The organism is Streptomyces sp. NRRL B-1347 (assembly GCF_000720325.1).
Lineage (GTDB): Bacteria > Actinomycetota > Actinomycetes > Streptomycetales > Streptomycetaceae > Streptomyces.
In genome coordinates, this window is sequence record NZ_JOJM01000070.1 from 1 (window position 1) to 44,473 (window position 44,473).

General features: G+C 71.6%; 38 protein-coding genes and 2 pseudogenes. 30 read left to right on the forward strand and 10 right to left on the reverse strand.

Annotation, left to right across the window (positions count from 1 at the left end; translation table 11 throughout):
- Positions 1-373 precede the first annotated feature (373 nt).
- The 7 genes from IG74_RS0137170 (at position 374) to IG74_RS0137200 (ending at position 11,111) form a co-directional block, all read left to right on the forward strand.
- Positions 374-2,734, forward strand: coding sequence for an ABC transporter family substrate-binding protein (locus IG74_RS0137170; protein WP_030686468.1), 2,361 nt, complete (start codon positions 374-376; stop codon positions 2,732-2,734).
- Between the two features lie 143 nt (positions 2,735-2,877).
- The gene (gene typA / locus IG74_RS0137175) at positions 2,878-4,785 is read left to right on the forward strand and encodes a translational GTPase TypA (RefSeq protein WP_030686469.1); all 1,908 of its coding nucleotides are present in this window, start codon (positions 2,878-2,880) and stop codon (positions 4,783-4,785) included.
- Positions 4,786-5,306: 521 nt separating this feature from the next.
- A complete protein-coding gene (locus IG74_RS0137180) occupies positions 5,307-6,938 on the forward strand; it encodes a peptide ABC transporter substrate-binding protein (protein ID WP_030686471.1) in 1,632 nt (543 codons plus the stop codon).
- A gap of 80 nt (positions 6,939-7,018) precedes the next feature.
- A complete protein-coding gene (locus IG74_RS0137185; protein ID WP_030686473.1) occupies positions 7,019-7,945 on the forward strand; it encodes an ABC transporter permease in 927 nt (308 codons plus the stop codon).
- Complete coding sequence (locus IG74_RS0137190; RefSeq protein ID WP_030686476.1) at positions 7,938-8,900, forward strand: ABC transporter permease; 963 nt, start codon at positions 7,938-7,940, stop codon at positions 8,898-8,900. Before IG74_RS0137185 ends, IG74_RS0137190 begins: the two co-directional genes overlap by 8 nt.
- A gap of 11 nt (positions 8,901-8,911) precedes the next feature.
- A complete protein-coding gene (locus IG74_RS0137195; RefSeq protein WP_030686477.1) occupies positions 8,912-9,964 on the forward strand; it encodes an ABC transporter ATP-binding protein in 1,053 nt (350 codons plus the stop codon).
- Positions 9,957-11,111, forward strand: a complete 1,155-nt coding sequence (locus IG74_RS0137200) for an ABC transporter ATP-binding protein (RefSeq protein ID WP_030686479.1) — start codon at positions 9,957-9,959, stop codon at positions 11,109-11,111. The genes IG74_RS0137195 and IG74_RS0137200 overlap by 8 nt, the downstream gene beginning before the upstream one ends.
- Positions 11,112-11,224: 113 nt before the next feature.
- Here the strand turns inward: IG74_RS0137200 and IG74_RS52395 are convergent, their stop codons facing one another.
- Positions 11,225-11,707, reverse strand: coding sequence for a hypothetical protein (locus IG74_RS52395; RefSeq protein WP_158857912.1), 483 nt, complete (start codon positions 11,705-11,707; stop codon positions 11,225-11,227).
- A 1,177-nt stretch (positions 11,708-12,884) separates the two neighbouring features.
- Between IG74_RS52395 and IG74_RS0137210 the strand changes: the two genes are divergently transcribed.
- From IG74_RS0137210 to IG74_RS0137230, 5 genes are all read left to right on the forward strand, one after another.
- Positions 12,885-14,507 carry a peptide ABC transporter substrate-binding protein gene (locus IG74_RS0137210; RefSeq protein WP_030686482.1) on the forward strand — a complete coding sequence of 541 codons (1,623 nt, stop codon included), beginning with the start codon at positions 12,885-12,887 and terminating at the stop codon, positions 14,505-14,507.
- 70 nt (positions 14,508-14,577) lie between these two features.
- Positions 14,578-15,501 carry an ABC transporter permease gene (locus tag IG74_RS0137215; RefSeq protein ID WP_030686484.1) on the forward strand — a complete coding sequence of 308 codons (924 nt, stop codon included), beginning with the start codon at positions 14,578-14,580 and terminating at the stop codon, positions 15,499-15,501.
- Positions 15,494-16,471 carry an ABC transporter permease gene (locus IG74_RS0137220; RefSeq protein ID WP_030686486.1) on the forward strand — a complete coding sequence of 326 codons (978 nt, stop codon included), beginning with the start codon at positions 15,494-15,496 and terminating at the stop codon, positions 16,469-16,471. The genes IG74_RS0137215 and IG74_RS0137220 overlap by 8 nt, the downstream gene beginning before the upstream one ends.
- 6 nt (positions 16,472-16,477) lie before the next feature.
- Complete coding sequence (locus IG74_RS0137225) at positions 16,478-17,530, forward strand: ABC transporter ATP-binding protein (protein ID WP_234334571.1); 1,053 nt, start codon at positions 16,478-16,480, stop codon at positions 17,528-17,530.
- A complete protein-coding gene (locus tag IG74_RS0137230; RefSeq protein ID WP_030686491.1) occupies positions 17,523-18,545 on the forward strand; it encodes an ABC transporter ATP-binding protein in 1,023 nt (340 codons plus the stop codon). The genes IG74_RS0137225 and IG74_RS0137230 overlap by 8 nt, the downstream gene beginning before the upstream one ends.
- A 234-nt stretch (positions 18,546-18,779) precedes the next feature.
- Here the strand turns inward: IG74_RS0137230 and IG74_RS0137235 are convergent, their stop codons facing one another.
- A complete protein-coding gene (locus IG74_RS0137235) occupies positions 18,780-20,978 on the reverse strand; it encodes a S9 family peptidase (RefSeq protein WP_030686494.1) in 2,199 nt (732 codons plus the stop codon).
- 169 nt (positions 20,979-21,147) lie between these two features.
- Here IG74_RS0137235 and IG74_RS0137240 point away from each other — a divergent pair, with 169 nt between their 5' ends.
- The 8 genes from IG74_RS0137240 (at position 21,148) to IG74_RS0137275 (ending at position 29,167) form a co-directional block, all read left to right on the forward strand.
- A complete protein-coding gene (locus tag IG74_RS0137240; RefSeq protein WP_030686496.1) occupies positions 21,148-21,342 on the forward strand; it encodes a hypothetical protein in 195 nt (64 codons plus the stop codon).
- A 100-nt stretch (positions 21,343-21,442) separates the two neighbouring features.
- Positions 21,443-22,351, forward strand: a complete 909-nt coding sequence (gene mshB / locus IG74_RS0137245; protein ID WP_030686498.1) for an N-acetyl-1-D-myo-inositol-2-amino-2-deoxy-alpha-D-glucopyranoside deacetylase — start codon at positions 21,443-21,445, stop codon at positions 22,349-22,351.
- 170 nt (positions 22,352-22,521) lie between these two features.
- On the forward strand, positions 22,522-22,917 hold the full coding sequence (locus tag IG74_RS0137250; protein ID WP_030686501.1) for a DUF6113 family protein: 396 nt from the start codon (positions 22,522-22,524) through the stop codon (positions 22,915-22,917).
- Positions 22,918-23,057: 140 nt separating this feature from the next.
- Positions 23,058-25,175 carry a hypothetical protein gene (locus IG74_RS0137255; protein WP_030686503.1) on the forward strand — a complete coding sequence of 706 codons (2,118 nt, stop codon included), beginning with the start codon at positions 23,058-23,060 and terminating at the stop codon, positions 25,173-25,175.
- A gap of 200 nt (positions 25,176-25,375) precedes the next feature.
- Positions 25,376-26,335 carry an ABC transporter ATP-binding protein gene (locus tag IG74_RS0137260; protein WP_030686504.1) on the forward strand — a complete coding sequence of 320 codons (960 nt, stop codon included), beginning with the start codon at positions 25,376-25,378 and terminating at the stop codon, positions 26,333-26,335.
- Positions 26,332-27,246, forward strand: coding sequence for an ABC transporter permease (locus IG74_RS0137265; protein ID WP_078869386.1), 915 nt, complete (start codon positions 26,332-26,334; stop codon positions 27,244-27,246). The genes IG74_RS0137260 and IG74_RS0137265 overlap by 4 nt, the downstream gene beginning before the upstream one ends.
- Positions 27,243-28,484 carry a sensor histidine kinase gene (locus IG74_RS0137270; protein ID WP_420710007.1) on the forward strand — a complete coding sequence of 414 codons (1,242 nt, stop codon included), beginning with the start codon at positions 27,243-27,245 and terminating at the stop codon, positions 28,482-28,484. Before IG74_RS0137265 ends, IG74_RS0137270 begins: the two co-directional genes overlap by 4 nt.
- The gene (locus IG74_RS0137275; RefSeq protein WP_078869387.1) at positions 28,481-29,167 is read left to right on the forward strand and encodes a response regulator; all 687 of its coding nucleotides are present in this window, start codon (positions 28,481-28,483) and stop codon (positions 29,165-29,167) included. The genes IG74_RS0137270 and IG74_RS0137275 overlap by 4 nt, the downstream gene beginning before the upstream one ends.
- 18 nt (positions 29,168-29,185) lie before the next feature.
- Here the strand turns inward: IG74_RS0137275 and IG74_RS0137280 are convergent, their stop codons facing one another.
- From IG74_RS0137280 to IG74_RS0137290, 3 genes are all read right to left on the reverse strand, one after another.
- Entirely contained in the window at positions 29,186-30,064 is an 879-nt protein-coding gene (locus IG74_RS0137280; RefSeq protein ID WP_030686513.1) for a transglutaminase-like domain-containing protein, read from the reverse strand.
- A 74-nt stretch (positions 30,065-30,138) separates the two neighbouring features.
- Complete coding sequence (locus IG74_RS0137285) at positions 30,139-30,993, reverse strand: transglutaminase-like domain-containing protein (RefSeq protein ID WP_030686515.1); 855 nt, start codon at positions 30,991-30,993, stop codon at positions 30,139-30,141.
- A gap of 168 nt (positions 30,994-31,161) precedes the next feature.
- Entirely contained in the window at positions 31,162-32,172 is a 1,011-nt protein-coding gene (locus IG74_RS0137290; RefSeq protein ID WP_030686518.1) for a GNAT family N-acetyltransferase, read from the reverse strand.
- 143 nt (positions 32,173-32,315) lie between these two features.
- Here IG74_RS0137290 and fdxA point away from each other — a divergent pair, with 143 nt between their 5' ends.
- A complete protein-coding gene (gene fdxA / locus IG74_RS0137295) occupies positions 32,316-32,636 on the forward strand; it encodes a ferredoxin (RefSeq protein WP_030686520.1) in 321 nt (106 codons plus the stop codon).
- Between the two features lie 102 nt (positions 32,637-32,738).
- Complete coding sequence (locus IG74_RS0137300; protein ID WP_030686522.1) at positions 32,739-33,833, forward strand: bifunctional succinyldiaminopimelate transaminase/glutamate-prephenate aminotransferase; 1,095 nt, start codon at positions 32,739-32,741, stop codon at positions 33,831-33,833.
- Positions 33,834-34,026: 193 nt separating this feature from the next.
- Here the strand turns inward: IG74_RS0137300 and IG74_RS0137305 are convergent, their stop codons facing one another.
- Both IG74_RS0137305 and IG74_RS0137310 read right to left on the reverse strand, forming a co-directional pair.
- Complete coding sequence (locus tag IG74_RS0137305) at positions 34,027-34,428, reverse strand: ATP-binding protein (RefSeq protein WP_030686523.1); 402 nt, start codon at positions 34,426-34,428, stop codon at positions 34,027-34,029.
- Between the two features lie 300 nt (positions 34,429-34,728).
- On the reverse strand, positions 34,729-35,625 hold the full coding sequence (locus tag IG74_RS0137310; RefSeq protein WP_030686524.1) for a hypothetical protein: 897 nt from the start codon (positions 35,623-35,625) through the stop codon (positions 34,729-34,731).
- 131 nt (positions 35,626-35,756) lie between these two features.
- Between IG74_RS0137310 and dapE the strand changes: the two genes are divergently transcribed.
- Both dapE and IG74_RS0137320 read left to right on the forward strand, forming a co-directional pair.
- Positions 35,757-36,848 (forward strand): succinyl-diaminopimelate desuccinylase, encoded by a 1,092-nt coding sequence (dapE, locus tag IG74_RS0137315; protein WP_030686525.1) that lies wholly within the window; start codon positions 35,757-35,759, stop codon positions 36,846-36,848.
- A 129-nt stretch (positions 36,849-36,977) separates the two neighbouring features.
- Entirely contained in the window at positions 36,978-37,730 is a 753-nt protein-coding gene (locus IG74_RS0137320; RefSeq protein ID WP_051856205.1) for a TIGR00730 family Rossman fold protein, read from the forward strand.
- Between the two features lie 54 nt (positions 37,731-37,784).
- Here the strand turns inward: IG74_RS0137320 and folP are convergent, their stop codons facing one another.
- Positions 37,785-38,645: a dihydropteroate synthase gene (folP, locus tag IG74_RS0137325; RefSeq protein WP_030686528.1), complete on the reverse strand. Its 861-nt coding sequence runs from the start codon at positions 38,643-38,645 to the stop codon at positions 37,785-37,787.
- A 160-nt stretch (positions 38,646-38,805) separates the two neighbouring features.
- Between folP and IG74_RS46600 the strand changes: the two genes are divergently transcribed.
- Positions 38,806-39,279, forward strand: coding sequence for a DivIVA domain-containing protein (locus IG74_RS46600; RefSeq protein ID WP_078869389.1), 474 nt, complete (start codon positions 38,806-38,808; stop codon positions 39,277-39,279).
- Positions 39,276-39,863: a DNA-3-methyladenine glycosylase I gene (locus IG74_RS0137335; protein WP_030686532.1), complete on the forward strand. Its 588-nt coding sequence runs from the start codon at positions 39,276-39,278 to the stop codon at positions 39,861-39,863. The genes IG74_RS46600 and IG74_RS0137335 overlap by 4 nt, the downstream gene beginning before the upstream one ends.
- 23 nt (positions 39,864-39,886) lie before the next feature.
- Here IG74_RS0137335 and IG74_RS0137340 read toward each other — a convergent pair whose 3' ends face one another.
- The gene (locus IG74_RS0137340; RefSeq protein ID WP_030686535.1) at positions 39,887-40,687 is read right to left on the reverse strand and encodes an enoyl-CoA hydratase/isomerase family protein; all 801 of its coding nucleotides are present in this window, start codon (positions 40,685-40,687) and stop codon (positions 39,887-39,889) included.
- 342 nt (positions 40,688-41,029) lie between these two features.
- Here IG74_RS0137340 and IG74_RS50055 point away from each other — a divergent pair, with 342 nt between their 5' ends.
- Positions 41,030-41,197, forward strand: coding sequence for a DUF3117 domain-containing protein (locus IG74_RS50055; protein WP_003966491.1), 168 nt, complete (start codon positions 41,030-41,032; stop codon positions 41,195-41,197).
- A 304-nt stretch (positions 41,198-41,501) separates the two neighbouring features.
- Here IG74_RS50055 and IG74_RS50060 read toward each other — a convergent pair.
- A pseudogene (locus tag IG74_RS50060) lies at positions 41,502-42,092 on the reverse strand (O-methyltransferase); the annotation flags it as partial.
- Between the two features lie 160 nt (positions 42,093-42,252).
- On the opposite strand from IG74_RS50060, the gene sigE reads away from it, so the two are divergent.
- The 3 genes and pseudogenes from sigE to IG74_RS52405 form a co-directional block, all read left to right on the forward strand.
- Positions 42,253-43,017, forward strand: a complete 765-nt coding sequence (sigE, locus tag IG74_RS0137355; protein WP_199818946.1) for an RNA polymerase sigma factor SigE — start codon at positions 42,253-42,255, stop codon at positions 43,015-43,017.
- Complete coding sequence (locus IG74_RS0137360) at positions 43,014-44,003, forward strand: zf-HC2 domain-containing protein (protein ID WP_051856196.1); 990 nt, start codon at positions 43,014-43,016, stop codon at positions 44,001-44,003. Before sigE ends, IG74_RS0137360 begins: the two co-directional genes overlap by 4 nt.
- An 87-nt stretch (positions 44,004-44,090) precedes the next feature.
- Positions 44,091-44,473, forward strand: a pseudogene (locus tag IG74_RS52405) (protease); the annotation flags it as partial.

Here is a 44,473-nt window from a genome sequence, read left to right on the forward strand (position 1 = left end):
CTCGGGCACCGGGCTGGCCGTCTCTCCCGCCCGCCCGCCCCTCCATCGCGCTTGCGCGCTCGTCCTCAAGCGCCGGACGGGCTGGATCTGTCGCCGTGCGCCCCCCCCGGACGCCAGGGGCGCCGCGTGCCGACGTTGGGCCGCACGGGTGGGTTCTGGGGGGTGGGTCGCCGTGTCGGCGGTGGGTGTTGCGGGTCGTCCCGTTCAGTGGGGGCGATACATGTGATCAGCTCCATATTTCACCCGTAACACCGCCAATCGTGCACACCAGCTGAAACGTCACCGCACACGGCACCACGTCACCAGTCCCGGCCCCCTCCCATCCCGCCCGTCAGGGCGCACCGCGGCCGGGCGAGCCCCGGAGGTACCCGTCATGCCCCACGACCGCGCCAGGCCGCCGCGACCGGTCCGCCCGAAGGCCACGGTCCGCTCCGCCGTGTTCCTCGCCGCCGGAGTCCTCGCGCTGCCCGCCCTCGCGGGGTGCGGCGCGGACGACGAGACGAGCACCCCCGCGGCCGCGCAGGACATCGCGCCCGCCGCGCGGGACCTGGTGGCCGACGGCGGCACGGTGAAGTGGGCCGTCGACGCGCTGCCGGAGACCTTCAACACCTTCCAGTCGGACGCCGACGACGCCACGTCCCGGGTGGCCGGCGCCGTCCTGCCCTCCCTGTACCGCCTCGACGGGCAGGGCCGCGTCCAGCGCAACCCCGACTTCCTGGAGTCCGCGAAGGTCGTCGAGCGCGAGCCCCGGCAGGTCGTGCTCTACAAGCTGAACCAGCAGGCGGTGTGGAGCGACGGCCGGGAGATCGGCGCGGACGACTTCGCCGCCCAGTGGCGGGCCCTGTCCGGCAAGGACAGCGCGTACTGGACGGCCCGCAACGCGGGCTACGACCGCATCGAGAAGATCGAGCGCGGCGCCAACAACCTGGAGGTGCGCGTCACCTTCGGCAAGGCGTACGCCGACTGGCGCTCGCTGTTCTCGCCGCTGTACCCGAAGGAGGTCATGGGTACCCCCGACTCCTTCAACGACGGCGCGCGCACCAAGCTGAAGGTCACCGCGGGCCCCTTCGCCCTCAAGGGCGTCGACCGGGGCGCGGGCGAGGTCACGCTCCGGCGCAGCCCGCGCTGGTGGGGAAGGCCCGCCAAGCTCGACGCGCTCGTCCTGCGCGAGGTGCCGCGCGAGCGCCGCGCCGCCGCGCTCGCCGCGGGCAAGGTCGACCTGGCCGACGTGGACGCCGACGAGGCGGGCCGGATCGCCCTCGCGGCCCGCGACAAGGGCGCCCAGGGCCCGCTCGCGCACGGCCCCGGCGCCCGGCTCACCCCCGCCGACGCCCTGCGCTCCTGGGCGGTCGCCCACGGCACGGACGAGGAGGCGGCCGCCGTCGAGCAGGAGGCGCGCGAGCGGACCGGCAAGGCCGTCGAGCGGTACGCCGACGAGCAGACGGGCCTGCGCGGCTACGCGGTCCGCAAGTCCCTCGAACCCGCCTACACCCAGCTCGCCCTCAACGGCGCCGAGGGCCCGCTCGCCGACGACCGGGTCCGCCGCGCGGTCGCCCGCGCCCTGAACCGCACCGAGCTCGCCGAAACGGTCCTGAAGCCGCTCGGCCTGCCCGCGACCCCGGTCGGCAGCCATCTGGCCCTGGCCGGTCAGGACGCGTACGCGGACAACAGCGGGGCGCTCGGCGACCAGGACACCGCCGAGGCGCGGGCGCTGCTCGCCGACGCGGGCTGGACGCCCGGCGGCCCCCTCAAGGAGAAGTACGAGAAGGAGAAGAAGGGGGAGGCGGCGGAGAAGGCGGCCGGGAGCGAGGCGGACGCCCGCGCGCGGGCCGACGAAGCCGACGGCGGCACGGACGGCGGCGGCACGGACGACGACACCTACATCGTCGGCGAGGACGACCATAAGCCCGGCGACAGCGGCACCTCGGTCCTCGCGCCCGCCCCCGCGGCCGCGTTCCAGCAGGCCGTCCTGGTCCGCCAGGCCGACGCCCTCACCGCGCCCCGCGACGCCGACAAGGAGCAGCGCAAGGACCCGGCCGGCCCGGCCAAGAAGCAGGCGCGCAAGCACACCGAGAAGCACGCCAAGGGCGGCGCGCCGGGCGCGTACGCCCCCAAGGGCACCGCCGCCCCGAAGCCGGGCAAGAAGGGGGCGGCCGCCGCCGGGCCCCTCGCCAAGGACGGCAAGCCGCTCACGCTCCGCTTCGTGCTGCCGTCCGGCGACGGCTCGCAGGCGCTGCGCGGCGTCGCCGACCGCATCTCCCGGATGCTGGAGCGCATCGGCGTCCGCACGGAGGTCGCGAAGGTCGCGGACGAGAGCTACTTCAAGGACCACATCGCGTCCGGCCAGTACGACCTGGCCCTGTACTCCTGGCCCGCGTCCGCCTTCCCCGCCACCGACGCCCGGCCGATCTTCGCCAAGCCGGTGCCCGCGGCGGACGGCTCCCTCAACGTCGAACAGAACTACACCCGCGTCGGCACCGACCACATCGACCAGCTCTTCGACCAGGCCCTCGCCGAGCTCGACGAGGGCGAGATGCGCTCCCTGGTGAAGAAGGCCGACGCCCGCATCTGGGCGGCGGCGGGCTCCATCCCCCTCTACCAGCGCCCCCAGCTGGTCGCCGCCCGCCCGCACCTCGCCAACGCCGGAGCCTTCGGCTTCGCGACCCCGCTGTACGAGGACATCGGCTTCCTGAAGCCCGGTGCCAAGCCCGGCGAGAAGCCCTCCGACGGCTGATCCCACGGCCCCGCCGGGCCGGTTCCGGCGGGGCCACGTAGAATGGGGTAAGGCCGTGGCGTGTGTCTGCCCGGCAGGGCGCGCGTACCAAAAGAGAAAAGTACGCGCAGCCTTCCACTCTTCCCGGGAGAAGCGCACCTCGCATGCCCACGCGCCACGACATTCGTAACGTCGCCATCGTCGCCCACGTCGACCACGGCAAGACGACCATCGTCGACGCCATGCTCAAGCAGGCCGGCGCCTTCGCCGCGCACGCCGCTGAGTCCCTCGACGACCGCATGATGGACAGCAACGACCTGGAGCGTGAGAAGGGCATCACGATCCTGGCCAAGAACACGGCGGTCAAGTACCACCCGAAGGACGGTGGCGAGCCGATCACGATCAACATCATCGACACCCCCGGCCACGCCGACTTCGGTGGCGAGGTCGAGCGCGGTCTGTCGATGGTGGACGCGGTCGTCCTCCTCGTCGACGCCTCCGAGGGTCCGCTGCCGCAGACCCGCTTCGTGCTGCGCAAGGCCCTTCAGCAGCGCCTGCCCGTCATCCTGTGCATCAACAAGACGGACCGCCCCGACTCGCGCATCGACGAGGTCGTCAACGAGACGTACGACCTCTTCCTCGACCTGGACGCCGACGAGGACCAGATCGAGTTCCCGATCGTCTACGCCTGCGGCCGTGACGGCGTGGCCTCGCTGACCAAGCCGGAGGACGGCACCGTCCCGGCCGACAGCACCAACCTGGAGCCGTTCTTCTCGACGCTCCTGGAGCACGTCCCGGCCCCCGAGTACGACGAGTCGGCCCCGCTCCAGGCGCACGTCACCAACCTGGACGCCGACAACTTCCTCGGCCGCATCGCGCTGCTCCGCGTGGAGCAGGGCGAGCTGCGCAAGGGCCAGACCGTCGCCTGGATCAAGCGCGACGGCTCGATGTCCAACGTGCGCATCACCGAGCTGATGATGACCGAGGCCCTCACCCGCAAGCCCGCGGAGAAGGCCGGCCCCGGCGACATCTGCGCCGTCGCGGGCATCCCCGACATCATGATCGGCGAGACCCTCGCGGACCCCGAGAACCCGATCGCGCTCCCGCTGATCACGGTCGACGAGCCCGCGATCTCCATGACCATCGGTACGAACACCTCGCCGCTGGTCGGCCGCGGCGGCACCGGCAAGGGCGCGGACGCCAAGTCCGCCGTCAAGGACCGCAAGGTCACCGCCCGCCAGGTCAAGGACCGTCTGGACCGCGAGCTGATCGGTAACGTCAGCCTCCGTGTCCTGGAGACGGGACGCCCGGACGCCTGGGAGGTGCAGGGCCGCGGCGAGCTGGCGCTCGCCATCCTGGTCGAGCAGATGCGCCGCGAGGGCTTCGAGCTGACCATCGGCAAGCCCCAGGTGGTCACCCAGGAGATCGACGGCAAGACGCACGAGCCGGTCGAGCGCATGACCATCGACGTGCCCGAGGAGCACATGGGCGCCGTCACGCAGCTCATGGGCGTCCGCAAGGGCCGCATGGACAACATGTCCAACCACGGCTCCGGCTGGGTGCGCATGGAGTTCGTCGTCCCGTCCCGCGGCCTCATCGGCTTCCGTACGGAGTTCCTGACGAACACCCGCGGTACGGGCATCGCGCACTCCATCCACGAGGGCCACGAGCCGTGGTTCGGCCAGCTGCAGACCCGTAACAACGGCTCGCTGGTCGCCGACCGCGCGGGCGCGGTCACGCCGTTCGCGATGATCAACCTCCAGGAGCGCGGCGTGCTCTTCGTGGAGCCCGGCACCGAGGTGTACGAGGGCATGATCGTCGGTGAGAACTCGCGCTCCGACGACATGGACGTGAACATCACCAAGGAGAAGAAGCTCACCAACATGCGTGCGGCTTCCGCGGACAACACCGAGAACGTGGTGCCCCCGCGCAAGCTCTCCCTGGAGCAGTCCCTGGAGTTCTGCCGCGACGACGAGTGCGTCGAGGTGACCCCGGAGGCGGTCCGCATCCGCAAGGTGAACCTGGACCAGCGCGAGCGCGCCCGTGCGGCGTCGCGCGCCAAGCACGGCTAGTAGCTCCTGGCGCGGCCCGGCCGCGCCGTAGGACCGACCTGGAGGCCGGTTCCTCGCCCACCCGCCGGTGGGGGAGGAACCGGCCTCCGGCGTATCCGGGGAGCGATCCTCCCGCGCGTCCGGGGAGCGATAGCGTTGCCGTCGCGGAGCACCTGCGCCGGGGCCCCTTCGGCAGCCGCGCGGCAACCGGTTTTTGCCCACGATCTGTCCGCTATACGGACTCTCTTGACCGTTAGATGGGTAACACGTCCGTTTCGCAACCATCTATCTGGGATCGGTTTGTCCGGATTTTGGAAGTTGTACTGGCCAGGTGTGATTGAACCGAGACCAAAAGGGTGTGGTCGGGCCGTATCTCATGGCTAATAGTTGACCGCGTATAGCTCGGGTCAATGGGTCACGCGCTGTGGGGAGCGCCGACTCACGAGCACACTGGGGTACTCGATCTTCGTCGGCAGGGGTGTCGACGCTGCTTCACGTACCCCCTCTTGTAGTGAACAAGTGGACTCATGAGGAGGAACCCCATGCGTGGTGCCAGGAGCGCCAAGTGGGTTGGGGGCGCGATTGTGATCGCCCTTGCCGCGACGGCCTGTGGTGGTGGCGACAGCGGCAGTGACGACAAGAACCGGGCGATCGACAAGAACGGCACCTTCGTCTACGCGAGTGGCGAGCCGCAGAACCCGCTTCAGCCGGCGAACACCAAGGAGGCGTACGGAAGCGACGTCATCCACACGCTGTTCACCGGTCTCGTCGACTACACGCCGGGCACCGGCAAGCTGGTCAACATGAACGCGGAGTCGGTGACGCCGTCCAAGGACAACAAGACCTGGACGGTCAAGCTCAAGCCGGGGTGGAAGTTCCACAACGGCGAGGCGGTCACCGCGAAGTCGTACGTCGACGCCTGGAACTGGGCGGCCTACACGCCGAACAACCAGACCAACAGCTCTTGGTTCGCGGACATCGAGGGTTACACCGACGTCCACCCCGAGAAGGGCAAGCCGAAGACCGACAAGATGTCGGGTCTGAAGGTCAAGGGCGCCAACGAGTTCACGATCACGCTGACCACGGGCATCCCGTACTACGCGTACAAGCTGGGCTACGAGGTCTTCTCCCCGCTGCCCTCGGGCTTCTTCAAGGACCCGAAGGGCTACGGCGAGAAGCCGGTCGGCAACGGCCCCTACAAGTTCGCCAGCTGGGACCACAAGAAGTCCATCAAGGTCACCCGCTACGACGGCTACCAGGGCCCGAACAAGGCCAAGAACGGTGGCGTCACCTTCAAGAACTACGCCTCCTCCGAGGGCGCGTACAAGGACCTGGTGTCGAACAACGTCGACTCCATGAACCAGGTTCCCGAGGGTGAGCTGGCCAACTATCAGGAAGACCTGGGCGATCGCGCGATCAACCAGGACTACTCGATGATCCAGACGATCGCGTTCGCCCGCTACACCAAGCAGTGGAAGAACATCGACGTCAAGGTCCTCCAGGGCCTGTCGATGGCGATCGACCGCGACACCATCATCAAGACGGTCCTCAACAACACCCGTGAGGCCGCCACCGGCTGGGTCGCCAAGGACGTCATCGGCTACAAGGCCGGTGCCTGTGGCGAGTACTGCAAGTACGACCCGAAGAAGGCCAAGGACCTCATCAAGGCCGGCGGCGGCGTCCCGGACAACAAGGTCTCGATCCAGTACAACGCCGACCAGCCGCACAAGGGCTGGGTCACCGCCGTCTGCAACAGCATCAAGCAGGCGACCGGCGTGAACTGCGTCGGCGACCCGAAGACCGACTTCCAGGCCGACACGCAGACGCGTGACGCCAAGAAGGTCAAGTCGATGTACCGCTCCGGCTGGGTCCTCGACTACCCGTTCAACGGCAACTTCCTGCGTGACCTCTACGGCACCGGTGTCGGCGGCAACCAGTCCGGCTTCTCGAACAAGGACTTCGACAAGCTGACGGCGAAGGCCGACAAGGCCCCGACCACCGAGAAGTCCGCGGAGCTCTACAACGAGGCCGAGACCAGCCTCCAGAACAGCTTCCCCTCCATCCCGCTCTGGTACGGCAAGCTCCAGACCGGCGCCTCCACCAATGTCACCGGCGTGAAGTTCGACCAGCAAGCAGCCCCGATCTTCACTGAAGTCCAGGTGTACAAGAAGTAGTTCGCGAGGGCTCAGTCCGTGGTGCCGGCCGGTGATCCCGGCCGGCACCACGGGCGGCTTCGCACAGGACGGAGGCTTCCATGGGGCGCTACGTCGCGCGGCGACTGCTCCAGATGATCCCGGTCTTCATCGGGACCACTCTTCTCATTTTCTTGATGGTCAACGTGCTTCCCGGCGACCCGGTACGGGCGCTGTGGGGGGACAAGCCGCCGGACCCGGCGCAGATGGAGGCCATTCGCCACCAGCGCGGTCTCGACCTGCCGCTCTGGGAGCAGTACCTGCACTACATGAAGAACCTGGCCGTCGGTGACCTGGGCACCAACATCGGTGGCCGGCCGGTCGGCGACATCCTCAGCCAGGCGTTCCCCGTCACCGTGCGGCTCGCCCTCCTCGCCTTCGGCATCGAGATGGTCCTCGGCATCGCCCTCGGCATGCTCGCGGGCGTGCGCCGCGGCCGTGTCGTGGACAACCTGATCCTGGTCTTCACGCTGCTCGTCATCTCGATTCCGGTGTTCGTGCTCGGCTACATCGTCCAGACGGTGTTCGGACTGCAACTCAAATGGACCGAGCCAACGGTCCAGGACGCCACGGACATCACGCAGCTGATCCTTCCGGCGATCGTGCTCGGCTCGCTCTCCCTCGCGTACGTGGCGCGTCTGACGCGCACGAGCATCGCGGAGAACCTGCGCGCCGACTACATCCGCACCGCCGTCGCCAAGGGCCTGCCCAAGAGCCGGATCATGACGCGCCACCTGCTGCGCAACTCGCTGATCCCGGTGGTGACCTTCCTCGGCACCGACATCGGCACCCTGATGGGCGGCGCGGTCGTCACGGAAGGCATTTTCAACGTGCCGGGCGTCGGCAACACTCTGTTCGACGGTCTCATCCGCCGTGAGGGCCAGGTCATCGTCGGCACGGTGACCATCCTGGTGCTCGTCTATCTGGCCATGAGCCTGATCGTTGACCTGCTCTACGCGGTCCTGGACCCGAGGATCCGTTATGCCTGACGTCACCAAGACCACTCAGCAGGACGCGGCCTCCGACGTCGCGGCCAAGGCCACGGCGGCCACCGAGAGCGCGGCGGGACCGGCGCCCGGCAAGCCCCGCTCGCTTGCCGCGGACGCCTGGCGGGACCTGCGCCGCAACCCGTTCTTCGTGATATCCGCGCTCCTCATCGCGGTGCTCGTGGTGATCGCGTTCTTCCCGGGCCTGTTCACCAGCGCCGACCCGACCAAGGGCGACCTGCGCAACCACTTCCTGGAGAAGCCGAGCTACACGCACTTCTTCCAGCCGGAGTGGTTCGGCTACGACGTCCAGGGCCGGTCCATCTACGCCCGCGTGCTGTACGGAGCCCGCAACTCGATCACCGTCGGCATCTGCGTCACCATCGCCGTCACCATCATCGGTTCGATCCTCGGCATGCTCGCCGGCTACTTCGGCGGCATCTGGGACGCGATCATCTCGCGGATCACCGATGTGTTCTTCGGCATCCCGTTCCTGCTCGGCACCATGGTCGTGATGAACGCCGTGACCGACCGCACGGTGTGGACGGTGGTCGGCGCCCTCGCGGTGCTCGGCTGGACCCAGATCACCCGCGTCATGCGCGGTTCCGTGATCACCACCAAGCACTCCGACTACGTGGTCGCCGCCAAGGCGCTCGGCGCGAGCACCTGGCGCATCCTGATCCGGCACATCCTGCCGAACGCGGCCGCACCCGTGATCGTCGTCGCGACCATCGCGCTCGGCGGCTACATCACGGCCGAGGCGACCCTCTCCTTCCTGGGCCTTGGCCTGTCGGACGACGCGATCTCGTGGGGCAGCGACATCTCCGATGCCGCCAAGCAGCTCCGCAACGATCCGTACATCCTGTTCTTCCCGGCCGGCATGCTGAGCCTGACCGTCCTGGCCTTCATCATGCTGGGCGACGCCGTGCGCGACGCCCTCGACCCCAAGCTGCGCTGAGGGAGGCGTACGTGACCACCATCGAGAAACAGGCGGACGTGCCCGCCCCGCGCAGCGCCGAGCAGGCGCCCCTCCTCGAAGTCCGGGACCTGCACGTCGAGTTCCACACGCGCGAGGGCGTGGCCAAGGCCGTCAACGGCGTCAACTACACCGTGGAGCCGGGTGAGACGCTCGCCGTGCTCGGTGAGTCGGGCTCCGGCAAGTCCGTGACCGCGCAGGCGATCATGGGCATCCTCGACATGCCGCCGGGACGCATCCCGCAGGGAGAGGTCCTCTTCCGCGGCCAGGACATGCTGAAGATGTCCAACGAGGAGCGCAGGAAGATCCGCGGCCGCAAGATCGCGATGATCTTCCAGGACGCGCTGAGCTCCCTGAACCCGGTGCTCAGCGTGGGCTACCAGCTGGGCGAGATGTTCCGGGTGCACCAGGGCGCCAGCCGCAAGGAAGCCAAGGCCAAGGCCATCGAGCTGATGGACAAGGTCAAGATCCCGGCGGCCAAGGAGCGGGTCAACGACTACCCGCACCAGTTCTCGGGCGGCATGCGCCAGCGCATCATGATCGCGATGGCGCTCGCCCTGGAGCCGGACCTGATCATCGCCGACGAGCCCACCACGGCCCTCGACGTGACGGTCCAGGCGCAGGTCATGGATCTGCTCGCGGAGCTCCAGCGCGAGTACAACATGGGCCTGATCCTCATCACCCACGACCTCGGCGTGGTCGCGGACGTGGCGGACAAGATCGCCGTCATGTACGCGGGCCGGATCGTGGAGACGGCACCGGTGCACGAGCTGTACAAGCGCCCGGCGCACCCGTACACGCGGGGTCTGCTCGACTCGATCCCGCGCCTGGACCAGAAGGGCCAGGAGCTGTACGCGATCAAGGGGCTGCCGCCCAACCTTCTGAAGATCCCCTCGGGTTGCGCGTTCAACCCGCGCTGCCCGAAGGCGCAGGACATCTGCCGCACCGAGATCCCGAAGCTCGCCCCGGTCACGGAGCGGGACGGCGGGGAGCTCGTGGGCCGCGGCAGCGCGTGCCACTTCTGGAAGGAGACGATCCATGGCTGAGAACCTCAAGAAGGACGCCCCGGACGTCACCGACGCCACGCCGAACGTCACCGAGGTCGAGACGGTGGACGCGGCGACGCCCGAGGAGGCCGTCGCGGCCATCGAGGCCCCCGCCGAGCGCGGCGAGCCGATCCTCCAGGTCCGCAATCTGGTGAAGCACTTCCCGCTGACCCAGGGCATCCTGATCAAGCGCCAGATCGGCGCGGTGAAGGCGGTCGACGGGATCTCCTTCGACCTCTACCAGGGCGAGACCCTCGGCATCGTGGGCGAGTCGGGCTGCGGCAAGTCCACGGTCGCCAAGCTCCTGATGACCCTGGAGCGGGCCACCGCGGGCGAGGTCTTCTACAAGGGCCAGGACATCACCAAGCTGTCCGGCCGGGCCCTGAAGGCCGTGCGCCGGAACATCCAGATGGTGTTCCAGGACCCGTACACCTCGCTCAACCCGCGCATGACGGTGGGCGACATCATCGGGGAGCCCTTCGAGATCCACCCCGAGGTGGCCCCGAAGGGCGACCGGCGCCGCAAGGTCCAGGACCTCCTGGACGTGGTGGGCCTCAACCCCGAGTACATCAACCGCTACCCGCACCAGTTCTCCGGCGGTCAGCGCCAGCGCATCGGCATCGCCCGCGGCCTGGCCCTGAACCCCGAGATCATCATCTGCGACGAGCCGGTCTCGGCCCTGGACGTGTCCGTCCAGGCCCAGGTCATCAACCTGATGGAGAAGCTCCAGGACGAGTTCAACCTGTCCTACGTCTTCATCGCGCACGACCTGTCGATCGTCCGGCACATCTCGGACCGCGTGGGCGTGATGTACCTCGGCAAGATGGCCGAGATCGGCTCCGACGAGCAGATCTACGACCACCCGACGCACCCGTACACGCAGGCGCTCCTCTCGGCCGTCCCGGTCCCCGACCCGGAGGCCCGCGAGGGCCGCGAGCGCATCATCCTCACCGGCGACGTGCCGTCCCCGGCCAACCCGCCCTCGGGCTGCCGCTTCCGCACCCGCTGCTGGAAGGCGCAGGACAAGTGCGCCGAGGAGATCCCGCTGCTCGCCATCCCCGAGCGCTTCAAGGGCGTGGACACCCCGGCCGCCCACGAGTCGGCGTGCCACTTCGCGGAGGAGAAGGACGTGGTGCACGCGGCGTGAGTCGGCACCGCGCCGCACTACGCGACTGTTTGTGATCGGCCTTCAGCAATTTGAAAGGCGCTCGGCTGGATTTCTCCAGCCGAGCGCCTTTGGGTGTTCCAGGTCGCTATACCTCAGACGACCTTTCCGTTGCTCACTCTGAATTCAGACCCCAGCATGTTGCACTCGACGAACTTCTTCTTCTTTGCTCTGTACGTGCATGTCTTCACCCAGAGTGTGCTGTTTTCATAAAAGTCCTTGCCGCAGTAGGCCCAGGTGCCAGCGCCGTGCTTGTTGACGCATACTCCCTCTCGATACGGACTACCGTTGCGGTAATTCGTCCACCGTATCGCGACGGAGTAACCGTCTCTGGCTGTGTCGGCGATCCAGAACTTGTCACCGTCGGCCTGGAAGGCGCCGACACCGCCAGCATGCCCGAATTTTCCAGCCCCTTGCCACCACCAGCCGCTGCTCGTGTACCTGGGGTCTTCTCCCCGATGGTATGTGGCATTGTTTCTTTCATAGGTAACGGCTGCGGCTGGAGACGCGGAAGCGAACCCAAGCGCGAGGCTGAAAAATACAGCTCCGGCAGCGCCGGAGGCGGTGCGCACCCTCATGTACCTCTACTCTCTTTTCGTGCCTGAAGACAATGAAATGAATATTGCGGTCGTGTCACATGGTTGCAGCTTGCACACGTTGAGTCAAGATTACTCTTCTGTGGTTTTGGCAAGATATCCCCTTGCTGTTCCAGTGTGGATGGCCTAGGAGTAGGCGCGACGAATAGTGCGGGGAGTGCTAATCGGGTCTGTATGGCGCTCCACTCATCTGGAACATCGGCGCCAGGCTGCTTCTTTAGGCCACCTGATCGCTGGTCGGCGCGTGTCGTTGGCTGATGCCCAGGGGGTACGGCTTTGAGTCGTTACTGCCGGACCGGGCCCTCGGCGGGGTGAAGGGTGACGGGATCGTCGGCAGGTGATCGACACGATCGCGTTCAAGTGCCGCACCGGAACACCGCGGATGGACTCACCCGAGTGTCGGGCTTCATCGCCCTGCTCACCTCAGTGGACTGATCGTCGAGATCCACCTTGCTGTGGGCGGCCGCTGACATTTGTCCTCACCCCGGCCGGGCCGGTGGCGCTCCCGCATTGGATGAGCAGGTCAGGATCCGCTTACGGGTGCCCCGGCGGATCGGCCGTGCCGTGGTGCCCTGGCGCTGTCCTGGCTGACAACGTGTACTTGCCCCCGTCGACCCACCATTCCCCGGGCGACGTGGAATCTGGACGGTGACCCGCAGTCTGCCGATCAGGTCCGCGAGTCGAAGGTGACACGGCAGCCGCAGCCGCCGCCCGCCATCCTTCGGCTGAGAGGCTTGCGAACAGTGCGACCCCGTCGGGCGCGGCATCGGCAAGCTCAAGCACTGGCGCGGCCCGGCTGCCCACTTTGACAAGGCCCAGCCGGGCTCCAGCGTGCCGCCGCCCTCATGCGGTCGGCAAGGTGATTCGAAGGAGACGGCCCAGCGCCTGCGTCGCGTTTGCTGGTAGCGGCCGGATAGAAGCCTTCGGGTGGCGTCCGGGCGCGGCGGCCGTCGAGAGAGGGCCCATCAGGCTGTGCGGCCTTGGCTTTTTAGAGGTAGGCCGTAAGGAGGCGTGCCATGGGCGCCCGGCCCTGCGGATACGTACATCCGGAGGGCCTCCTCCCTCATACGGCCGGGCTAAATGTGCCGCTTGCTCCCCATAACGCGATATTGGCGATAGTGCGCGCGGCAGGCGCGCGGCGGAGGCGAGGAGGCAGTTCATGCGTGGAGCCACGCACGCCAAGTGGGCCGCTTGTGCGGCGGCGGTCGCGCTCGCGGCGACAGCCTGTGGTGGCGGGGGCGGTGGCGGCGACGGCTCCGGGGTCGTGAGCTCCTCCTGGGGCGATCCGCAGAACCCGCTGGAGCCCGCCAACACCAACGAGGTGCAGGGCGGCAAGGTCCTCGACATGATCTTCCGGGGGCTCAAGCGGTACGACCCGAAGACCGGCGAGGCCAAGGACATGGTCGCGGAGTCCATCGAGACGGAGGACTCGCGGACCTACACCGTCAAGGTCAAGGACGGCTGGAAGTTCAGCAACGGCGAGGCCGTCACCTCGAAGTCGTTCGTGGACGCCTGGAACTACGGGGCGCACCTGAAGAACAACCAGAAGAACGCCTACTTCTTCGGCTACATCGAGGGCTACGACAAGGTCCACCCGGAGAAGGGCGACCCGAGCGCGGACACCCTCTCGGGACTGAAGGTCGTCGACGCGCGGACCTTCACCGTCAAGCTCTCGCAGAAGTTCTCCACCTGGCCCGAGACCCTCGGCTACCCGGCCTTCGCACCCCTGCCCAAGGCGTTCTTCGACGACCGCGCGGCCTGGCTCGCCAAGCCCGTCGGCAACGGCCCGTACAGCATCAAGTCGTACCAGAAGGGCTCCAAGATGGAGCTCCGGAAGTGGGACGCGTACAGCGGCGACGACAAGGCGCAGAACGGCGGCGTGGACCTCAGGGTCTACACCGACAACAACAGCGCCTACAACGACCTGATGGCGGGCAACCTCGACCTCGTCGACGACGTCCCCGCCGCCCAGCTCAGGAACGTGAAGAACGACCTCGGCGACCGCTACATCAACACCCCGGCCGGCATCATCCAGACCCTGTCCTTCGCGTTCTACGACAGCAAGTGGAGCAAGCCGGGGATGGAGAAGGTCCGCAAGGGCCTGTCCATGGCCATCAACCGCGAGCAGATCACCGACACGATCTTCCAGAAGACGCGGACGCCCGCCAAGGACTGGACCTCGCCCGTGCTCGGCAAGGACGGCGGCTACAGCGACAGCATCTGCGGCGACGCCTGCAAGTACGACGCCGAGCAGGCCAAGAAGCTCGTCGCCGAGGGCGGCGGCATCCCCGGCGGCACCCTGAAGATCTCGTACAACGCGGACACCGGCTCCCACAAGGAGTGGGTGGACGCCGTGTGCAACTCCATCAACAAGGCCCTCGGCAACAACAGGTCCTGCGTCGGCAACTCCGTCGGCACCTTCGCCGACTTCCGCAGCCAGGCCTCCCAGCAGAAGCTCGACGGCGCCTGGCGCGCGGGCTGGCAGATGGACTACCCGCTGATCCAGAACTTCCTCCAGCCGGTGTACTACACCGACGCCCCGTCCAACGACGGCAAGTACAGCAGCAAGGAGTTCGACAAGCTCGTCGACGAGGCCAACGCCGAGACCGACACCGGCAAGGCCGTCTCCACCTTCCAGGACGCGGAGAAGGTGCTCGCCAAGGACATGGCGGCGATCCCGCTCTGGTACCAGAACGGCAGCGCCGGCCACTCGGACCGGGTCTCGGACGTGGCGCTGAACCAGTTCAGCGTCCCCGTGTACGCGGAGATCAAGGTCAACTGAGCCGCGCGGAGCGGCCGTCCGGTCCCCAGGACATCCCGGCGGCTGCTCCCCCTACCTCCGGAGCCAGCCCATGGGGCGATATGTGATCCGGCGCCTGCTGCAGATGATCCCGGTCTTCTTCGGCGCCACGCTGCTGATCTTCCTGATGGTGAACGTGATGGGCGACCCCATCGCGGGCCTGTGCGGCGACCGCAAGTGCGACCCCGCGACGGCCGCCCAGCTGAAGAAGGAGTTCGGCCTCGATAAGCCCGTCTGGCAGCAGTACGTGACCTACATGGGCAACGTCTTCACCGGCGACTTCGGCACCGCCTTCAACGGGCAGAAGGTCACCGAGCTGATGTCGACCGCGTTCCCCGTGACCGTCCGGCTCACGCTCGTCGCCATCGTCTTCGAGATCGTCATCGGCATCAGCCTCGGCGTGCTGACCGGGCTGCGGCGCGGCCGGCCCATCGACACCACGGTGCTCCTGATCACCCTGGTCGTCATCTCGGTCCCGACGTTCGTGACCGGTCTGCTGCTCCAGCTGCTGCTCGGCGTGGAGTGGGGCGTCATCAAACCGGCCGTGTCGTCCGAGGCGCCCGTGGACGAGCTGATCGTGCCGGGCCTCGTGCTCGCCTCCGTCTCGCTCGCCTACGTCACCCGGCTCACCCGGACCTCCATCGCCGAGAACCGCCGCGCCGACTACGTGCGCACCGCCGTCGCCAAGGGCCTGCCCCGGCGCCGCGTCGTGCTGCGGCACCTGCTGCGCAACTCCCTCATCCCGGTCGTCACGTTCATCGGCACCGACGTGGGCGCGCTCATGGGCGGCGCGATCGTCACCGAGCGCATCTTCAACATCCACGGCGTCGGCTTCCAGCTCTACCAGGGCATCCTGCGGCAGAGCACCCAGACCGTCGTCGGCTTCGTGACCGTGCTCGTCCTCGTCTTCCTGGTCGCCAACCTCATCGTCGACCTCCTGTACGCCGTACTCGACCCGAGGATCCGCTATGCCTGAACCCCAGGAGCCCCAAGGCGCCATCGCGGGGACCGGCGCGGGCGGCGCGATGGACCTCGCCGCCAGCGAGGCGACGACGCTCGCCCCCGGCGCCCCCGGAAGCCCCGGCGGCGGGCCCACCGCGCCCGCCCGCAGCCTGTGGTCCGACGCCTGGCACGACCTGCGCCGCAACCCCGTCTTCATCCTCTCGGGCCTGATCATCCTGTTCCTCGTCTTCATCTCCCTGTGGCCCTCCGCGATCGCCTCGGGCGACCCGCTGGACTGCGACCTCGCCAACGCCCAGAAGAGCTCGTCGCCGGGGCACCCCTTCGGCTTCGACGGCCAGGGCTGCGACGTCTACACCAGGACCGTCTACGGGGCCCGCGCCTCGGTCACCGTCGGGGTGTGCGCCACCCTCGGCGTCGCCTTCCTCGGCAGCGTGCTCGGCGGGCTCGCCGGGTTCTTCGGCGGCGTCTGGGACGCGATCCTGTCCCGCATCACCGACATCTTCTTCGCCATCCCGGTGGTGCTCGGCGGTCTCGTCCTGCTCTCCGTGGTCACCTCCAGCACCGTCTGGCCCGTCATCGGCTTCATGGTGCTGCTCGGCTGGCCGCAGATCTCCCGCATCGCCCGCGGCTCGGTGATCACCGCCAAGCAGAACGACTACGTGCAGGCGGCCCGCGCGCTCGGCGCCTCCAACTCCCGGATGCTGCTGCGCCACATCGCGCCCAACGCGGTCGCCCCGGTCATCGTCGTCGCCACCATCGCGCTCGGTACGTACATCGCCCTGGAGGCCACGCTCTCGTACCTGGGCGTCGGCCTGAAGCCGCCGACGGTCAGCTGGGGCATCGACATCTCGGCCGCGTCCGCGTACATCCGCAACGCCCCGCACATGCTGCTGTGGCCCGCCGGTGCCCTCGCCGTCACCGTGCTCGCGTTCATCATGCTCGGCGACGCGGTGCGCGACGCCCTCGACCCGAAGCTGAGGTAGGCGCCCATGGCACCCACGGCACCCCCGGAACCCGCAGCGGCCGCCGAAGCCGCCGCGGCCCCGCAGGCCAAGCTGCTCGAAGTGCGCGACCTGCACGTGGAGTTCCGCACCCGCGACGGCGTCGCCAAGGCCGTCAACGGCGTCGACTACGCCGTCGCGGCGGGCGAGACGCTCGCCGTGCTCGGCGAATCGGGCTCCGGCAAGTCCGTCACCGCGCAGGCCATCATGGGCATCCTCGACATGCCGCCCGGCCGCATCACCGCGGGCGAGATCCTCTTCCAGGGCCGGGACCTGCTGAAGCTCAAGGAGGACGAGCGGCGCAAGGTGCGCGGCGCGGGCATGGCCATGATCTTCCAGGACGCGCTCAGCTCCCTGAACCCCGTGCTCAGCGTCGGCGACCAGCTCGGCGAGATGTTCGTCGTGCACCGGGGCATGTCGCGCAAGGACGCCCGCGCCAAGGCCGTCGAGCTGATGGACCGCGTGCGCATCCCCGCCGCGCGGGAGCGCGTCGGGCAGTATCCGCACCAGTTCAGCGGCGGCATGCGCCAGCGCATCATGATCGCCATGGCGATGGCCCTGGAACCGGCCCTGATCATCGCCGACGAGCCCACCACGGCCCTGGACGTCACGGTCCAGGCCCAGGTGATGGACCTGCTCGCGGAGCTGCAACGCGAGCTGAACATGGGCCTGATCCTCATCACCCACGACCTGGGCGTGGTCGCGGACGTCGCCGACACCATCGCCGTCATGTACGCGGGCCGCATCGTCGAGAAGGCCCCGGTGCACGAGATCTACAAGGCGCCCGCGCACCCCTACACACGGGGCCTGCTGGAGTCGATCCCGCGCCTGGACCAGAAGGGCCAGGACCTCTACGCCATCAAGGGCCTGCCGCCCAACCTCACGAACATCCCGCCCGGCTGCGCCTTCAACCCGCGCTGCCCCATGGCCCAGGACGTGTGCCGCACCGACGAACCGCCGCTCGCCCAGGTCACGTACGAGGGGCTCGCGGGGGAGCGGCACAGCGCCTGCCACTTCTGGAAGGAGTGCCTCCGTGGCTGAGCCCATTCTGGAAGTGCGCGGCCTCGTCAAGCACTACCCGCTCACCCAGGGGATCGTGCTGAAGAAGCAGGTGGGCGCCGTCAAGGCCGTCGACGGCGTGGACTTCGACCTGCGGCGCGGGGAAACCCTCGGCATCGTCGGGGAGTCCGGCTGCGGGAAGTCCACCGTCGCCAAGATGCTCGTCAACCTGGAGCGGCCCACGGCGGGCGCGATCCGCTTCAAGGGCGAGGACATCGCGGGGCTCTCCGGCCGGGCCCTGAAGGCCGTCCGCCGGAACATCCAGATGGTGTTCCAGGACCCCTACACGTCCCTGAACCCCCGCATGACCGTCGGCGACATCATCGGCGAGCCCTACGAGATCCACCCCGAGGTCGCGCCGAAGGGCTCGCGCCGCACGAAGGTCCAGGAACTCCTCGACGTGGTCGGGCTCAACCCCGAGTACATCAACCGCTACCCCCACCAGTTCTCCGGCGGCCAGCGGCAGCGCATCGGCATCGCGCGCGGGCTCGCCCTCCGCCCGGAGGTCATCGTCGCGGACGAGCCCGTCTCCGCGCTCGACGTGTCGGTGCAGGCGCAGGTGGTGAACCTCCTGGAGCGGCTGCAGAGCGAGTTCGAGCTCTCCTACGTCTTCATCGCCCACGACCTGTCGATCGTGCGGCACATCTCCGACCGGGTCGGGGTCATGTACCTCGGCCGGATCGTCGAGGTCGGCACGGACGCGGAGATCTACGAGCACCCGACGCACCCCTACACGCAGGCGCTGCTCTCCGCCGTGCCCGTGCCCGACCCCGAGGCGCGGGAGCACCGCGAGCGCATCATCCTGAGCGGGGACGTGCCCTCGCCCGCGAACCCGCCCTCGGGGTGCCGGTTCCGCACGCGCTGCTGGAAGGCCCAGGAGCGCTGCGCCCTTGAGGTCCCGGAACTAGCAGTCCCCGCGGAGTTCCGCCTGGCCACGGGCCCTGCGGCGCATGATTCGGCGTGCCATTTCGCGGAGGAGAAACACGTGGTGCCGTAGCCCGCGCGGGTGCGCCCCCCGGGCTGGATGTTCCAGCCTCTCCGGCGTTTGAGGAGCGGGGTCTGGGGCGGAGCCCCAGGCCGGGAAGGGGCGTCCCACGCGGGTCGGTAACAGGGCGGCAACCCCGGCGACTCCAGAAGGTAAAGAGAGCGCGCCAGCCTGGTGGCGTACGGCCGTGCGGGTGCCGTTGGACCGGCCGGGGAATGCCATGTGACCCCGGCCGGTCGTCACCGCCTACAGGCCGAGGGACCGCTTCAGGAAGTCGACCTGGAACAGCAGGAGGTTCTCCGCGACCTGCTCCTGGGGCGTCATGTGCGTGACCCCGGAGAGGGGGAGCACCTCGTGCGGCCGCCCGGCCGCGAGCAGCGCGGAGGACAGCCGCAGCGAGTGCGCGACGACCACGTTGTCGTCGGCGAGGCCATGGATGACCAGCAGCGGCCGGTGCGGCTCGGCGGCGTCGACGAGCCCTTCGTCGGCGACCAGGGAGCTGGTGCGGTAGGCCTCGGGCGAGGTGTGCGGGTCGCCCAGGTACCGCTCCTGGTAGTGCGTGTCGTACAGGCGCAGATCCGTCACCGGTGCCCCGGCCACCGCCGCGTGGAAGACGTCGGGGCGGCGCAGGACCGCCATCGCCGAGAGGTAGCCGCCGAAGGACCAGCCGCGGATGGCGACGCGGTCCAGGTCGAGCGGGAAGCGCTCGGCGAGCGCGTGCAGGGCCTCCACCTGGTCGTCGAGGGTGCGGGTCAGATCGCCCTTGACGGCCTTCTCCCAGGCGGGCGAGCGGCCCGGCGTCCCGCGTCCGTCGGCGACGACGACCGCGAAGCCCTGGTCGGCGAACCACTGCGAGGTGAGGAACACGTTCCGCGCGCTGAGCACCCGCTGGGCGTGCGGGCCGCCGTACGGATCCAGGAGGACGGGGAGCCGCGTTCCGGTGGACGGGTCGTACCCCGTCGGAAGCAGGACGGCGCACGGAATCCTCTGTGCGCCCCCCTCGGTGAGCGTCACGCGCGGGGTGAGCCCCGGCTGCTGCGCGTGGGAGACGACGGTCGCGATCTGCTTGCCGTCGCGCAGCACGCGGACCCGTGAGCCGTAGTGGTCGAGCGTGGCCGAAACAAGCACCGTGACGTCGCCCGCCCGGACCGCCGAGTGCACCCCGGGCTCCTGCGAGACCCGCTCCACGCCGAGCTCGTTGACGCGGTAGACGTGCACCTCGCCGAGGGCCTGCTCGGTGGCGGCCTCGCCCGCCGACGCCGAGACCAGCACCGAGTCGTCGGTCACGTCGAGCACGGCGCGGACGTGCAGCTGCGGTCCCGTCAGCGGCCGTTCGCCGACCGCGAGGACCCGCGCGCCGCCCTCGTCCGCGATCCGCACGAGCTGCCCGCTGGGGGACCAGCAGGGCACGCCGGGGAACAGTTCCAGCCAGTCCTCGTCCTCGTCGGCGTGCACCATCCGCGTCGCCCCGGTGCCGGGGTCCACGGCCAGATACAGCGCGCTGCGCTGGTCCCGGGCCTGGACGAGGAGCAGCGGCGCCCCGCTCGCCGACCAGTGCACGCGGGCCAGGTACGGATAGCGCTCGCGGTCCCAGACGACCTCCGTACGGCTGCCGTCGAGGCCGATCACGAAGAGCCGCACGTCCGCGTTGGGCGTGCCCGCCGCGGGGTACGCGACCTGCTCCGGCTCCCGCTCCGGATGCGCGGGATCGGCGATCCACCAGCGCCGCACCGGGGCGTCGTCGACCCGCGCGACCAGGAGCCGGTCGGACTCCGGCGACCACCAGAAGCCCCGGGAGCGCTGCATCTCCTCGGCCGCGATGAACTCGGCGAGCCCGTACGTCACCGTGCCGGCCTCGTCGCCCGTCGGCTCCGCGAGCGCCCGGTCCGCCCCGCCGTCGGCGCCCGTGACGCGCAGCGCGCCCTCGGCGACGTACGCGACGTGCCGGCCGTCCGGCGACGGGCGCGGGTCGATCACCGGTCCCGGCACGGGCAGCTCGCGCGCCGTGCCCGCGCGCAGCTCAGCGGCGAAGAGACGGCCCGAGAGGGCGAACGCCGCCAGCTCCACCGCCGCGTCCGTGGCGTACCCGACGACTCCGGCACCGCCCTCGCGGCTGCGCTCCCGGCGCGCCCGCTCGGCGGCGGAGAGGTGCTCGGCCGAGCCGCCGAGCAGGGCCTGCGGATCGGCGGCGACGCGCTCCACGGGCGACCCGTCGGCGGCGAGGTCGAGGACCCACAGCTGGTTCGCGCGGTCCGTGCCGGACGCGGAGCGGACGAAGACGACGCGGGAGCCGTCCGGCGCGATCGTGAACGCGCGCGGCGTCCCGAGGGAGAAGCGCTGCGTACGGGCGTGCCGGCGCGGGAACGAAAGCCGCTGCGCGGCGGCGCCCGGCGTGGTCTCGGGCCGCTCGGAGTTCTCGGCGGTCTCGGGGTTCTGGGTGGTCATCCTCCGAGCCTAAGTGTGATGCGCCCCCCGTGTTTCGGTGCTCCGACTCATGTGATTCCACGGATAGTTATGATCCGTAGCGCGTGGTGGGTAGGACCTTGCTGGCACGGGTGGAGGACTCCGCCGGCGAGGCAGGGGTGAGGCTCGGGGAAGTGGGAGGTGATCCGGCGTGGTGCTGTCGGTCTCGGTGGTGCTGTTGCTGGCCATCATCGTGGTCATGTTGGTGCGGAAGCAGGGGCTCAAGATGATCCACGCGATCGTCTGCGCCCTGCTCGGGTTCTACCTGGCCAGTTCGTCGGTGGCGCCAACCATCGACGAACTGTCGACGAACCTGGCGGGCGTGATCGAGGACATCGACCCCTGAGGTGTCTCCACCGCTGCCGTGGCGCCGGCCGACCGGCGCCACGGGGCGGACGTGCGCCGTGCGGGCGGGGGCGGGTGCGCCGGGCTCGTAGGCTGTTCCCATGACGGAACTGCCCGCCCGGCGCCTGCTGCTCGTGCACGCGCACCCCGACGACGAGTCGATCAACAACGGCGCGACGATGGCCGCGTACGCGGCCGCCGGTGCCCGTGTCACGTTGGTGACCTGCACGCTCGGCGAGGAGGGCGAGGTCATCCCGGCGGAGCTCGCGCACCTCGCCCCCGACCGCGAGGACGCGCTCGGCGCGTACCGCGTCGGGGAGCTGGCCGCCGCGATGAAGGAGCTCGGCGTCACGGACCACCGCTTCCTCGGCGGCGCCGGGCGCTACCGCGACTCCGGGATGATGGGCGTCGAGCAGAACCACCGTCCCGGCGCCTTCTGGGCCGCCGACGTGGACGAGGCCGCGGCACACCTCGTCGAGGTGATCCGCGAGGTGCGGCCGCAGGTGCTCGTCACCTACGACCCCGAAGGGGGCTACGGCCACCCCGACCACATCCAGGCGCACCGCGTCGCCATGCGCGCCGTGGACCTCGCGGCCGAGCCCGGCTTCCGCACCGACCTGGGCGCGCCGCACGCGGTCGCCAAGGTCTACTGGAACCGCGTGCCGCGCCCGGTCGTCGAGGAGGGCTTCCGGCGCCTCGCGGACGCGCTGCCCGCCTCGCCCTTCACGGCCGCCGCGAGCACGGCCGACGTGCCGGGCGTGACGGACGACGAGCGGATCACCGCGGAGATCGGCGGGCCCGCCTTCGGCGCCGCCAAGGCCGCGGCGATGCGGGCCCACGCCACCCAGATCGAGGTGCGCGAGCCGCTGTTCGCGCTGTCGAACGGCCTGGCCCAGCCGATCTTCGCCACCGAGTACTACGAGCTGGTGCGGGGCGAGTCGGGGGCGGCGCCCGGCGCGCGCGAGACCGATCTGTTCGCCGGGCTCGGCACCGAAGGGATGGACCAGTGAGCACGCGATCCAGGGCCTCGTCCGCCGCCGAGTCGGCCGACTCGGGCAAGTCCAGCAAGTCCGGCAAGTCCGGCAAGTCTGCTGCGAAGTCCGCCACGAAGTCCGCTGCGAAGCCCGCCCGGCCCGCGAAGCCGTCCCCGGCCGCCGGTTCCGGCGCGGCGGCCGCCGCCGTGCCCGGCAGCTTCCTCGCCCAGCCGCTGAACGCCGCCCGGATCGTGGCGTACGTCGCGCTCTTCCTGCTCGGCGCCTTCGTCGGGGTCGCGGGGGCGCTCGTCCAACAGGGCTGGTTCCCCGGCGGGTTGCTGCTCGCGCTCGCCGGAGCCGCCGGTGCCTTCTACGGCGGCTCGCGCGCCACCGGCACCAGAGCCGGGGCCCTCGCGCCCGCCGGAGGGTGGCTCGCCGCCGTCATGCTGCTCACGGCGACCCGCCCGGAGGGCGACTTCGTGTTCGGGGCCGGACTCGGCTCGTACGTCTTCCTGCTCGGCGGCATGGGCGTGGCTGTGATGTGTGCCACGCTCTGGCAGCGGCCGCAACCAGGCGCGTCCGACGCCCGACTTGGCAAGTGACGTACCACTTGAGACCGTCCCCGGCAGGGGTTTGACGCCGGTCACGGGATGCCTGCCGACGGCGGCCAGTATGGTGGTGCGCGCCGCCGAGCCGCCCGAGTGGTCGAGACGGGCGGCGGAGCCAACCAGGAGAACCTGCCTTGAGTCGTGAAACTGACAGTTCGTCCTCCGGTCCTCACGGGCGCGCGGGAGCCGCGTACCCGTCGGGGACGCCGCCGTACGGCTCGCCCGCTCAGGGCGTCGGCCCGGACGGCGGACCGGACGGCGCCGGGCTCGGGCCCGGCGACCGGCGCTCCGACGAACCGAAGACCGAGACCACCCTGACCACCCGCATCCGGATCAACATCCCCGGATCGCGTCCCATCCCGCCCGTCGTGATGCGCACGCCGGTCGGGGACGCCGACGGGGACAGAGGCACGGAACCGCAGGGCCTGGACGACACCGCCGCGGGCCCGGGCGGGTCCGCTTCGGCGCTGTCGGGACCCGCTCCGGTCGCGCCCGCCCCCGGTGGCACGGTGAACGGCGGTGCCGTTCCGCAGGCGTCCGCGGGGCCCGCCGGAGGTTCCGCTTCCGGTGACGACGGCGGGGAGCCCGCGAGCGACTGGTTCGCGCCGCGCAAGGCCTCGCCCAAGGGTCCGTCCACCCCGGCGACCCCTTCTCCCTCTTCGGGCACCGGTTCGGGTGACTCCGGCACGGGGGGCTACGACGTCTCCGCCGCCGTGGCGGCCGGACCGCTCGGCTCCGGCGGGGAGCCGCACCGCGACGACCTCCCGTACTACTCCGGCGACGACCGGCCCGCCGGTCCCACCGGGGGACCGGTGACCGGTGACGGCCCGATGCTGACGCCGGAGCCCCCGGCCGAGCCCGGCCCGTACGGGGCCGGCGCCGCCGACCCGTACGGGACCGGCACCGACCCCTTCGCGACCGGTCCCGCGGACCCCGGCGGCCCGGGCGGCCCCGGCCGTCTCAGCGACGACACCGCGATCCTCACGCCGCAGAAGCCCGTGCCCGGCGCGGGCGGCCCCGGCGGCACCCGGCCGCCCGCGCCCGGCGGCCCCGGGATCCCGGGCGGCCAGAGCGGCCAGGGCGCCCCTGGAGTGCCCGGTGTCCCAGGCGTCCCCGGTGTCCCCGGAGGAAACGTCTCGGGTGACACCCTGAACAGCGGCATCCCGGTCGTCCCGCCCGCCCAGAACTCGCCGTTCGCGCCCGGCGCGCCCGGTGACGGACCGGTGCCGCACACGCCCCCGAAGCTGCCCGAGCCCGTGCAGCAGAAGGCCCCGGCCGCCCCTGCGGCCAAGAAGGCCAAGAAGAAGGGCCGCAGCAAGCTGGTGATGCTCGCCGGTCTCGTCGTGGTCATCGGCTGCGGCGCGTACGGCGCGGGCCTCCTGATGAACCACGCGGACGTGCCCAAGGGCACCACCGTCCTCGGCGTCGACATCGGCGGCGGCACCCGCGACGAGGCCGTCAAGAAGCTCGACGCGGCCCTCGGCGAGCGCGTCAACAAGCCGCTCAAGCTGACGGTCGGCGGCGACACGGTCACCCTCAAGCCGGACCAGGCCGGGCTCACGCTCGACAGCCAGGCCACGGTCCGCTCCGCCGCGGGCAGCGACTACAACCCGGTGTCGGTGATCGGCGGCCTGTTCGGCGGCGAGCGCGTCGTCGAGCCCGAGATGCCCGTCGACGAGGAGAAGCTGGCCGCCGCCCTGGAGCGCGCCGCGGGCGGCTCCGGCTCCGCCAAGGAGGGCACGGTCAAGTTCGAGCCCGGCAAGGCCGTCGCCGTGCACGGCAGGGCGGGCAAGGGCATCGACGCCGAGAAGGCGTCGGCCGCGGTCGCCGAGGCGTACAAGAAGCAGGTCGAGACCGGCAGCGCGGGCAGCGTCGCGGTGCCCGTCACGAACCGGAAGCCGACCGTCTCGGACGCCGAGGTCGACCGGTTCATGCGGGAGTTCGCCAAGCCCGCCATGTCCGCCAACGTCACCATCAAGGCGGGCGCGGGCGGCGGCATCCCGCTCGGCCCGGCGCGGTCGCTGCCGCAGGTCCTCGGCGTGAAGGTCGTGGACGGCAAGCTCGTCGAGACGTACGACCTCAAGGCGCTCAAGGCGCTCTACGGCAGCACCTTCGACGGCGTCCTGATCCAGCGCGGCAACGGCAAGAAGACGCCGGTCCAGCCGACCGACGTCGCCCAGGCCATGGGCAAGGCGCTGCGCGGCAAGACGCCCGCCGAGCGGATCGGCGTGATCGAAACGAACGCGAGTTAGCTTCGCTGGATCTGCCGCGATGGGCCCGTCGGTTGACTGCGGGTCCGTCGCGGCTGGTCGCGCAGTTCCCCGCGCCCCTTCGGGGCGCTGTCGTCAGGGCCCGGCGCCGTCGGTCACCCCTCCCGCATGACATCTGTCATGCGGATGTCACCACACCCGACACTGCCGTCACACCGCTCTGACCAGCGACGATGATGCACATGACGACGACAGTGACAACGGCGGCGGGCCCCTCGGAGGCCTCGGTGAGCGCCGTGCGGTTCGACGCGGTGACCAAGTCCTACGGCGACGTACGGGCCGTCGACGGCCTCAGTCTCGACCTGCGGCCCGGCGAGACGGTGGCGCTGCTCGGGCCGAACGGCGCGGGCAAGTCGTCCACCCTGGACCTGCTCCTCGGCCTGCGCCGCCCGGACAGCGGCACGGTCAGCGTGTTCGGCACCGGACCGCGCGAGGCGATCACCGCGGGCCGCGTCGGGGCGATGCTGCAGAGCGGCGGCCTCATGGACGAGGTCTCGGTGCGCGAACTGGTGCGCCTCGCCTGCGCGTTGCACCCGCGGCCGTACCGCGTGAACGACGTCCTCGCGCACGCGGGCATCACGCAGATCGCCGACCGCAAGGTCAACCGGCTCTCCGGCGGCCAGGAGCAGCGCGTCCGGTTCGCGCTCGCCACCGCGGGGGCCAACGACCTGATCGTCCTGGACGAGCCGACCACCGGCATGGACGTCAGCGCCCGCCAGGCGTTCTGGGCGACCATGCGGGAGCAGGCGGACCAGGGCCGCGCGGTCCTGTTCGCCACGCACTACCTGGAGGAGGCCGACGCGATCGCGGACCGCGTCCTGGTGCTGCACCGCGGCCGCCTCCTCGCCGACGGCACCGCCGCGGAGATCAAGGCGCGCGCGGGCGCCCGCAAGGTCAGTTTCGACCTGGCGGAGCTGACGGGACCCGGCGGGGACATTGCCGCCGAGCTGCGCGGACTTCCGCACGTCAGCGCGCTCGACGTGTCCGGGCGCACGGTCCGGCTGCAGTCCACCGACGCCGACGCCACCGTGCACGCGCTGTACGGCCTGGGCGTCTACCCCCGCAACCTGGAGGTCGCGGGCCTCGGCCTGGAGCAGGCCTTCGTCGCGATCACCGCGGCCGAGGAGGCGAGGACGGCATGACCGGCACCTCCACCACGGCCCGCACCGGCGCCATCCGGAACACCGGCACCATCCCGCACCCCCACACGACCACGGAGACCGACGTGACCACGGCGACGCACACGACGACGGCGACGCACACGACGAGGGCACGGGCGGGCGCCCGGCGGGGCGCGGCGGGCTTCTCCTCCGCCGCCCTCGTCAAGCTGGAGATCAAGCGCTCCCTGCGCAACCGGAAGTTCCTGTTCTTCTCGGTGCTCTTCCCCGCGCTGCTCTTCCTCATCACCGCGGGCGGCCAGGACGCCGACGTCAAGATGCCCCACAGCGGCGGCCTGAGCGTGCCCGCGTACCTGATGGTGTCCATGGCCTCCTTCGGGGCGCTCACCGCCGTCCTGATGGGCAACAGCGAGCGCATCGCCAAGGAGCGCGAGAGCGGCTGGGTGCGCCAGCTGCGCCTGACCAGCCTGCCGGGCCGCGGCTACGTGCTCGCCAAGACGGCCAGCGCCGCCGTCGTCAGCCTGCCGTCGATCGTCGTGGTCTTCGCGGCCGGCGCCGCCGTCAAGGGCGTCCGCCTGGACGTCTGGCAGTGGCTGGCCCTGACCGGCTCGATCTGGGCGGGCAGCCTGTGCTTCGCCGCGCTCGGCGTGGCCGTCGGCTACCTCGCCACCAGCGACACGGCGCGGCCGATCGCGATGATCCTGTACTTCACGCTCTCGGTCCTCGGCGGCCTGTGGATGCCCTCGACGACGTTCCCGCACTGGCTCCAGACCCTCGGCGAGTGGCTGCCCACGCACGCGTACGCGGCGCTCGGCCGCGCCATCGAGCTGGGCGGCGCCCCGCACGCCAAGGACGTCGTCCTGCTCGTCGCGTACTTCGCGGCCTTCGCCGTGGGCGCGGCCTGGCTGTACCGGAAGGACACACTGAAGGCGTGAACGAACCACTCGACATCGAGGACCGCCACCCCCTGCACAGCTTCGGGCAGCCCGCCACGGACCGCCGCGCGGCCCGCGCGAAGGCCGGCTGGATCGGCATCTGGCTGGTCTTCATGGCGGCACCGGTGAAGGACCTGGCCGACGGCGGCCGCTCCACGGCGGCGACGGTCCTCGGCTCCCTCGGGCTCGCCGCGTTCGTCGCGTGCTACCTCACCCTGGTCTTCCGGTACACGACGCGGGTGCTCACCTGGTGCTGGGTGTACGTGACGTACGCGGCCCTCGTCCTCCTCGCGGCCGCCCTGTCCACCTGGATGGACTCGGCCTGGCTCGGCCTGTGGGTGTACGTCGCGGTGTCCGCGGGCGCGGTCCTGCCGATGGGGCAGGCCCTGTGGGTGGTCCCGGCCGTCACCGGGGCGATGGTGGCGATCGGCGTGTACGCCCAGGGCGTGGGCGCGGCGGACCTGGTCACCGGGCTCGGCGTGACGACCTTCCTCGTCGGCTTCGCGATGACCGGCGTCCGCCATCTGATCCGGACGACCGTGCAGCTGCGCCAGGCCCGGGCCACGGTCGCCCAGCTCGCCGCGAACGAGGAGCGCCTGCGCCTGGCCCGCGACCTGCACGACCTGCTCGGCCACTCCCTCTCGCTGATCACGCTGAAGAGCGAGCTCGCCGGGCGGATGCTGCCCGACCACCCGGACCGGGCCGCCCAGCAGGTCGCCGACATCGAGCAGGTCAGCCGCCAGGCCCTGGTGGACGTCCGCGAGGCGGTCACCGGCTACCGCAGGCTCACCCTGCCCGGCCAGCTCGCCGGGGCCCGTACCGCGCTGACCGCCGCGGGCGTCGAGGCCACCATCCCCTTGGCGGCGCCCGAGGCCCCGCACGCGCCCGACGAGGAGCGGGAGGCCGCGCTCGCCTGGGCGCTGCGCGAGGCCGTGACGAACGTCGTGCGGCACAGCGGGGCGAGCCACTGCACGGTCACGCTCACCCGCCGCCAGACCCTGGCGGGCCCCGTGCTCGAACTGGCCGTGGAGGACGACGGCGTGGGCCCCGCGGCGGGCACCGGCCACGGCAACGGCCTGACCGGGCTCACCGAGCGCCTGGAGGCCGTCGGCGGCGTCCTGGAGGTGGGCTCCGGCGGCGGACGCAAGGGCCGCGGCTTCCGGCTCGCCGCGCGCGTGCCGCTGACGGCGGACCCGGCGGCGGCCGCCGCCGCGACCGCTCTAGGATCACCCGCATGACCGGCACGCACAGCCCCGCCGACTCCTCCGGCCCCGGTGACGCCCGTGACACCAGCGGCCTCACGGCCACCGGCGGCCCCGTCCGCGTGCTGCTCGCCGAGGACCAGTCCATGGTCCGCGAGGCGCTCGCGGCACTGCTCGGCCTGGAGCCGGACATCGAGGTCGTCGCCCAGGTGGCGCGCGGCGACGAGGTGCTCGCCGCCGCCCGCGCCCACCCCGTGGACGTGGCGCTCCTCGACATCGAGATGCCGGGCCGCACGGGCATCGAGGCGGCGGCGGAGCTGCGCGCCGCCCTGCCCGCGGTGAAGGTCGTCGTCCTCACCACCTTCGGCCGCCCCGGCTATCTGCGCAGCGCCATGGAGGCCGGGGCCGTGGCCTTCCTGGTGAAGGACGCGCCCGCGGCCCAGCTCGCCGACGCCGTGCGCCGCGTCCTCGCGGGCGAGCACGTCATCGACCCCACGCTGGCCGCGGCCGCCCTCGCCGAGGGCGCCAACCCGCTGACCGACCGCGAGCGGGAGGTCCTGCGCGCCGCCGCCGACGGCTCCACCAACGCCGAGCTGGCCGCCGCGCTCCACCTGTCCCAGGGCACCGTCCGCAACTACCTGTCGACGGCCATCCAGAAGCTCGCCGCGCGCAACCGCGCGGAGGCGGTGCGGGTCGCCCGGGACAAGGGCTGGCTGTGAACTCCCGCCCGACGGGCCTCAGTTGAGCCGCGCCCGGGCGGCCCGCGCCTGCCGCCGCACCCGCTCGGCCGCCACCGCGTCGCTCGGGCCGAGCGCGTCGGCGTAGGTCTCCAGCTCGCCGGCGCCGGCGCGGAAGTCGCCGCGCTGGACCAGGAGCTGGGCCCGGTCGTAGTGCAGCCGGTCCGCGGGCGCGGGAAGCAGCAGCGACAGCTCCACGGCCCACAGGGCGACGTCGGAGCGCTCGGGGCGGGCCGCGGCCCAGGCCCGGATGTTGTTCAGGACGCGCAGTACGATCTCGTGCGGCTGCGCGGGCCGTAGCATCGCCGGTTCCAGCGGCGCCCCGGTGGCGCCCGCGACCAGCAGCCGCGCATCCGTACAGCTCAGTAGGCGCCCTCCGCCGAACGGGTCGGCGAGCACGCGCTCCTCGCACCCGCCCTGGCCGCCGCAGGAGTCGTACGCGCCACAGCCCTCGCCCGGGTACGCGTCCGGGCTGCCGAAGGCGACCACGAAGTGCCCGGGCAGCGCGACGCCGTACACCGGGGCGCCCGCGCGCCGCGCCACCTCGATCCACAGCACGGACAGCAGGATCGGCAGGCCGCGTCTGCGCCGCAGGACGCGGTGCAGCAGGGCCGACTCCAGGCGCTGGTAGTCACCGGGCCGCCCGGCGAACCCGAAGCGCCCGCCGAGCAGTTCGGAGAGCGCGGCCGCCCAGGCGCGGGGCCCGCCCGGGCTCGGCGGCAGCCGCCGCGCGAGCAGGTCCAGCTGGCGCCGCGCCGCCGCCATGCCGGTCCCGTCGAGCGCGGGGTCCGCCTCCGTGCCGATCAGCAGGCACAGCAGCGCGAGGTCGGGCCGCTCGGACCCGGCCTCCGCCGCGAAGGCTCGACGCCACGGATGCATAGGACGGTGGTGCCCGGCGGGGGGCGCCTCAACCGGAGCGCGCCCATGGATGCGGCGGGGCGCCCCGCGCGGGGTCAGTTGAGCTTGGCGCGGGCCGCGCGGGCCTGGAGGCGGACGCGGTCCGCCGTGGTGGGCTCGATCGACTCGACGACGTCGGCGTACTCGTCGAGGCCCCGGGCCCCCTCCATGAAGTCGCCGCGCTCGACGAGCAGCTGCGCCCGCTCGTAGCGCAGCCGGGCCGGGTGCGAGGGCAGCAGGAGGGACAGTTCGAGGGCCCACAGCGCCACGTGGGAGCGCTCGGAGCGGGCCGCGGCCCAGGCCCGGATGTTGTTGAGGATGCGCAGCATGATGTTCAGCGGGGCGGCGGCCGTCAGGAGCGAGGGGTTGAGCTTGCCGCCCGTCGTCTGCGCCACCAGCTGCTCCGCGTCCTCGCGGCTCAGCAGCCGCCCGCCGTTGAACGGGTCGGCGAGCACCTGCTCCGTGCCGCCGTACCCGTCCGGGCCGCCGAAGCCGACCACGAAGTGCCCGGGCAGCGCGACGCCGTACACCGGGGCGCCCGCCCGCCGCGCCACCTCGATCCACACCACGGACAGCAGGATCGGCAGGCCCCTCTTGTGCCGCAGCACCTCGTGCAGCAGCGAGGACTCCAGGCGCTGGTAGTCCGTCGCCGTGCCGTGGTAGCCGTGCCGCCCCCCGAGCAGCTCGGACACCGCCGTCGCCCACGCGTGCGCCCCGCCCGGCCGGTAGGGGAGCTGCCCGGCGAGCGCGTCCAGCTCGATCTGCGCCGCGTCGATGCCCGCCTCGTCGAGCTCCGGGTCCGCCTCCCCGCTCAGCAGCAGGCACAGCAGGGACAGGTCGGGCCGCTCGGACCTGGCCTCGTCGGCGAATCTGCGCCGCCATTCACTGGACTTCGCGGGCTGTGCGCGCATCCGTGCCTCTGTCGTTTCTGTGTGGGCCCGGCCGGGCCGAGGGGTGGTGCCGGGGTGCTGCTTCCCGTGCTGTCTTCGTCGTACGCGTACGCCGCCGGATGCGCCGCCGCGCCCGGTCCTGGGGCGACCGGCCGCGGGGCCGCGGCCGCCGAGGCTTCCCGTCGCCGCTCACGCTCCGGGCCGACCGGGCTCCCGGTAGTGGTGGTAACGGTGGTGGACGGCGAATCCCATCCCGTCGTACAGCGCCCGCGCGCCGCCGTTGTCCTCCTCCACCTGGAGCCAGGCGGCCGACGCCCCCTCGTCGAGCGCCCGCCGCGCGAGCGCCGCCATCACGGCCGTGGCCAGGCCCTGCCGCCGCACCGCCGGGTCCACCTCCACTGCCATGAATCCCGCCCACCGCCCGTCGACCACGCACCGTCCGATCGCCGTCGGCGCGCCCGCGTCGCCGGGCACGGAAGCGAACCACACCGAAGGCCCGCTCGTCAGTACCTGAACCACATGTGGTCCCGGCACCCCGGCCCGCTGGTACCGCCGCAGCCACGCCTCGTCGACGCTCCGCGACAGCGTCACGCGCCCGGTGTCGACGGGCAGGTCCCCGATCGGGGCGAGCGCGCCGACCAGCACCTCCGTGGTCACCTCCCGCGCCCAGCCGCGCCGTTCGAGCTCCGCGCAGAGCCGTTCCTGCACGTCGTCCGCGCCGGTCGCCGCCTGTACGTACGCGGGCAGGCCCCGGTCCGCGTACCAACTCCGCACCCGCGCAAGCGCGTCGTCGAGGGGGCGGCCCGGATCGCCGATGGGCAGCACGGAGTTGGCCCGCCGGGTGAAGCCGGAGGCGGCCCGCAGCGTCCACGAGCCGAGGCGTTCGCTCTCCACGGGCTGCCAGGAGCGCGCCCCGGCCCGCGCCAGCTCCTCGTACGTCGCGGCGGGCCCCCGTCGGCGCGCGGGCGCGGCCGGCACGACCTTTCCCGCGACCAGGGCACTCTCCGCAATCCGGACAGCCTCGCCACTCTTGCGTGTGATCACCAACACACCGGCGTCCCATGATGTGAGAACACCCACCGTGTCGGTGAACCGGGCGCCCGGGGCGCCCGCCTCGCTCACACGTCGAACCGATACGCGTTTACCCACGTCAGAAGGGGTGATTCGGACCTCGAGCCGTCCGCCCGCAGTGAATTCCACAGCTCTGTACGCCCCTCCTGTTCGGATCTTGCCCGGGAACGGAGATACTAGGTGCGGGCATCGACGACGCCGCGCTCCCGCGCGCCAGGCGAGCGGAGCCTGAGGACGGCCCGCCAACGCCCGTATCGAGGAGGAACGACAGCGTGACCTACGTCATCGCGCAGCCTTGTGTCGACGTCAAGGACAAGGCGTGCATCGAGGAGTGCCCGGTCGACTGCATTTACGAGGGCAACCGGTCCTTGTACATCCACCCGGACGAATGCGTCGACTGCGGAGCCTGCGAACCGGTCTGCCCGGTCGAGGCGATCTTCTACGAGGACGACACTCCTGAGGAGTGGAAGGACTACTACAAGGCGAACGTCGAGTTCTTCGACGAGCTCGGCTCGCCCGGTGGTGCCAGCAAGCTCGGCCTGATCGAGCGCGACCACCCCTTCGTCGCAGCGCTGCCGCCGCAGAACCAGTAAGCGGCCGCCTGAGCGCCGCCCCGGTCCCGTACGGCCACGTCCGCTGTACGGGGCCGGGGCGTTTGTACAACCCCTCCGTACCGCACCGCCTGGAGCCCTCTCGTGTCAGCAGTCTCGGACCGTCTTCCCACGTTCCCCTGGGACAAGCTCGAGCCGTACAAGGAGACGGCGGCGGCGCACCCCGACGGCATCGTCGACCTGTCGGTCGGCACCCCCGTCGACTCGGTGCCCGAGCTCATCCAGAAGGCACTCGTCGCGGCCGCCGACTCGCCGGGCTACCCCACGGTGTGGGGCACGCCCGAGCTGCGCGACGCGATCACCGGCTGGTGCGGCCGCCGCCTCGGCGCCCGCGGCCTCACCCACCACAACGTGCTGCCGATCGTCGGCTCCAAGGAGCTCGTCGCCTGGCTCCCCACCCAGCTGGGCCTCGGCCCCGGCGACAAGGTCGCCTACCCGCGCCTGGCCTACCCCACGTACGAGGTCGGCGCGCGCCTGGCCCGCGCCGAGTACCTGACGTACGAGGACCCGCTGGAGCTCGACCCCACGGGCCTGAAGCTCCTGTGGCTCAACTCGCCCTCCAACCCGACCGGCCGTGTCTTGTCAAAGGACACGCTGACCCGCGTCGTGGCCTGGGCGCGCGAGCACGGCGTCCTCCTGGTCAGCGACGAGTGCTACCTGGAACTCGGCTGGGAGGCCGACCCGGTGTCGGTCCTGCACCCGGACGTCTGCGGCGGCTCGTACGAGGGCATCGTGGCGGTCCACTCCCTCTCCAAGCGCTCGAACCTCGCGGGCTACCGCGCGGCGTTCGTCGCCGGTGACGCCGCCGTGCTCGGTGACCTCCTGCAGATCCGCAAGCACGGCGGGATGATGACGTCCGCCCCGACGCAGGCCGCCGTGATCGCGGCCCTCGGGGACGACGCCCACGTCCAGGAGCAGCGCGAGCGCTACGCGGCCCGGCGCGCCGCCCTCCGCGAGGCCCTCGTCCGGCACGGCTTCCGCATCGAGCACAGCGAGGCGAGCCTGTACCTGTGGGCCACCCGCGACGAGTCCTGCTGGACCACGGTCGCCCACCTGGCCTCCCTCGGCATCCTCGTGGCCCCCGGCGACTTCTACGGCGAGGCGGGCGACCGCTTCGTCCGCGTGGCGATGACGGCAACGGACGAACGAGTGGCAGCAGCGGTGGCCCGCCTGAGCTAGTCCAGCCGCCCCGCTGGGGGGGGCACCCGGTCCGCCCCCCCTTCCCCCTCCCCGCTCCCGCTGTGGGCACCTGGTCCGCCCAGGGGGGGGAACGGGTGGGCACAGCCCACGACGGCGCGCAACGGGCAACGCAAAGGGGCGCGGGGAGCCATTCGGCTCCCCGCGCCCCTTCCGCGTACCCGGACCCGGAGGGTCAGCCCAGCGGCAGGCTCTTCACCGGCAGCTGCTCGGTCGGCAGCCCCTTGCCCGTCGTGTCCCCGAGCACCTCACCCGCCCCTTCGGTGACGTCGTCCGCCGCCCCCTTGGCCGCAGGCGTCGTCGTCTTCGCACCCTTGCCCACCGCCTTGCCCGCGGTCGGCACACCCTTCTTGACGGCCTTGCTCCCGGCCTCCGTCGCGACGCCACTGGCCTTCTGCGTCGCACCGTCGACCGTGTCGCCCAGGCTGCTCGGGTCGACGGCGCTCAGCCCGCCCAGCTTGGACGGGTCCGGCAGGTCGGCGGCGTTCGCGGAGCCGGCCGCACCGACCACGGGCGCCACTCCTGCCGCGACGAGCAGCGCGGCACGGGCGATCCGGCGGGTCAGGGGGAGGGACATGATGCTCCTTAGCGGGAGGGGAAGGTGAGGTGTCCGACCGGAGGATCTCCGGCGTCAGACGCAGTGACTACCGCTCGAAGCTCCCGAAGGTTGCGGTGGGCCAACGTAAAGAGTTGGCAATGCGTCGCATTATCGGCTGCGGATAAATTCGGGCAAACACCATTCGTGAAAATGTCGAACGGCCCGCTCAACACCCCTTGTTCTCAAGGAATTTGAGGAAGGTGCCGCACTCGCCCGAAGAGGACCGCGGAGCGTCTCCGTGCAGCAATCGCCGTCCCTCATTCGAGGGACCCTTCCGCACTACTGCCCAGCGACGATTCGGACTTCGCGGGTGCGCGCACCGGTCGTGCGCCACAGCGCGCCGGAATCCCCGGCCTGCCACTCCAGGTCCCCGTACGAGACCCGCTCGATGTGCAGCGCCGTCGCGTTGGCCACGGCCCAGTGCGCCAGCTCCCAGCCGCGCTGCGGAGTGCCGCTTTCCGGTGAGGCGCCGTTCGCCCCGGTGACGGGAACGCTCAGCACGCGCCCGCGTGCGGGCGCGCCTTCGGGCAGCACGCCCCGCCCGAAGTCCCGTGCGAGCGCCCGCCGCACCTCGTCCGGGCCGCCCGGGTCGATGCCCGGCAGGCCCTGGCAGCTGAGCGTCGCGGGCGTGCGCCCGGTGAGCGCGGCGGCGAGCAGCGCCGCGTCCGGCTCGTGCTTCGCGTACGCCTGCGGGAAGCCGCTGCGCTGCACGCGCTGGGCGGCGACCGTCAGCGGCAGCCGCGAGTAGCCGGGCACGTCCTTGAGGTGGTCGTAGAACCGCACCGACGCGTACACCGGGTCCATGATCTGCCGCTCGGAGCCCCAGCCCTGCGAGGGCCGCTGCTGGAACAGGCCGAGCGAATCCCGGTCGCCGTGGCGGATGTTGCGCAGGCCCGACTCCTGGAGGGCGGTCGCGAGGGCGATCGTCACCGCGCGCTCCGGCATGCCGCGCCGGGTGCCGACGACGGCGATGGTCGCGGCGTTGACGGCCTGCTCCGCGTTCATCTCGTACGTCGCCCCGTCGCCGTTGCCCGACACGACCGTGCACCGGGGGTCGGAACGGCTCCCGGAGACGTACTGGACCACTACGTAGGCCACGACGGCGAGCAGCGCGGCCAGGGCCGCCCCGGCGCGCGGGAGGCGGCCGCGCCGGACGAGGGGGGACGGCTCGGACACGCGCACCAAGGTACTGGAGCGGACTGACAGTGCCGAAACGGGCACGGAGAGAGACGGGCCGGGTGTGCGGCTGCGGGCCCGGACTGGAGGCGATCCGGAGCGGGGAGTTGCGGAGAGTTAGGGTCGAAGCCATGGATCAGACCCCGGCCCAGCCGCCGCTCGACCTCACTGTGGACGCCGCCGCGCTGACGGCCGCGCTCGTCGACTTCCCGTCCCCCAGCGGCCAGGAGAAGGCGCTCGCGGACGCCATCGAGACCGCGCTGCGCGCCCTGCCCCACCTGACGGTCGACCGGCACGGCAACAACGTCGTGGCCCGCACCCACCTGGGCCGCGCCGAGCGCGTCATCCTCGCGGGTCACATCGACACCGTCCCGATCGCCGGGAACGTGCCCTCGCGCCTGGACGAGGACGGCGTGCTGTGGGGCTGCGGCACCTGCGACATGAAGTCCGGCGTCGCCGTCCAGCTGCGCATCGCCCAGACCGTGCCCGAGCCCAACCGCGACCTCACCTTCGTGTTCTACGACAACGAAGAGGTCGCCGCGCACCTCAACGGCCTGGGGCACGTCGCCGATGCCCACCCCGACTGGCTCGCGGGCGACTTCGCGGTGCTCCTGGAGCCCACCGACGGCCAGGTCGAGGGCGGCTGCCAGGGCACGCTGCGGGTCCACCTGAAGACGACGGGGGAGCGGGCCCACTCCGCGCGCGCGTGGATGGGCTCCAACGCCATCCACGCGGCCGCTCCGATCCTCGCGAAGCTGGCCGCGTACGAGCCGCGCACGCCGGTCGTCGACGGCCTCCAGTACCACGAGGGCCTCAACGCCGTCGGCATCGAGGGCGGCGTCGCGACCAACGTCATCCCCGACGCCTGCACGGTGGTCGTGAACTTCCGCTACGCGCCCGACCGCACGCCCGAGGAGGCGGAGGCCTTCGTCCGCGACTACTTCGCCGACTGCGGGATCGACGAGTTCGTCGTCGACGACCACACGGGCGGCGCGCGCCCCGGCCTCACGCACCCCTCCGCACAGGCCTTCCTGGCGGCCGTCGAGGCCGAGGCCCGGCCCAAGTTCGGCTGGACCGACGTCGCCCGCTTCAGCGCCCTGGGCGTGCCCGCCGTCAACTACAGCCCCGGCGACCCGCTCCTCGCGCACAAGGTGAACGAGCGGGTCAAGGCCTCCCTGATCCCCGAGGCGGAGGCCAAGCTGCGCGCCTGGCTCACCTCCTGAACCCGGCCGCCTCGTGGAATTACGCCGCGCGTAACGCCCGTAGACCTACGCTGAAGTGGCACAACGAGTGAGTTGGGCGCGGCCGGGGCCACCGGGCCGCGCCTCGACCGGCAGTGGAAGGGGATGTTCATGGGCAATCCGGAAGCGCAGGGTCCGCCGGAGGAGCAGCACCTGGGGCCGGTGGTGCGGCGCCGTGAACAGATCACGCCCGGCACCACCGACCAGCGGCTCCTTGACACCGAGGGCGGCGACTCCGAGTGGGTGCACACCGACCCCTGGCGGGTCATGCGCATCCAGTCCGAGTTCGTCGAGGGCTTCGGCGCCCTCGCCGAACTGCCGAGCGCCATCAGCGTCTTCGGCTCGGCCCGCACCCGCCCCGGCACCCCGGAGTACGAGGCGGGGACCCGCATCGGCAGGGCCCTCGTCGAGGCGGGCTTCGCGGTGATCACCGGAGGCGGGCCCGGGGCGATGGAGGCCGCCAACAAGGGGGCCCGCGAGGCGAAGGGCGTCTCCGTCGGACTCGGCATCGAGCTGCCCTTCGAGCAGGGGCTCAACCCGCACGTCGACATCGGGGTCAACTTCCGCTACTTCTTCGTCCGCAAGACGATGTTCGTGAAGTACGCGCAGGGGTTCGTGGTGCTCCCCGGCGGGCTCGGCACCCTCGACGAGCTCTTCGAGGCGCTCACCCTCGTCCAGACCCGCAAGGTGACCCGCTTCCCCATCGTCCTCTTCGGCTCCGCCTACTGGGGCGGCCTCGTCGACTGGCTCCGCGACACGGTCGTCGCCCAGGGCAAGGCCTCGGAGCACGACCTGCTGCTGTTCCACGTGACGGACGACGTGGACGAGGCGGTCAGCCTGGTGACGAAGGAAGTCGGCCGCTAGCCCCGCACGCGCCCCGGACGGACTGGAAGCAGCCCGTCCGGGGCGCCACGGGGACTACGCCAGGCCCCGGCGGGCGACCGCGGGCGGCCGATGCCCGGCGATCGTCGCCACCATGTCCACGACCTGCCGCGTCTCCGCCACCTCGTGGACCCGGTACACCTGCGCCCCGAGCCACGCGGACACCGCGGTCGTGGCCAGCGTCCCCACAAGCCGCTCCTTGAGCGGCCGGTCCAGGGTCTCCCCGACGAAGTCCTTGTTGGAGAGCGACACGAGCACGGGCCACCCCGTGTCCACCAGCTCCCCGAGCCGCCGCGTCGCCTCCAGGGAGTGCCGCGTGTTCTTCCCGAAGTCGTGCCCGGGGTCGATGAGCACGGACTCCCGGGGGACCCCCAACTCCACGGCCCGCTCGGCGAGTCCGACCGTCACCCGCAGGATGTCGGCGACGACGTCCTCGTACCGCGTCCGGTGCGGCCGCGTCCGCGGCTCCACGCCGCCCGCGTGGGTGCACACGAGCCCCACCCCGTACCGCGCGGCGACCTCCGCGAGCTTGGGGTCGACCCCGCCCCACGCGTCGTTGAGCAGATCGGCGCCGACGTCGCACACGGCCTCGCCGACCTCGTGCCGCCAGGTGTCGACGCTGATGACGACGTCGGGGAAGCGCCGCCGCACCTCGGCCACGAACCCCACGGTCCTGCGGGCCTCCTCCTCGGCGGTCACCTCCTCGCCGGGACCGGCTTTGACGCCGCCGATGTCGATGATGGCGGCGCCCTCGGCCACGGCCTGCTCCACGCGCGCGAGGGCGGGTTCGTCGCGGAACGTGGCGCCCTGGTCGTAGAAGGAGTCCGGGGTCCGGTTCACGATCGCCATGATGACCGGCTCATGCGCCTCGAACACGCGCGTGCCCAGCTTGAGCATCCCCTGTGCGCCTCCCTTTCGTTACGTGGCGGACCACGTGGCCGTCGCCGCCTGCGACCTTAACTGTCAGAGGCGCATGGCACGATCGGAGCCAGACAGTTAGCCAACAGTTCCGTGCCGACCGGCCGCGGTCGGCATCCGAGCGTGGGGACCCGCACAGATGGTCATGTTCCTGTTCTTGGTCGTCGCTCTCGTGGTGGTGGTCGCCGCGGTGACGCTGGCCGTCCTCGGCGGCTCCGAGGGCGGCGCCCTGCCGGACGTGCCGCCGGAGCGCTTCGCCGACCCGCTGCCGCCGGACCGCCCGCTGCGCCGGGCCGACGTGGACGCGGTGCGCTTTCCGATGACCGTCCGCGGCTACCGCATGGTGGACGTGGACGAGGCGCTCGACCGCCTGGGCGCGGAGCTGGCCGAGCGGGACGCCCGCATCGCGGAGCTGGAGACGGCGCTCGCGGGCGTCCAGGCCACGGCCGTCGGCGGCCCCGGCCTGTTCACGACGTACGGCGGCCCAGGCGGCCCGAGCGGCCCGGACGCCCCGGACCCGGGGGAGTACGGCCCGAGAGACCGCGCCCCCGGCGCCCCCGGCGACCAGAGCCCGGCGGCGCCCCCGGCCGAGCGACCGGAGGACGACCGATGAGTGACGCGATCCCTGGCCCGGACGGCGCCCTGCGCTGTCCCTGGGGCCTGTCCACCGAGGACTACGTGGCCTATCACGACGGGGAGTGGGGCCGCCCCGTCCACGGCGACGACGCGCTGTTCGAGCGCCTCTGCCTGGAGGCCTTCCAGTCGGGCCTGTCGTGGATCACGATCCTGCGCCGCCGGGAGGGCTTCCGGGCCGCCTTCGCCGGCTTCGAGATCGCCGCGGTCGCGAAGTTCACGGACGCCGACCGCGAGCGGCTCCTGGCCGACGAGGGCATCATCCGCAACCGCGCGAAGGTCGACGCGACTCTCGCCAACGCGCGCGTGCTCGCCGACTGGCCCGAGGGCGAGCTCGACCGGCTGATCTGGTCGTTCGCACCGGACCCCGCCACCCGCCCGGCGCCGCGGACGCTCACCGACGTGCCCGCGGTCACGGACGCGTCCACGGCCCTGTCCAAGGACCTGAAGAAGCGCGGCCTGCGCTTCATCGGCCCCACCACGGCCTACGCCCTGATGCAGGCCTGCGGCCTGGTGAACGACCACCTCGCGGACTGCGTGGCCCGCGAGGCGAGCGGCTCCTGAGCGGTGCCCCCGCAGGGGCTCCGCTAGCGGCCCAGGTAGCTGGGCTTGGCCTTGTCGAGGAAGGCCTGCACGGCGATGGCGTGGTCCTCGGAGGCGCCCGCCTTCGTCTGTAGCTCGTCCTCCTTGTCCAGCGTCTCGTCCAGGGAGTGCCCGGCGGCGTACGCGAGGGACTCCTTGAGCGCCGCGTACGCGAGGGTCGGGCCCTCGGCCAGCGCGCGGGCCACCGCGCGCGCCTCGTCGGCGAGCGCGTCCGCCGGGACGACCTTGTTCGCGATGCCCAGGTCGTGGGCCTCCTGCGCCTTGATCGTGCGCGGGAAGAGCAGCAGGTCGGCGGCGCGGCTCTGGCCGATCAGCCGGGAAAGCGTCCAGGACACGCCCGAGTCGGCGGTCAGCGCGACCCCGGCGAACGAGGTGTTGAACGCCGCGGTGTCCGCGACCACGCGGTAGTCGGCGGCGAGGGCGAAGCCGAAGCCCGCGCCCGCCGCCACGCCGTTGACGCCCGCCACGACCGGCTTGGCCATGCCGGTCAGCGCTCGCACGATCGGGTTGTAGTGCTCGCGCACCGTGCTCATGGTCTGCCCGGAGCCCGACGCGCGCGACTCCTGGAGCACTCCGATGTGCTCCTTGAGGTCCTGGCCCACGCAGAAGGCGCGGCCGGTCGCGGTGAGCAGCACCGCCCGCACCTCGGGGTCGGCGCCCGCGGTGCGTGCCGCCTCGCGCAGGGCCACCTTGGCCTCGGTGTTCATCGCGTTCATCGCGTCAGGACGGTTCAGCGTGATCGTCGCGAGCCCGTCGCTCACTTCGTAGAGCACGGTGTCGGCCATGGTGGGGTCCCCTCCGCTGGTCCTGTGTGGGTGGTCCTGTGGGTGTGTGTCCCTGGGCCTCGGTGCGCCCAGCATGACCTAGATCATCGGCCACCGGTACGCCGTCGGAGATGTGACCTGCGTCAAAGAAGCAGAGGCGCAAGGAGCGCCTGGGGCGGCGAAGTATTGCAGCCACATCGCCGAATTGAGTGGTTTTGCGGGCGCGCGTTGCGCAAGCGATGCCGACTCATGTTGGTCATCGGGTCCCGCCATGCGGGATAATGACCTGGAAGCAATGTGTTCGATGCCGGTGACACCTGGGTTGTCGGCTGCGACAAGCTGGTTTCAGGAAGGGGAACGAGCATGGCGGCCATGAAGCCGCGGACGGGCGACGGCCCGCTCGAGGTGACCAAGGAGGGGCGGGGCATCGTCATGCGCGTTCCGCTCGAAGGCGGCGGTCGACTTGTCGTCGAACTGACCCCGGATGAGGCCGACGCACTCGGCGACGCCCTGAAGAAGGTCGTCGGCTGACGCGCAATCGCCCACACTTTTCCACTGCCCCGGCATCGTACGACGAGCCGGGGCAGTGCTGTGTGCGGAAGATCGACAGACGGCGGAAGGCATACGCGAGTTTGACGCGCACCGCGCGCGGACGCCTGCGGTGACCGCGCGAACCCTGCCGCGGCCCGGGCGGACCCCGCCGCGACCCAAGCGGGTGCGGCGAAGTCCGCTGCGGTACGGGAGCGCCCCGAAGGGGCGCGGGACCTGTCGATCTGCGGCTCCGCCGCGCGGGCGCGACCAGCCACGACGGCGCCGCAGCAGAATGACGGCACAGCGCGTTACTTCCACCGGAGTCGACGGTGCGGCCGTCGAAGAACACGCCCTCGAAGCAGACGAGGCCGCCCGGCCGCAGCAGGCGCAACGATTCAGCGAGGTAGTCGAGGCACTCCAGGCGGTCGCCGTCGCAGAACACCAGGTCGTAGCCGCCGTCGGCGAGGCGCGGCAGGACGTCGAGGGCGCGGCCCGGGATGAAGCGGGCACGGTTCCCGGCGAAGCCCGCGGCCCGGAAGGCCATCCGGGCGAACTGCTGGCGCTCGGGCTCCGGGTCGACGGTGGTCAGGACCCCGTCGGGACGCATGCCGTGCAGCAGATGGATGCCGGAGACCCCGGTGCCCGTGCCGATCTCGGCGACGGCCTTGGCGTCCACGGTGGCGGCGAGCAGCCGCAGCGCGGCGCCGGTGCCGGGCGACACGGAGCGCAGCCCCGCGTCCCGCGCCCGGTCGCGGGCCCAGAGCAGCGCCTCGTCCTCGGCGACAAAGGCGTCGGCGAACGCCCAGCTCGTCTGCCGGTTGCCGCTAATGGCCCTCTCCTGTCCCCGTGGTTGCCTGGCGGTGACTGTATCCGTTGGGCCCGGGAACCCGCAGATGGGACCGTGCGTTAGTCAGGTGTGACGCCGACCGGGGCAGCCCGGGGGCAGCCGACGGGGGAATCGGGTGGATCAAGGCACGATCGAGAAGGTCGTATCGAGCGCCCAAGAGGCAAATCTAGGTAAAAACGCTTATCCGGAGCTAACGGGCGAGGTGGTTATGGTAGGGGCTCCACTGGACACCACCAGAGCCGACAGGGGAGGTGCGGCCGAGTCCGCGGATCGGGGAGGAGCGCTCCGGCGTTTTCTCAGGTTGGCGGGTAGGCCGAAATCCGTGACCGACACCGCTGACCGCGCTAACTCCGCTCAGACCGCGACCTTTGCCGCTGACGCGGATGCCCAGGCGTGGACTCCCCCCACGTGGGAGGAGATCGTCAGCACGCACAGCGGCCGCGTCTACCGCCTCGCCTACCGCCTGACGGGCAACCAGCACGACGCCGAGGACCTCACGCAGGAAGTCTTCGTCCGCGTCTTCCGCTCCCTGTCGACGTACACGCCCGGCACCTTCGAGGGCTGGCTGCACCGCATCACCACGAACCTCTTCCTGGACATGGTGCGCCGCAAGCAGCGCATCCGGTTCGACGCCCTCGGGGACGACGCCGCCGAGCGCCTCCCCAGCCGTGAGCCGTCGCCCCAGCAGGTGTTCAACGACACCCACTTCGACGCGGACGTCCAGCAGGCGCTCGACACCCTGGCGCCCGAGTTCCGCGCCGCCGTCGTCCTGTGCGACATCGAGGGCCTCTCGTACGAGGAGATCGCCGCCACCCTGGGCGTCAAGCTCGGTACGGTCCGCAGCCGTATCCACCGTGGCCGCTCCCAGCTCCGCAAGGCGCTCCAGCACCGTTCACCCGAGGCCCGCGCCGAGCGCCGTTCGCTCGCCGTCACCGGTGCCGTGGCGCTGGGAGGAGGGGGCGCGACCGCGTGAGTGGATCACGGTCCAATCCTGCCGAGCGGCATTTCGCCGAGCAGCACCTGGGGGACCGGCTCGCCGCGCTGGTCGACGGTGAGCTCGGTCATGACGCGCGCGAGCGAGTGCTCGCCCATCTGGCCACCTGTCCTACGTGCAAGACGGAAGCCGACGCCCAGCGCCGGCTCAAGAGCGTGTTCGCGCAGACGGCGGCCCCGCCGCCCAGCGAGAGCTTCCTCGCCCGGCTGCAGAACCTCCCGGGCATGAGCCTCGACGACATCGAGGGCCAGGGCGGCCCGCGCACCCCCGTCGACGACGGCTTCGCCACCGGCTCGTCCGGGACGACGGGCCTGCCGGGCGGCGGTGTGTTCTCCGTCGGCGGCCCGCGCCCCGACCCCCTGCTGGAGTACGTGCCCTCGGGCGCCCACGCGGCGGTGCTCCCCAGCGAGCAGCGCGGCTTCCGGATACACGCCGTCGGCAGGACCGAGGCCGAGCGCTCCGGCTGGCGGGGGCGACGGTTCGCCTTCGCCGCCGCCGGAGCCGTGTCCCTCGCCGCGATAGCGCTCGGCGGGGTCACGGTGAGCGCTCCGCTCGGCTCCGCCGACCAGCGCGCGGGCGGCTCGGGCACGAACAGCAACGCCTCGCCGCCGCGCTCCCAGACCACCCCCGCCACCGGGGCCCCCGAGTCGACGCGCCGCCGCGGCAGCAGCCCCTTCTCCGTCCAGGGCCAGCGGCCCCAGGCGCCCGCACCGACCACGGCCGCCGTGCCGCTGCTCTCCGGTGCGCCCGGACCGGCCACGCCCACGCCCCAGCACCTCACGGCCCCGCTGCTCGCCGGTGCCGGAGTGATGTCGCCCCTGGTGCGCGCCGCCGCCCCGGACGACCCGGAGAGACCGGGCGTCCCCGCCACCGGCCTCACGCTGAACGCCGCGGCGGACGCGGCACCCCGGGCGACGCCTCCCCCCGGCCTCGCCCAGCGACGGGGCACGGCCGAGATCCACTGACGTCCGGCGCGCGGACCTGGTTGAATTCCCCGGTGTGCCCGACGGGCACGGAATCGGCGTCCGCCGTGGGGCAGTTGTGGGGAGAGCATGGACGAGGTCGTGGGTACGGGGCCGGGCGGAGACGTGGGCACGGGGCCACGCGGAGAGGCGGACGCGTCCCGCCCCTCCGGTACGCCCGAGGCCCAGCCCCCGGCCCCCGGCTCCCCGGCCGGGGCACCGGGCGGAGCACCGGTCCCCGGGGACGCCCCGACGGCCGACCGCCCCAGGCCGCTGCACGACCCCGACCCGTACAGCACCCCGCCGTACGGCGAGCCCGGCCCCTGGGCCCCCGCTCCGCCCGTGCAGCACCCGATCACCACCCCGGCGCACGGCACGCCCGCGTACGGCACGGCCCCGGCCGCCCCGGCGCCCGCCGCGCCCGTGGCCCCTGCGGCCCCTGCGCCCTCCACAGCCCCCGTGGCCCCCGCGGC

Bases quoted from the DNA above. Each gene is read 5' to 3' on its own strand.
- IG74_RS0137275 (WP_078869387.1), top strand. From the start codon at position 28,481: ATGACCGGCACGCACAGCCCCGCCGACTCCTCCGGCCCCGGTGACGCC.
- IG74_RS0137225 (WP_234334571.1), top strand. From the start codon at position 16,478: ATGGCACCCACGGCACCCCCGGAACCCGCAGCGGCCGCCGAAGCCGCC.
- IG74_RS46600 (WP_078869389.1), top strand. From the start codon at position 38,806: ATGGTCATGTTCCTGTTCTTGGTCGTCGCTCTCGTGGTGGTGGTCGCC.
- IG74_RS50055 (WP_003966491.1), top strand. From the start codon at position 41,030: ATGGCGGCCATGAAGCCGCGGACGGGCGACGGCCCGCTCGAGGTGACC.
- IG74_RS0137260 (WP_030686504.1), top strand. From the start codon at position 25,376: ATGACGACGACAGTGACAACGGCGGCGGGCCCCTCGGAGGCCTCGGTG.
- IG74_RS0137190 (WP_030686476.1), top strand. From the start codon at position 7,938: ATGCCTGACGTCACCAAGACCACTCAGCAGGACGCGGCCTCCGACGTC.
- sigE (WP_199818946.1), top strand. From the start codon at position 42,253: ATGGTAGGGGCTCCACTGGACACCACCAGAGCCGACAGGGGAGGTGCG.
- IG74_RS0137180 (WP_030686471.1), top strand. From the start codon at position 5,307: ATGCGTGGTGCCAGGAGCGCCAAGTGGGTTGGGGGCGCGATTGTGATC.
- folP (WP_030686528.1), bottom strand. From the start codon at position 38,645: ATGCTCAAGCTGGGCACGCGCGTGTTCGAGGCGCATGAGCCGGTCATC.
- IG74_RS0137235 (WP_030686494.1), bottom strand. From the start codon at position 20,978: ATGACCACCCAGAACCCCGAGACCGCCGAGAACTCCGAGCGGCCCGAG.
- IG74_RS0137220 (WP_030686486.1), top strand. From the start codon at position 15,494: ATGCCTGAACCCCAGGAGCCCCAAGGCGCCATCGCGGGGACCGGCGCG.
- IG74_RS0137305 (WP_030686523.1), bottom strand. From the start codon at position 34,428: ATGTCCCTCCCCCTGACCCGCCGGATCGCCCGTGCCGCGCTGCTCGTC.
- IG74_RS0137265 (WP_078869386.1), top strand. From the start codon at position 26,332: ATGACCGGCACCTCCACCACGGCCCGCACCGGCGCCATCCGGAACACC.
- IG74_RS0137335 (WP_030686532.1), top strand. From the start codon at position 39,276: ATGAGTGACGCGATCCCTGGCCCGGACGGCGCCCTGCGCTGTCCCTGG.
- IG74_RS0137215 (WP_030686484.1), top strand. From the start codon at position 14,578: ATGGGGCGATATGTGATCCGGCGCCTGCTGCAGATGATCCCGGTCTTC.
- IG74_RS0137185 (WP_030686473.1), top strand. From the start codon at position 7,019: ATGGGGCGCTACGTCGCGCGGCGACTGCTCCAGATGATCCCGGTCTTC.
- IG74_RS52395 (WP_158857912.1), bottom strand. From the start codon at position 11,707: ATGAGGGTGCGCACCGCCTCCGGCGCTGCCGGAGCTGTATTTTTCAGC.
- IG74_RS0137170 (WP_030686468.1), top strand. From the start codon at position 374: ATGCCCCACGACCGCGCCAGGCCGCCGCGACCGGTCCGCCCGAAGGCC.
- IG74_RS0137340 (WP_030686535.1), bottom strand. From the start codon at position 40,687: ATGGCCGACACCGTGCTCTACGAAGTGAGCGACGGGCTCGCGACGATC.
- IG74_RS0137210 (WP_030686482.1), top strand. From the start codon at position 12,885: ATGCGTGGAGCCACGCACGCCAAGTGGGCCGCTTGTGCGGCGGCGGTC.
- mshB (WP_030686498.1), top strand. From the start codon at position 21,443: ATGACGGAACTGCCCGCCCGGCGCCTGCTGCTCGTGCACGCGCACCCC.
- dapE (WP_030686525.1), top strand. From the start codon at position 35,757: ATGGATCAGACCCCGGCCCAGCCGCCGCTCGACCTCACTGTGGACGCC.
- IG74_RS0137280 (WP_030686513.1), bottom strand. From the start codon at position 30,064: ATGCATCCGTGGCGTCGAGCCTTCGCGGCGGAGGCCGGGTCCGAGCGG.
- IG74_RS0137320 (WP_051856205.1), top strand. From the start codon at position 36,978: ATGGGCAATCCGGAAGCGCAGGGTCCGCCGGAGGAGCAGCACCTGGGG.
- IG74_RS0137200 (WP_030686479.1), top strand. From the start codon at position 9,957: ATGGCTGAGAACCTCAAGAAGGACGCCCCGGACGTCACCGACGCCACG.
- typA (WP_030686469.1), top strand. From the start codon at position 2,878: ATGCCCACGCGCCACGACATTCGTAACGTCGCCATCGTCGCCCACGTC.
- IG74_RS0137285 (WP_030686515.1), bottom strand. From the start codon at position 30,993: ATGCGCGCACAGCCCGCGAAGTCCAGTGAATGGCGGCGCAGATTCGCC.